Annotated in this window: 61 protein-coding genes and 6 tRNA genes (1 of these 67 running past the window's edge); 10 read left to right on the top strand and 57 right to left on the bottom strand. The window is 63.1% G+C overall.

Annotated elements, in window-relative coordinates:
• Positions 1–75: 75 nt before the first annotated feature.
• A tRNA-Asn gene (locus tag JW958_14165) sits at positions 76–150 on the bottom strand.
• A 420-nt stretch (positions 151–570) separates the two neighbouring features.
• On the opposite strand from JW958_14165, the gene JW958_14170 reads away from it, so the two are divergent.
• Positions 571–2,058 carry a class I SAM-dependent methyltransferase gene (locus tag JW958_14170; protein MBN1827401.1) on the top strand — a complete coding sequence of 496 codons (1,488 nt, stop codon included), beginning with the start codon at positions 571–573 and terminating at the stop codon, positions 2,056–2,058.
• A 143-nt stretch (positions 2,059–2,201) separates the two neighbouring features.
• On the opposite strand, the gene JW958_14175 is transcribed toward JW958_14170, so the two are convergent.
• The 47 genes from JW958_14175 to JW958_14405 form a co-directional block, all read right to left on the bottom strand.
• A complete protein-coding gene (locus tag JW958_14175; protein MBN1827402.1) occupies positions 2,202–2,657 on the bottom strand; it encodes a DUF4920 domain-containing protein in 456 nt (151 codons plus the stop codon).
• A gap of 151 nt (positions 2,658–2,808) precedes the next feature.
• Entirely contained in the window at positions 2,809–3,294 is a 486-nt protein-coding gene (rplQ, locus tag JW958_14180) for a 50S ribosomal protein L17 (GenBank protein ID MBN1827403.1), read from the bottom strand.
• A gap of 20 nt (positions 3,295–3,314) precedes the next feature.
• Positions 3,315–4,310 carry a DNA-directed RNA polymerase subunit alpha gene (locus JW958_14185; protein MBN1827404.1) on the bottom strand — a complete coding sequence of 332 codons (996 nt, stop codon included), beginning with the start codon at positions 4,308–4,310 and terminating at the stop codon, positions 3,315–3,317.
• Between the two features lie 20 nt (positions 4,311–4,330).
• Positions 4,331–4,960: a 30S ribosomal protein S4 gene (gene rpsD, locus JW958_14190; GenBank protein MBN1827405.1), complete on the bottom strand. Its 630-nt coding sequence runs from the start codon at positions 4,958–4,960 to the stop codon at positions 4,331–4,333.
• 40 nt (positions 4,961–5,000) lie between these two features.
• Positions 5,001–5,396 carry a 30S ribosomal protein S11 gene (gene rpsK / locus JW958_14195; GenBank protein MBN1827406.1) on the bottom strand — a complete coding sequence of 132 codons (396 nt, stop codon included), beginning with the start codon at positions 5,394–5,396 and terminating at the stop codon, positions 5,001–5,003.
• 69 nt (positions 5,397–5,465) lie between these two features.
• Complete coding sequence (rpsM, locus tag JW958_14200; protein ID MBN1827407.1) at positions 5,466–5,840, bottom strand: 30S ribosomal protein S13; 375 nt, start codon at positions 5,838–5,840, stop codon at positions 5,466–5,468.
• Positions 5,841–5,888: 48 nt separating this feature from the next.
• Positions 5,889–6,005, bottom strand: a complete 117-nt coding sequence (gene rpmJ, locus JW958_14205) for a 50S ribosomal protein L36 (protein MBN1827408.1) — start codon at positions 6,003–6,005, stop codon at positions 5,889–5,891.
• A gap of 29 nt (positions 6,006–6,034) precedes the next feature.
• The gene (gene infA, locus JW958_14210) at positions 6,035–6,253 is read right to left on the bottom strand and encodes a translation initiation factor IF-1 (GenBank protein ID MBN1827409.1); all 219 of its coding nucleotides are present in this window, start codon (positions 6,251–6,253) and stop codon (positions 6,035–6,037) included.
• 10 nt (positions 6,254–6,263) lie between these two features.
• Positions 6,264–7,007, bottom strand: a complete 744-nt coding sequence (map, locus tag JW958_14215) for a type I methionyl aminopeptidase (GenBank protein ID MBN1827410.1) — start codon at positions 7,005–7,007, stop codon at positions 6,264–6,266.
• 19 nt (positions 7,008–7,026) lie between these two features.
• The gene (secY, locus tag JW958_14220) at positions 7,027–8,352 is read right to left on the bottom strand and encodes a preprotein translocase subunit SecY (protein MBN1827411.1); all 1,326 of its coding nucleotides are present in this window, start codon (positions 8,350–8,352) and stop codon (positions 7,027–7,029) included.
• Between the two features lie 25 nt (positions 8,353–8,377).
• The gene (rplO, locus tag JW958_14225; protein ID MBN1827412.1) at positions 8,378–8,821 is read right to left on the bottom strand and encodes a 50S ribosomal protein L15; all 444 of its coding nucleotides are present in this window, start codon (positions 8,819–8,821) and stop codon (positions 8,378–8,380) included.
• 12 nt (positions 8,822–8,833) lie between these two features.
• Positions 8,834–9,013, bottom strand: coding sequence for a 50S ribosomal protein L30 (gene rpmD, locus JW958_14230; GenBank protein MBN1827413.1), 180 nt, complete (start codon positions 9,011–9,013; stop codon positions 8,834–8,836).
• Positions 9,006–9,575 (bottom strand): 30S ribosomal protein S5, encoded by a 570-nt coding sequence (gene rpsE / locus JW958_14235; GenBank protein MBN1827414.1) that lies wholly within the window; start codon positions 9,573–9,575, stop codon positions 9,006–9,008. Before rpsE ends, rpmD begins: the two co-directional genes overlap by 8 nt.
• Before the next feature lie 14 nt (positions 9,576–9,589).
• The gene (locus tag JW958_14240) at positions 9,590–9,964 is read right to left on the bottom strand and encodes a 50S ribosomal protein L18 (protein ID MBN1827415.1); all 375 of its coding nucleotides are present in this window, start codon (positions 9,962–9,964) and stop codon (positions 9,590–9,592) included.
• 18 nt (positions 9,965–9,982) lie between these two features.
• Positions 9,983–10,516, bottom strand: a complete 534-nt coding sequence (gene rplF, locus JW958_14245) for a 50S ribosomal protein L6 (GenBank protein MBN1827416.1) — start codon at positions 10,514–10,516, stop codon at positions 9,983–9,985.
• A gap of 19 nt (positions 10,517–10,535) precedes the next feature.
• Entirely contained in the window at positions 10,536–10,934 is a 399-nt protein-coding gene (gene rpsH / locus JW958_14250) for a 30S ribosomal protein S8 (protein ID MBN1827417.1), read from the bottom strand.
• Positions 10,935–10,967: 33 nt separating this feature from the next.
• Positions 10,968–11,153, bottom strand: a complete 186-nt coding sequence (locus JW958_14255; protein ID MBN1827418.1) for a type Z 30S ribosomal protein S14 — start codon at positions 11,151–11,153, stop codon at positions 10,968–10,970.
• An 18-nt stretch (positions 11,154–11,171) separates the two neighbouring features.
• Positions 11,172–11,714, bottom strand: coding sequence for a 50S ribosomal protein L5 (gene rplE / locus JW958_14260; GenBank protein MBN1827419.1), 543 nt, complete (start codon positions 11,712–11,714; stop codon positions 11,172–11,174).
• Positions 11,715–11,739: 25 nt separating this feature from the next.
• Positions 11,740–12,045, bottom strand: a complete 306-nt coding sequence (gene rplX / locus JW958_14265; GenBank protein ID MBN1827420.1) for a 50S ribosomal protein L24 — start codon at positions 12,043–12,045, stop codon at positions 11,740–11,742.
• A 64-nt stretch (positions 12,046–12,109) separates the two neighbouring features.
• Positions 12,110–12,478 (bottom strand): 50S ribosomal protein L14, encoded by a 369-nt coding sequence (gene rplN / locus JW958_14270; protein MBN1827421.1) that lies wholly within the window; start codon positions 12,476–12,478, stop codon positions 12,110–12,112.
• A gap of 22 nt (positions 12,479–12,500) precedes the next feature.
• Positions 12,501–12,767, bottom strand: coding sequence for a 30S ribosomal protein S17 (gene rpsQ / locus JW958_14275; protein MBN1827422.1), 267 nt, complete (start codon positions 12,765–12,767; stop codon positions 12,501–12,503).
• A gap of 3 nt (positions 12,768–12,770) precedes the next feature.
• Positions 12,771–13,034 (bottom strand): 50S ribosomal protein L29, encoded by a 264-nt coding sequence (locus JW958_14280; GenBank protein ID MBN1827423.1) that lies wholly within the window; start codon positions 13,032–13,034, stop codon positions 12,771–12,773.
• Positions 13,031–13,453 (bottom strand): 50S ribosomal protein L16, encoded by a 423-nt coding sequence (gene rplP / locus JW958_14285; protein ID MBN1827424.1) that lies wholly within the window; start codon positions 13,451–13,453, stop codon positions 13,031–13,033. The genes JW958_14280 and rplP overlap by 4 nt, the downstream gene beginning before the upstream one ends.
• Before the next feature lie 15 nt (positions 13,454–13,468).
• The gene (gene rpsC, locus JW958_14290) at positions 13,469–14,143 is read right to left on the bottom strand and encodes a 30S ribosomal protein S3 (GenBank protein MBN1827425.1); all 675 of its coding nucleotides are present in this window, start codon (positions 14,141–14,143) and stop codon (positions 13,469–13,471) included.
• Position 14,144: 1 nt separating this feature from the next.
• Positions 14,145–14,507 (bottom strand): 50S ribosomal protein L22, encoded by a 363-nt coding sequence (gene rplV / locus JW958_14295; GenBank protein ID MBN1827426.1) that lies wholly within the window; start codon positions 14,505–14,507, stop codon positions 14,145–14,147.
• Positions 14,508–14,541: 34 nt separating this feature from the next.
• Complete coding sequence (gene rpsS, locus JW958_14300) at positions 14,542–14,823, bottom strand: 30S ribosomal protein S19 (GenBank protein MBN1827427.1); 282 nt, start codon at positions 14,821–14,823, stop codon at positions 14,542–14,544.
• A gap of 21 nt (positions 14,824–14,844) precedes the next feature.
• Entirely contained in the window at positions 14,845–15,735 is an 891-nt protein-coding gene (rplB, locus tag JW958_14305; GenBank protein MBN1827428.1) for a 50S ribosomal protein L2, read from the bottom strand.
• Between the two features lie 53 nt (positions 15,736–15,788).
• On the bottom strand, positions 15,789–16,082 hold the full coding sequence (locus JW958_14310; protein ID MBN1827429.1) for a 50S ribosomal protein L23: 294 nt from the start codon (positions 16,080–16,082) through the stop codon (positions 15,789–15,791).
• Positions 16,083–16,085: 3 nt separating this feature from the next.
• Entirely contained in the window at positions 16,086–16,721 is a 636-nt protein-coding gene (gene rplD, locus JW958_14315; GenBank protein ID MBN1827430.1) for a 50S ribosomal protein L4, read from the bottom strand.
• Between the two features lie 11 nt (positions 16,722–16,732).
• Positions 16,733–17,041, bottom strand: a complete 309-nt coding sequence (gene rpsJ, locus JW958_14320; GenBank protein MBN1827431.1) for a 30S ribosomal protein S10 — start codon at positions 17,039–17,041, stop codon at positions 16,733–16,735.
• Between the two features lie 98 nt (positions 17,042–17,139).
• Entirely contained in the window at positions 17,140–19,221 is a 2,082-nt protein-coding gene (gene fusA / locus JW958_14325) for an elongation factor G (protein ID MBN1827432.1), read from the bottom strand.
• Positions 19,222–19,393: 172 nt separating this feature from the next.
• Complete coding sequence (gene rpsG / locus JW958_14330) at positions 19,394–19,864, bottom strand: 30S ribosomal protein S7 (protein MBN1827433.1); 471 nt, start codon at positions 19,862–19,864, stop codon at positions 19,394–19,396.
• A gap of 1 nt (position 19,865) precedes the next feature.
• Positions 19,866–20,240, bottom strand: coding sequence for a 30S ribosomal protein S12 (locus JW958_14335; protein ID MBN1827434.1), 375 nt, complete (start codon positions 20,238–20,240; stop codon positions 19,866–19,868).
• A gap of 69 nt (positions 20,241–20,309) precedes the next feature.
• Positions 20,310–24,401: a DNA-directed RNA polymerase subunit beta' gene (rpoC, locus tag JW958_14340; protein MBN1827435.1), complete on the bottom strand. Its 4,092-nt coding sequence runs from the start codon at positions 24,399–24,401 to the stop codon at positions 20,310–20,312.
• A 111-nt stretch (positions 24,402–24,512) separates the two neighbouring features.
• On the bottom strand, positions 24,513–28,295 hold the full coding sequence (gene rpoB / locus JW958_14345; GenBank protein ID MBN1827436.1) for a DNA-directed RNA polymerase subunit beta: 3,783 nt from the start codon (positions 28,293–28,295) through the stop codon (positions 24,513–24,515).
• Positions 28,296–28,403: 108 nt separating this feature from the next.
• The gene (gene rplL / locus JW958_14350) at positions 28,404–28,823 is read right to left on the bottom strand and encodes a 50S ribosomal protein L7/L12 (protein MBN1827437.1); all 420 of its coding nucleotides are present in this window, start codon (positions 28,821–28,823) and stop codon (positions 28,404–28,406) included.
• Between the two features lie 149 nt (positions 28,824–28,972).
• Positions 28,973–29,503, bottom strand: a complete 531-nt coding sequence (locus JW958_14355; GenBank protein ID MBN1827438.1) for a 50S ribosomal protein L10 — start codon at positions 29,501–29,503, stop codon at positions 28,973–28,975.
• A gap of 20 nt (positions 29,504–29,523) precedes the next feature.
• Entirely contained in the window at positions 29,524–30,225 is a 702-nt protein-coding gene (locus JW958_14360) for a 50S ribosomal protein L1 (protein MBN1827439.1), read from the bottom strand.
• Positions 30,226–30,256: 31 nt separating this feature from the next.
• Positions 30,257–30,691, bottom strand: coding sequence for a 50S ribosomal protein L11 (rplK, locus tag JW958_14365; GenBank protein MBN1827440.1), 435 nt, complete (start codon positions 30,689–30,691; stop codon positions 30,257–30,259).
• A gap of 41 nt (positions 30,692–30,732) precedes the next feature.
• Positions 30,733–31,482: a transcription termination/antitermination factor NusG gene (nusG, locus tag JW958_14370; protein MBN1827441.1), complete on the bottom strand. Its 750-nt coding sequence runs from the start codon at positions 31,480–31,482 to the stop codon at positions 30,733–30,735.
• A 24-nt stretch (positions 31,483–31,506) separates the two neighbouring features.
• A complete protein-coding gene (gene secE, locus JW958_14375) occupies positions 31,507–31,710 on the bottom strand; it encodes a preprotein translocase subunit SecE (protein ID MBN1827442.1) in 204 nt (67 codons plus the stop codon).
• A gap of 33 nt (positions 31,711–31,743) precedes the next feature.
• Positions 31,744–31,816: transfer RNA gene (locus tag JW958_14380), tRNA-Trp, on the bottom strand.
• A gap of 69 nt (positions 31,817–31,885) precedes the next feature.
• The gene (gene tuf, locus JW958_14385) at positions 31,886–33,091 is read right to left on the bottom strand and encodes an elongation factor Tu (GenBank protein MBN1827443.1); all 1,206 of its coding nucleotides are present in this window, start codon (positions 33,089–33,091) and stop codon (positions 31,886–31,888) included.
• 59 nt (positions 33,092–33,150) lie between these two features.
• A tRNA-Thr gene (locus tag JW958_14390) sits at positions 33,151–33,226 on the bottom strand.
• A gap of 86 nt (positions 33,227–33,312) precedes the next feature.
• A tRNA-Gly gene (locus JW958_14395) sits at positions 33,313–33,389 on the bottom strand.
• A 162-nt stretch (positions 33,390–33,551) separates the two neighbouring features.
• Positions 33,552–33,633 (bottom strand) — tRNA-Tyr (locus JW958_14400).
• Between the two features lie 67 nt (positions 33,634–33,700).
• Positions 33,701–33,773 (bottom strand) — tRNA-Thr (locus tag JW958_14405).
• A gap of 307 nt (positions 33,774–34,080) precedes the next feature.
• Between JW958_14405 and JW958_14410 the strand changes: the two genes are divergently transcribed.
• From JW958_14410 to JW958_14420, 3 genes are all read left to right on the top strand, one after another.
• Positions 34,081–36,168, top strand: a complete 2,088-nt coding sequence (locus JW958_14410; GenBank protein ID MBN1827444.1) for a tetratricopeptide repeat protein — start codon at positions 34,081–34,083, stop codon at positions 36,166–36,168.
• Complete coding sequence (locus JW958_14415) at positions 36,165–37,145, top strand: glycosyltransferase (protein ID MBN1827445.1); 981 nt, start codon at positions 36,165–36,167, stop codon at positions 37,143–37,145. The genes JW958_14410 and JW958_14415 overlap by 4 nt, the downstream gene beginning before the upstream one ends.
• Positions 37,146–37,267: 122 nt before the next feature.
• Complete coding sequence (locus JW958_14420) at positions 37,268–37,459, top strand: helix-turn-helix domain-containing protein (protein MBN1827446.1); 192 nt, start codon at positions 37,268–37,270, stop codon at positions 37,457–37,459.
• Here the strand turns inward: JW958_14420 and JW958_14425 are convergent.
• Together JW958_14425 and JW958_14430 are read right to left on the bottom strand one after the other, a co-directional pair.
• Entirely contained in the window at positions 37,456–39,588 is a 2,133-nt protein-coding gene (locus JW958_14425; GenBank protein ID MBN1827447.1) for a tetratricopeptide repeat protein, read from the bottom strand. The two genes, JW958_14420 and JW958_14425, sit on opposite strands and share 4 nt — an antisense overlap.
• A gap of 623 nt (positions 39,589–40,211) precedes the next feature.
• Positions 40,212–40,631, bottom strand: a complete 420-nt coding sequence (locus tag JW958_14430) for a hypothetical protein (GenBank protein MBN1827448.1) — start codon at positions 40,629–40,631, stop codon at positions 40,212–40,214.
• A gap of 135 nt (positions 40,632–40,766) precedes the next feature.
• Between JW958_14430 and JW958_14435 the strand changes: the two genes are divergently transcribed.
• The 3 genes from JW958_14435 (at position 40,767) to JW958_14445 (ending at position 42,742) form a co-directional block, all read left to right on the top strand.
• Positions 40,767–41,852: an Mrp/NBP35 family ATP-binding protein gene (locus tag JW958_14435; protein ID MBN1827449.1), complete on the top strand. Its 1,086-nt coding sequence runs from the start codon at positions 40,767–40,769 to the stop codon at positions 41,850–41,852.
• A gap of 3 nt (positions 41,853–41,855) precedes the next feature.
• Complete coding sequence (locus JW958_14440; GenBank protein MBN1827450.1) at positions 41,856–42,221, top strand: DUF971 domain-containing protein; 366 nt, start codon at positions 41,856–41,858, stop codon at positions 42,219–42,221.
• A gap of 176 nt (positions 42,222–42,397) precedes the next feature.
• A complete protein-coding gene (locus JW958_14445) occupies positions 42,398–42,742 on the top strand; it encodes a 4a-hydroxytetrahydrobiopterin dehydratase (GenBank protein MBN1827451.1) in 345 nt (114 codons plus the stop codon).
• A gap of 14 nt (positions 42,743–42,756) precedes the next feature.
• On the opposite strand, the gene JW958_14450 is transcribed toward JW958_14445, so the two are convergent.
• From JW958_14450 to JW958_14465, 4 genes are read right to left on the bottom strand one after another with little or no spacing between them, the layout of a single operon-like run.
• Entirely contained in the window at positions 42,757–46,071 is a 3,315-nt protein-coding gene (locus JW958_14450; GenBank protein MBN1827452.1) for a glycosyltransferase, read from the bottom strand.
• Between the two features lie 14 nt (positions 46,072–46,085).
• Positions 46,086–46,559: a hypothetical protein gene (locus tag JW958_14455; GenBank protein MBN1827453.1), complete on the bottom strand. Its 474-nt coding sequence runs from the start codon at positions 46,557–46,559 to the stop codon at positions 46,086–46,088.
• A 26-nt stretch (positions 46,560–46,585) separates the two neighbouring features.
• Positions 46,586–47,392: an ABC transporter ATP-binding protein gene (locus tag JW958_14460; GenBank protein MBN1827454.1), complete on the bottom strand. Its 807-nt coding sequence runs from the start codon at positions 47,390–47,392 to the stop codon at positions 46,586–46,588.
• 2 nt (positions 47,393–47,394) lie between these two features.
• Positions 47,395–48,177 (bottom strand): ABC transporter permease, encoded by a 783-nt coding sequence (locus JW958_14465; protein MBN1827455.1) that lies wholly within the window; start codon positions 48,175–48,177, stop codon positions 47,395–47,397.
• A 236-nt stretch (positions 48,178–48,413) separates the two neighbouring features.
• Here JW958_14465 and JW958_14470 point away from each other — a divergent pair, with 236 nt between their 5' ends.
• Positions 48,414–50,240: a sulfatase gene (locus JW958_14470; protein ID MBN1827456.1), complete on the top strand. Its 1,827-nt coding sequence runs from the start codon at positions 48,414–48,416 to the stop codon at positions 50,238–50,240.
• A gap of 14 nt (positions 50,241–50,254) precedes the next feature.
• Here the strand turns inward: JW958_14470 and JW958_14475 are convergent, their stop codons facing one another.
• The 3 genes from JW958_14475 to JW958_14485 form a co-directional block, all read right to left on the bottom strand.
• Positions 50,255–51,115: a hypothetical protein gene (locus JW958_14475; GenBank protein MBN1827457.1), complete on the bottom strand. Its 861-nt coding sequence runs from the start codon at positions 51,113–51,115 to the stop codon at positions 50,255–50,257.
• Positions 51,116–51,337: 222 nt separating this feature from the next.
• Positions 51,338–52,183 carry a ParB/RepB/Spo0J family partition protein gene (locus JW958_14480; GenBank protein ID MBN1827458.1) on the bottom strand — a complete coding sequence of 282 codons (846 nt, stop codon included), beginning with the start codon at positions 52,181–52,183 and terminating at the stop codon, positions 51,338–51,340.
• Positions 52,161–52,964, bottom strand: coding sequence for a ParA family protein (locus JW958_14485; protein ID MBN1827459.1), 804 nt, complete (start codon positions 52,962–52,964; stop codon positions 52,161–52,163). Before JW958_14485 ends, JW958_14480 begins: the two co-directional genes overlap by 23 nt.
• Positions 52,965–53,156: 192 nt before the next feature.
• On the opposite strand from JW958_14485, the gene JW958_14490 reads away from it, so the two are divergent.
• Positions 53,157–54,572, top strand: coding sequence for an MBL fold metallo-hydrolase (locus JW958_14490; protein ID MBN1827460.1), 1,416 nt, complete (start codon positions 53,157–53,159; stop codon positions 54,570–54,572).
• An 81-nt stretch (positions 54,573–54,653) separates the two neighbouring features.
• On the top strand, positions 54,654–56,240 hold the 5' portion of the coding sequence (locus tag JW958_14495; protein MBN1827461.1) for a hypothetical protein. 18 nt of this gene lie beyond the right edge of the window; the window shows 1,587 of its 1,605 coding nt (coding positions 1–1,587); its start codon is at positions 54,654–54,656; the stop codon falls past the right edge of the window.

The following is a 56,240-nucleotide window of genomic DNA, read 5'->3' on the forward strand; positions in this document are numbered from 1 at the left end:
CGACGAGACCCCGAGGGGATCACCCAACGGGGTCTGGCGTTAAACAAGAACCGCTGAAATCAGCGGATTGAATTTTGGCTCCCCGGGTAGGACTTGAACCTACAACAAACCGGTTAACAGCCGGTTGCTCTACCATTGAGCTACCGAGGAACCGAAAGTGTGGTGTTTTTCGTGCATATCGGCCCCCCGGCGGGTCGGCCTGAGGGACCGGAGCGGATCCAGCCGCAGCTTGATCCAAAAGAGTAGTGTAGAATCGACCACAGGGAAAGTCAAGAGAGGATGCGGGGACAAGAGAAAGAAGATGGTCCTCTCCGGACTCAGAATCCCTTGTAAATGAATCGGTTGCGCGATTCCCTCCCGCGAATACCCACCACGGTCCCCGGGCACGCCCCCTCCTCATTTCGGGTGACATGCCCCCCCTTTTCCCGGACAATATCCTGGAGGCTTGGAATAACGCCCTTCCGAAATACGCCGCGCACGGTCGACAATGGGCATTGAATCGCCATGTTCCAAATGAGTTACACAGTCGTTTCCGAGGGGACCACGATCTTCGCTCTCCCGATAGGGCCGGTGGAGGCAACGCCTGAAGAAACGCCCCCCACCCCCACCGCTGCCGCCCGTCTCGTCGACGAACAGACCGGCGAGGAACTGGACGGAGCCCTCCTCACGGTCGATCGCGGACTCTACCCGGATGGGATCCGCCTTTTCGCGATCGCCCACGAAGGGGAACGGCACATCCGCCTCGAGATCGACGGGCCGAACGCCGAGCGCTGGCACCCCACCGCATCCCCTTTGCCGCACCAAACCCTCGGCGACCGACTCAGCGGCCACGAAGAATGGTACGCGAATCGTGAACCTTTCTATGGAGAGGGATACTTCGCCGCGCGGGGCCCCGTAGGCGAAGCGGCGCTCCACTGCCTCCTGCGCACCGCCGAAAAGGCGCAAGAACGCTTCGTCGACACCCTGCTCCCCGAGGTCCCATTCCGCTCCAGCCTCGAATTCGGCTGCGCTTCCGGCGCGATGGTGCGCGCCCTCCGCCGCCGGGGCGTGGACGCCCGCGGCGTCGATCTCTCCCCTTTCATCCTCTCGAAAGCGGCGCCGGGCATACGCGAGCACCTCACCGCCGGGGACTTCTCCCAGCTCGATCATCTCGACCGGCCGGTGGAAACGGTAATCGGCCAGGAGGTCTTCGAACACATCCCCCCGTTTGAAATCGACGGTGTTCTACGGCGCATCCGTCGCGCATCCACACGCTTTCTCGTCTTTACGGTTCCCTGCACGCCGCAAAACGGATTTCACCACATCGACCGATTCGCCGACCTACCGAAGGACGCCGGCGGAAACCCGGTGGAGGGACATCTTGTGCAGGCGTCCCGATGGTGGTGGATCGCAAGGGCGATTCTCGCCGGCTTCGCCTTCGAGGAGGACAAGACACTCCGGGCCCGGCGCCGTATGCTCGAACTGGGCCGCCGCTGGAACCTTTTCGTTTTCCGCCCCCTCGAAGAAGACGATCGCGAGAGAACTCTCTCCCGCCTCGACCGGACCCTTCGCCCCTCTTTTGGCGCGCTCCGTTTCGGCGCGACCGACCGATTCATCGAAACGGGCCGGTTGGTTCGCACCGAGACGGGGCTCGCGGTCGAAGCCGGCCCCCGCGATCCGGGCGGTTACATCTACTACGGACCTTATCTTCACGCCGGGCGCGGCCGGATACACGCAAGGGTTCGCGTCCGCTCGAAGGAGAGCGGCGAATCCCTCGCGGAGCAACCCGGCGATCCCGCCGTTTGGATATCGATCACGAGCAACCGCGGGACGCTCCGGGAAGAGGGGGTACCGGCGGGCACGCTGCTCACGCACCCCGGGGACTGGATCGACATCGAATGGGAAGTCCCCGTCAAGGACGATCGTGACGTGCAGGTCAAGGTGTATCACACTGGGCTCGTGGAGCTGCAGGCGGCCTGGCCGCCGGAGTGCGCTTTCCAGGACGGACGCGGTCCCGGGTTCATCGATCACGCGCGGAATCTGCGGCGGGCGATTCGGCGGAGAACGAGGAGAGAGTAAAGGGGAGAGGATCTTCGGAACAAAGCCCCCTCACCCCAACCCTCTCCCGCAATCGGGAGAGGGGATTGGGGGAACGTTCTTTCCCCGCGGGCGGAAGAGAGAAAGGAGATCCGGCGCGGAAAGTCCGATTACGCCGGTCGACTTCAGGGCCGGCTCAGTTCCGCCGCGGTCATGGTGACGAAGAAGCCGGGCGTGGCGCAGACATGCGCGCCCCCGTGTTCCTCGTCCCCTTCCTCCTGATCGTGCTCCGGCTCCTCTTCCGGAATGAAGAGCGGTCCCTGGACACGCAGATGCGCGCCCGCGCAATTCACGGGAAGGGCGACGGAGTGGTCCGGGCTCTTAGCGTAAATTTGGTTCCCCTTGCCGTCCTCGATCAGCGCCCAGCACCCCGACCCCTGGCAAACCCCCGTAACCGTTCCCTCGACGAGGACCATCTTCCCATCAAAGGATTCCGGCGCCTCGTTGATCAACCCGATGTCGTTCGCGCGATCGAGGGTGATCGGCGCGCCCGCCTTCAACACTTCCGTTCCTTCCTCGCATGCCGCCGAGAGGAGAGCCCCCATAAGAGCCGCGGCGGCAATCGCCGGGAATCGTCGCATGATCCGTTCCTTTCTCCCCGGAACTTCCACCCGTGGGAAAGCGCCCGCCCGCGGCGGACCACCCGTGAAAACAAACGGGGAGTCTCCCCCTTCGGAAAAGACCCCCCGACTTATGATCACCGATCGCGCGGCCCGCGCCGCGCCCGGCGGATTACTTCTTGCTCTCTTCGGTCGGAGGCGGCGCGCCGGCGACGGCCTGCGCCTCCTGCGCCGCGGCCACACGCTCGCGCTTCTTCGCCTTCTTCTTTTCCGCCCGCTCCTCCAGCTCCTCGATCTTCGGTTCCAGGCCGACGAGCTCGACCATCGAAACCGGGGCGTTGTCGCCCGGGCGGCGTCCCGTCTTGATCACGCGGGTGTAGCCGCCGTCGCGATCCGCGAAGGCGGGACCGATCGTCTCGAACAGCTCGTGAACCACGGTCCGATCGGGGATGTAACGGAGCACCTGGCGGCGCGCGTGCAGATCACCGCGCTTGGCGAAGGTGATCAGCTTCTCCGCCAGCTTGCGGACCTCCTTGGCCCGTGTATCGGTGGTCTCGATCCGCCGGAACCGAAAGAGCGAGGACACCATGTTGCGCATCATCGCCTCACGGTGGCTCTTGGTCATATTCAGTTTCCGGCCCGCCTTTTGGTGTCGCATGGGTCGAACCCTTTCTTTCTCTACTCTTCGCTCGAGGCGCTCCGGCCGGCGAGGATCTCCTCCACGTTTATGCCGAAGTGAAGGTTCATGTTCCTGAGAATGTCGGAGATCTCCTTGAGCGACTTGCGCCCGAAGTTCCGATACTTGAGCATCTCGCTCTCGGACTTCTGCACCAGGTCGCCGATGGTTCGGATCTCCGCCGACTGCAAACAGTTGCTCGATCGGACGGAAAGCTCCAGCTCGTCCACGCTTCGGCCGAGCAGCTCTTTCACCTGTTCCACCCGCTCGTCCACCTCGCGCTCTTCCTCGACTTCCGGCTCCTGATCGAAGTTCATGAAAAGGTACAGGTGATCCTTAAGGATCTTCGACGCATGGCTCACCGCGTCTTCCGGGGTGATGGTCCCGTTGGTCCACACCTCGAGGATCAACCGGTCGTAATCGGTCTTCTGTCCGACTCGGGTGTCCTCCACCCGGAAAGTGACCCGGCGCACGGGAGAAAAAAGCGAGTCGATCGGAACAAGCCCGATCGGCGCGTCCTCGAACTGCTGCTGATCCGCGGGAACATACCCGCGGCCGACGCCGACGCCGACCTCGAGCTTCAGGGACGTGTCCTTGTCGAGCGTCGCGATGTGGAGATCCGGGTTCCGGATCTCCATCTCCGCCGGCACTTCGAACAGGTCCGCCGTCACCTCTCCCGGGCCTTCCACGTCGAGCGCGAGGGGTTTCGGCTCATCGCCGTGGAGTTGGATCACCAGGTTCTTCAGATTCAGAACCAGGTCGGTCACGTCTTCCAGCACGCCGGGAAGCGTGGTGAACTCGTGTCGCGCTCCGTCGATCTTCACCGATTGAACCGCCACGCCCTGGAGAGAGGAGAGGAGCACGCGGCGCAGGGCGTTCCCGAGCGTCACGCCGAAACCACGCTCCAGCGGCTCGGCGATGAACGTCCCGTACGTCTCGGTGTAGGTCTCCTCATCCCGCTGGATCCCCTTGGGCATCTGGAGACTTTTCCACTTCATTTCTGCAAGCCCCCCTCCGGCTACTTCGAATAAAGCTCCACAATGAGCTGTTCGTTCACCACCACGGGAATCTGTTCCCGACCGGGAAATTCGACGATGTAGCCCGAAAGATTCTCCATGTTACGGCTGAGCCAGTCGCAGAGCGCCGTATCACGGGCGCGCTCCTTCGCTTCCTTGAAAGCGGGGACCTTCCGGCTCTTCTCCTTCACCTGCACCACCTCTCCCTTCTTCAGCTGATAGGAGGGGATGTCGGTGATCCGCCCGCCGACCAAGATATGGCGGTGCCGCACCATCTGCCGCGCCGCGGACCGGGACGGCGCGAGGCCGAGCCGGAAAACCACGTTATCGAGCCGCCGCTCGAGAGTGCGGAGCAGGTTTTCGCCGGTCACGCCCGGCGCGCGATCGGCTTCGGCGAAGTAGCGCCGGAATTGGCGCTCCAACACACCGTAGATCCTTTTCGCTTTCTGTTTCTCTCTAAGCTGCAGGGCGAAGTCCGACGGTTTCCGCCGGCGGCCCTGGCCGTGCTCGCCAGGCGCGTATCCGCGTCGCTCGAGGGCGCACTTTGCGGTGAAGCATCGGTCGCCCTTGAGGAACAGCTTCTGCTCTTCGCGCCGGCACAGCTTGCACTTCGCATCCGTGTATCGTGCCATTCTATTCCTCCGTACGAACCTCGCGTCCGGATCCCGCGGATCAGACGCGCCGCCTCTTCGGGGGGCGACACCCGTTATGCGGGATGGGGGTCACGTCCCGGATGGAAGAGACGTCGAGGCCGGCCGCCTGAAGGGACCGGATCGCGGCCTCTCGGCCCGAACCAGGACCCTTAACCCGGACTTCCACCTTCCGCATGCCCATGGAAAGGGCGACCTTGGCGGACTCCTCCGCGGCGAGCTGGGCGGCGAAAGGCGTGCTCTTTTTCGAACCCTTGAATCCGGACTTGCCGGAACTGGACCACGAGACCACCGCGCCCTTGGTATCGGTGATCGTCACGATCGTGTTGTTGAACGTGGACTGGATGTGGGCGATCCCGTAGGGTTCGACCCTCTTGTCCTTCTTCTTCTTTCTGCTGCGATCCTTCGGAGGTGCCAACAGACGACTCCTTCTGCGATGATCCCGGCCGACCGGTCCCGTTCACGCCGGGAACGCGGACGGACCGCTCTACTTCTTCTTCTTCAACGCCCCGGGCGACTTCTTGGGACCCTTGCGGGTGCGCGCGTTCGTACTCGTTCTCTGTCCCCGCACGGGGAGGCCGCGCCGGTGCCGCAGCCCGCGATAGCAACCGATGTCCATGACACGCTTGATGTTCATGGACACCTCGTTCCGCAGGGCGCCCTCGACCTTGTAGTCGTTCTCGATGATCCTCCGGAGCTTCGCCGTGTCCTCCTCCGACAAGTTTCTCGCGCGCGTGTCCGGATCCACACCGGCTTCCTGGATGATTCCACGCGCCGTACTGACCCCGATCCCGAAGATGTAGGTCAGCGCGATCTCGATTCTCTTGTCGTTGGGGAGATCGACTCCAGCAATTCGAGCCAAGAGAGCGATCCTCCTTTCCTTTTCACCCGATCGAAACCGTAAGCGGTATTATCCCTGCTTCTGCTTGTGCCTCGGGTTCTTCTTGCAGATCACCCGGAGCACGCCCTTGCGACGCACGATTTTACAGTGCTCGCACATTTTTTTTACCGATGTCCGTACCTTCATTTCTCTTCACCTCGTCCCGACGCCGACCGTCATTTGTAACGGTAGACGATGCGCCCCCGGCTCAGGTCATAGGGGGAAAGTTCCACCGTTACCTTGTCCCCGGGGAGGATACGAATGAAGTGCATTCGTATCTTGCCCGAGATGTGGGCCAGGACCTTGTGACCGTTCTCGAGCTCCACCCGAAACATGGCGTTCGGAAGGGGCTCGATCACGGTTCCTTCGACCTGAACAGCCGGTTCCTTCGCCATCCTCTCTCCTCTAGCTCGTCAGAATGTCGGGGCCGTCCGCCCGAATCGCCACGGTGTGCTCGAAGTGAGCGCTCCTCGATCCGTCGGCGGTGACCACCGTCCAATCGTCGTCCAGCACCCGCACATCGTAGCCGCCTTCGTTGACCATCGGCTCGATGGCGATCGTCATTCCCTCGCGCAGGAGGACCCCCCGGCCCGGACGGCCGAAGTTCGGGATCTGCGGTTCCTCGTGCATCTTCCGTCCGATGCCGTGTCCCACGAGCTTCCGGACCACCGAGAAACCTTCCCTCTCCGCCTCCTTCTGGACGGCGTGGCCGATGTCCGACAGGTAGTTGCCGGGCTTCGCCTGCTCGATCCCCATGTATAGGGCCCTTCGGGTGATCTTCAAAAGGCGCTCGGCCTTTTCGTCGACCACTCCCACCGGGAAGGAGGTCGCCGCGTCGCCGTGGTATCCGTCTTTAACGGCGCCCACGTCGACGCCGATTACGTCTCCCTCCTCGAGGACCCGCTTCCCCGGAATCCCGTGGACCACCTCGTCGTTCACCGACGCGCAGATGCTCGCGGGAAATCCGTTGTAACCTTTGAACGACGGCTCCGCGCCGTGGTCCCGAATGAACGCCTCCAGAAGGGCGTCCAGATCCCCGGTGGTTATTCCCGGGGCGATCTTCTCCCCGGCGAGTCTCAGGGCGCCGGCGACGATCGCGCCGCTCACCCGCATCTTTTCGATCTCCTCGCCGCTCTTCAATACGATCATGGAAGTACCGCGCCGGTCGCTACCGACGGCCGCGCATTTTGCCTTTCTTCATGAACCCGTCGTAATGCCGCATCAACAGGTGCGACTCGATCTGCTGCAGTGTGTCGAGACCGACGCCGACCACGATCAGCAACCCCGTTCCACCGAAGAAGAACGGTACGTTGAAACGATTCATCAGGAAGAAGGGGAGGATCGCGATCAGCGCCAGGAAGATACCGCCCGGGAGCGTGACCCGGGTCAGGATCCTGTCGATGTACTCCGAGGTCCGCTTGCCGGGCCGGATCCCCGGGATAAACCCGCCGTACTTCCTCATGTTGTCCGCCAAATCGGCGGGGTTGAAGATGATCGCCGTATAGAAATAGGTAAAGAAGATGATGATGATCGCGTACAAGACGTTGTAGACCCACGTCCCCGGCCGGAACAACCCCGCGAAATTCTGCATCGCTTCGCTGTTCGTCAGAACCAGCGTGGCGATGGTGGACGGGAACATGATCACCGACTGGGCGAAGATGATCGGGATCACGCCCGCCGTGTTCACCCGGAGCGGAATGTGCGTACTCTGCCCGCCGTAGATCTTCCGGCCCACGATTCGTTTCGCGTACTGAACCGGGATTCGGCGCTGCCCCTGAGTGATCATGATCACCGCGGCGATCACCCCGACCATCACCAACACGACGAAGGCCATCACGAAGGGAGACAGTGTCCGGTTCCTCATCATCTCGAAGGTGAGGAGCCAGTCCGTGGGATATCGCGCCACGATTCCGATGAAGATGATGAGCGAGATGCCGTTCCCGATGCCGCGTTCGGTGATCTGCTCGCCGAGCCACATGACGAAGATCGTTCCCGACGTCAGTGTCAGCATGGTGAGCAGGCGGAAGGCGATGCCGGCGTTCGGCACCACATGGGCCGCCCCGTCGGCGCCCAGGCCGACCTGCAGCCCCTCGAGGAAGATGCTGATCCCGTAGGCCTGGACCATGGCGAGGATGACCGTACCGTACCGGGTGTACTGGGTGATCTTCTTCCGCCCCTCTTCCCCTTCCTTCTGCAGTTTCTCGAAATAGGGAATCACCGCCGTGAGGAGCTGGAAGATGATCGACGCGCTGATGTAGGGCATGATGCCGAGCGCGAAGATCGTCGCCTTCGACAGGTTTCCTCCGGCGAACAGGTCGTACAGACCAAAGAGGGTCCCCGCGTTCTGCTTGAAGAACCACTGGAGCGCCGCGGTGTCCACGCCCGGCGACGGCACGTGGCCGCCCAAACGGTAGACGACAAGGATCGCCAGCGTGAAGAGGATCCTCTTCCTCAACTCCGGTATCTTGAAGATGCTCTGCAGTTTCGTGATCACGACCGTTCCCTTCGATCCTTCGTCGTTACTTGGCCACCGTCACGCGGCCCCCGGCGGCCTCGATCTTTTGAATCGCCTGCGCGCTGGCGGCGTGAACCGTCACCTGGTAGGCGCCGGAAACCTCTCCGTTACCCAGAAGCTTTACCGGGGCGACCGGGTTCCGGATCAGGCCGTTCTCGGCCATCACGTCCGGGTCGATCCGGTCCGCGCCCTCGCAGCGGGCGAGGTCTTGTATGTTCACGATCTGATAGGTCTTCCGGAAAGGATTCTTGAATCCCCGTTTCGGCACTCGACGCTGGAGCGGCATTTGGCCGCCCTCGAACCAGGGCTGAACGCCTCCGCCGGAGCGGGCATTCTGGCCCTTGTGGCCCTTGCCGCTGGTCTTGCCGGTGCCGCTTCCCGGGCCGCGCCCGATCCGCTTCCGCGGGCGGACGGCGCCCTTTTCCGGCCGCAAGTTGTGCAGCTCCAAGCTCATGTCGAACTAAACCTCCTCGACCTTCAGCAGATGGCCGATCTTACGGATCATGCCGCGGATCTGAGGGGTGTCCTCGTGGATCACCGTCGACTGCATCTTGCGGATGCCCAGAGTCCGAAGCGTGATTTTCTGATCCTTGCGCCGTCCGATCGCCGAACGGACCTGTGTGATTTTCAACTTAGCCATCGGCCTGCCCCGTTCCCTCCGTCGCCTCTTCCATTCCGAAGAGCTCCCGGATCGACATGCCGCGAAGACGGGCCACGTCCTCCGCGCGGCGGAGCCGGTGGAGTCCGTCCATGGTCGCCCGCACCACGTTGTGCGGGTTTTTCGTGCCGATGCACTTGGTCAGCACGTTCTTGACGCCCGCGGCTTCCAGGATCGCGCGGACCGGACCCCCGGCAATCACACCGGTACCTTCGGAGGCGGGCTTCATCCACACGCGCCCGGCGTTGAAACGCCCCGTGATCTCGTGGGGGATGGTGTTCCGGATCATCGGGATCGGTTCCATTCCCTTCTTCGCGGCCTCGGTACCCTTGCGGATCGCCTCGGCGACCTCCCGGGCCTTGCCGAGGCCGATCCCCACGCGACCGGCGCCGTCACCGACCGCCACAAGAGCGGTGAAACTGAACCGTCGACCGCCCTTCACGACCTTGGCGACACGGTTGATGTAGATCACTCGCTCTTGGAGTTCGTCTTTCTCTTCTTCCTGTCGGGACCTCGGTCCCGAGCCACGTCTCTGCCTGTTCACAACGCGAAACTCCCTTAGAACTCGAGTCCCTCTTTCCGCGCCGCTTCGGCCAGAGCGCGGACCCTGCCGTGATAGGCGTAACCGCCCCTGTCGAAACGCACCTGCTTGATCCCCTGCTCGATAGCCTTTCGCGCGAGGATCTTGCCCAGCAACGCGCTTCTTTCCGATTTGTTCTTGGCTTCCGCGGAGCCCGCGAGGAACTCCTTGGAAGTGGTGGTGGCGTAAACCAGAGTCCGCCCCGCCTCGTCGTCGACCAGTTGCGCGTTCATGTGCTTCAAGCTGCGGAACACGCTCAGGCGCGGGCGGTCCGGCGTGCCGGAAACCTTTTTGCGGACTCGGTGTTTCCGCTTCAGTCTGCCCTTGTACCTTTCGGCCGCTTTCGATTTCATCGCGATATCCTCACGCCGCTAAGCGGTGGCCTTCCCCGCCTTCCGCTTGATGACCTCTTCGAGGTACTTTACGCCCTTACCGTTATACGGCTCGGGCGGCCGGAAGGAACGGATCTTGGCGGCGACCTCCCCAACCATTTTCTTGTCTATGCCGCGCACGATCACCCTGTTCCCCTCCACCGTGACGTCGACGCCCTCCGGTGGGACGTACTGGATCGGGGCCGCGAACCCGAGGGAGAGGGAAACGGTGTTCCCCTCCAATTGGGCGCGGTACCCGACGCCGTTGATCTCCAGGGAACGTTCGTAGCCCTTGGTCACGCCCTCGACGAGGTTGGCGATCAGAGTCCGAACCAACCCGTGAAGGGAGCGGTGTTTGGGCTCGTCGGTCGGGCGCGTGACATGAATCGCGCCTTCCTTCACCTCCACCCGGATCTCCGGATGATGTGCGTAGTTGAGCGCACCCTTCGGTCCCTTGACCTCCACCACGCCGTCCGTCACTCGGACGTCGACGCCGGCGGGGATCGGAACCGGTTGTCTGCCTATTCGGGACATTGCTCCTCCGACCGGTCCGCTACCAGATGTAGCAGAGCACCTCTCCGCCGACACCGGCCCGGCGGGCTTCCTTGCTGGTCAGCACCCCGCTCGACGTGGAGATGATGGCGGTTCCGATACCGTTAAAGACGCGCGGTATCTCGTCCTTGCCGACGTATTGCCTCAGGCCAGGCCGGCTCACGCGCTTGAGATCCGTAATGATCCCATCGCCCGTCGGGGTGTACCGCAGATAGAGTCGGAGCATCCCGTGGCGGTCGTCTTCGACCATCTTGTACCGCGCGATGTACTTCTCCCGAAGGAGAGCCTTGGCGATCTCGAGCTTCAGCTTGGACCGCGGGATGTCCACTCGTTTGTGTTTCGCCTTGTTCGCGTTGCGAATCCGCGTCAAGAAATCCGCAACGGGATCAGACATCGACATGTGTATGCTCCTTGCTGTCCGGAAGACGCTTTTCTACCAGCTCGCCTTCGTCACACCCGGGATCTCACCGCGCAGCGCCAACTCGCGGAGGCAGATCCGGCAGATTCCGAACTTACGAATATAAGCCCTGGGTCGTCCGCAGCGATGGCAACGGTTGTAAGCCCGCACCGCGAACTTCGGCTTGCGTTTCGCCTTCTCTATCAGCGCCTTTTTCGCCAACCGAGACTCCTTTCTCTTCTACCTTCTCCGGAAGGGCATGCCGAGAAGGTCCAGGAGAGCGTATGCCTCCTCGTCGGACCGAGCCGACGTGACGATCACGATATCCATTCCCTGAATCTTCGATACCTTGTCGTAATCGATCTCGGGGAACACGATCTGCTCTTCGACTCCGAGGGTGTAATTCCCGTGGCCGTCGAAAGACTTGGTCGGGACGCCTCGAAAGTCACGGATCCGCGGGATCGCCACGTTCACGAGACGATCGTAGAAATCCCACATCCGACGGCCCCGGAGGGTGACCGCGCCCCCTACCGGCATGCCCTCTCGGATCTTGAAGTTGGCGATCGACTTACGAGCGCGGCGCACGTTCGGCTTTTGGCCGGTGATGACCGCCAGATCGCCCAGCACCGCGTCGAGGACTTTCGCGTCCTGCGGCGCCTCTTTCACGCCCATGTTGACGACGATCTTCTCGATCTTGGGCGCCTGCATCGCGTTGGCGTAACCGAAGCGTTTGATCAGCTCCGGTCGCACCGTGTTCCGGTATATCTCCTGCATGCGAATCAACGTTCGATCTCCCTGCGGCGGCCGGTTACTCGATCACCTCGCCGGTTCGTTTCGCCACCCGAGCCCGCTTGCCGTCCGCCAGCTTCTGGTATCCGACCTTGGTGGGCCCGTTGTCGTACAGGAGCATGACGTTCGAGGCGTTGATCGGCGCCTCCCGCTCCAGAATGCCGCCCTGGCTCCCGGCGCCGCGTGGCTTGGTATGGCGCTTGATGAAGTTCACGCCTTCCACAATGACCCGGTACCGTTTGGGGTCCACCGACAAGACCTTGCCGCTCTTGCCTTTGTCATCGCCGGAGATCACGACCACCATGTCGTTCTTCCGTATCTTCAAAACCAGCCCTCCTGTCGCGGCCGGGGGCTTCCCCTCCAAGCCGCTTCCGGCCCCCGCTCTCCGGCTAGATCACCTCGGGGGCGAGGGAGACGATGCGCATGAACTGTTTCTCCCGCAGCTCGCGTGCCACGGGCCCGAAGATGCGCGTTCCCCTCGGCTCCTTCTGATCGTTGATGATGACCGCCGCGTTCTGATCGAATCGGATGTACGAACCGTCCCGGCGGCGGATTTCCTTTTTCGTGCGGACGATTACCGCCTTCACGACCTCGCCCTTCTTGATCTGCGCTCCGGGCAAGGCGTCCTTCACGGCGCAGACCACGATGTCGCCGACCGTGGCGTAACGCCGGCGGGTTCCACCCAGCACCTTGAAGCACATCACGCGCTTCGCGCCGGAGTTGTCCGCGACGTTCAGCATCGTCTGAGCCTGGATCATCGTCGAACTCCTTCTCCAGCGCCTATGCTTCCACGTGCCGTCTGACGATTTCGATCAGGCGCCAACGCTTCGTCTTCGATAGGGGACGGGTTTCCATCACCTTGACCAAATCGTTGGTGTTCGCCTCGTTCTTCTCGTCGTGCACGACGATCTTGGAAGTCTTCTTGATGATCTTTCCATAGACCGGATGGGGGACGCGCCGCTCGATCGCGACGACGGCGGTTTTCTCCGCCCGATTGCTCAACACCCGGCCGACCCGGACTTTCCGTCTCGCTCTCTTCTCGTTCATTGTTTACGCCTCCCCCCGACCCTTGCGGCCGCCGGCCTTCTCGTCCTTATGGGCCGTGTCCACACCGAGACGGCGGATTCCCTTCTCGTCTTCTTGAAGAATGGTGACGATCCGGGCGCGCTCCCGTTTAATCGTCCGGAGCCGTAGCGGGTTATCCAACGCGCGTGTGGAGGCGGCGAAACGGAGGTTGAACAACTCCTCCCCCAACTCCTCGGAGCGCTGCAACAGCTCATCGCGGCTCATTTCTCTCAACTTGAACGGTTTCATCGGTCCGCCAGCTCCTCACGTGCGATGAATTGGCACCGGATGGGCAGCTTCGCCGCGGCGAGGCGCATCGCCTCCCGAGCGAGTTCCGTGTTTACGCCTTCCAGTTCGAACATGATCTTCCCCGGCTTGACCACGGCCACCCAGCCTTCGGGGCTACCCTTCCCCTTACCCATTCGGGTCTCGGCGGGCTTCTGCGTGATCGGTTTGTCCGGGAAAACCCGAATCCAGATCTTACCGCCACGCTTCACGCGTCGGGTGAGCGCCACTCGAGCCGCTTCGATCTGCCGGTTGGTGATCCAGCCCGGCTCGGTCGCCTGAAGCCCGTAATCGCCGAAACTCACGTCGCTGCCGCGATAGGCTTTGCCGCGCATCCGACCGCGCTGTTGCTTGCGGTGCTTGACCTTTTTGGGCATCAACATCGCGATCGCCCCTTCCTAATGGCGTTCGGTCTTGGTCCCGACGCTTTCGCTCTGGACCGACCGCTTGCCGAAGACTTCTCCCTTGAAGACCCACACCTTGACGCCGATGCATCCGAAGGTGGTGTGGGCCGTCACCTGTGCGTAATCGATGTCGGCGCGCAGGGTGTGCAGCGGAATCCGGCCTTCCTTGTACCCCTCGCGGCGCGCCATCTCGGCGCCGGAGAGCCGGCCGGACACGGCCACCTTGATTCCCTTGGCGCCCATACGCATCGCGGAGGCCACCGATTTCTTCAGCACCCGGCGGAAGGACATCCGCGCCTTCAGCTGGCTGGCGATGTGCTCGGCGATAAGCTGGGCGTCGGTCTCCGCCCGGGCGACCTCCTTGATGTTGATGTAGATCTCTTTCTTCGTCAGATGCTGCAGCTCGTCCCGTAGCTGATCCACTTCCTGGCCCTTCCGGCCGATGACGATGCCGGGGCGGGCGGTGTGGATCATAATGGTGACCTTTTTCGGGGCGCGGTCGATCTCGATCTTGGAGATACCCGCGCGCTGCAACCGGCTCTTGACGTACTTCCGGATGAAGAGATCTTCCTTCAATAGATTCGCGTAGTTCCGCGTGGCGAACCAACGCGAATCCCAGGTTTTGATGATTCCGAGCCGGAGACCGATGGGATGCGTTTTCTGGCCCAAACTACTTCTCTCCCTTCGCGCCTTCCTGAACACCCAGGACGATGGTGATGTGGCTCGTGCGCTTGTTGATTCGGGTGGCCCGACCCATCGCGCGGGGCTGGAAGCGGCGCAGCGTCGGCCCCTCGTTCACATAGGCTTCCTTCACGTACAGCATTTCGGGGTGGATCTTCATGGTGCCTTCGCCGGCGATCGCGTTCGCCACGGCCGAGTTCAGCACCTTGGTCACGATCCGGGCCCCGTTTTTCTGCGTCGCCTGAAGGGTCCGTAGGGATTGCTCGACCCCCTGACCCCGGATCAGATCGACGACCAGACGGGCCTTGCGGGCCGGAATTCTGGTGTATCGAGCCTGAGCCCTGGATTCCATTTCCCTTCGTCCTCTCTATACACCGGGGAAACGACTAGCGCTTCTTCCCCTTCTCTTTTCTGCCGCTGTGCCCGCGGAAGGTCCGCGTGGGCGCGAACTCGCCGAGCTTGTGGCCGACCATGTTCTCGGTGACATACACGGGGATGAACTTGTTCCCGTTGTGCACCGCCACGGTGTGGCCGACGAACTCGGGCGAAATGGTGGACCGCCGCGACCAGGTCTTGAGCACCTGGCGATCGCCGCCGCGGTTCATCTTCTCGATCTTCTTCACCAAATGATCGTCGATGAAGGGACCTTTTTTCAGCGAACGAGGCATATCGTCCTCCGCGCGGCGCCGCTACTTCTTCCGCCGCCTGATGATCAACTCGTCCGACTTCTTGCGCTTCTTCCGGGTCTTGTACCCCTTGGTCGGAACGCCCCAGGGGGTGACCGGATGGCGGCCGCCGGAGGTTCGGCCCTCGCCGCCGCCGTGGGGGTGGTCGATCGGGTTCATCGCCACGCCGCGCACCTTGGGACGGCGGCCGAGCCAGCGGGACCGGCCCGCCTTGCCGCTCTTCTGGTTCTCATGGTCCAGGTTCCCCACCTGGCCGAGGGTGGCGCGGCATTCGAGCCTGACCTTGCGGATCTCGCCGGAGGGGAGACGCAGCACCGCGTGATCCCCTTCCTTGGCCATGAGCTGGGCGAAAGAGCCGGCGCTCCTCGCGATCCGACCGCCCTGCCCCGGCCGCAGCTCGATGTTGTGGATCTGGCTGCCGAGCGGGATGTCGCGGATCGCCATCGCGTTTCCGTCGTGGATCTCGCTCTGCGACCCATCCTCGACCGGATCGCCCACATTCACGCCGTGGGGCGCGAGGATGTAACGCCGCTCCCCGTCCGCGTACAGCACCAGGGCGATGCGGGACGACCGGTTCGGATCGTACTCGATCGCCTCGACGCGCCCCGGCACCCCGCCTTTGTCCCGGCGGAAATCAATCTTGCGATAACGCCGCTTGTGGCCGCCGCCGCGACGCCGGCAGGTGATCCTGCCGTTGCTGTTCCGGCCGCCCGAACTCTTGAGAGGCTCCAGAAGCCCCTTCTCCGGTTTCTTCCTGGCGTTGGACGACTTTTTCCGTTTTCCCTTCGTCTCGGCCGCCTTCTCCGGATCGTTCTTCTTGGTCAGCTCCGAGAAATCGGAAATCGCCTTGAAACGGAGTGTCGACGTCGTCGGCCTGAACTTCCGAATCCCCATGATTCCGTTCCTTCCTTACCCGTTGATCGCCGGCGTCCCGCGGACCGCCGCCGTTATACCTGCTCGAAGATCGGGATGCTCTCGCCCGCCTTCAAGGTCACCGCCGCCCGCTTCCGGTCCGGCGTTTTCCCTACGTACTTGCCCTGTCTGCGGTTCTTGCCCCGGGCGAACCAAGTGTGCACATCCACCACCTGCACCTTGAACACGGCCTCCACCGCTTTCTTGATCTGGATCTTGTTCGCCCGCGGATTCACTTCGAACACGTACTTGTTCTCCGCTTCACGCATGTTCGACGATTTCTCGGTCACGATGGGCCGAACGATGATCCGTCGATGGCTCAGATTCATGGCCTACTCCGTTTCCTCGGTCGTTTCGAACGTCTTGAGCGCCTCGGCGGTGAAAACGATCCGCCCCACGTTCAGAGCGTCGTACGTGTTCAGGCCGTACACGGTGGACACGAACAACCGGGGGTGATTCCGAACCGAAAGGAAAAGGTTCTCGTCAAAACGATCAACCACCAGGAGGCACTTCTCGCCGTTTTTGGCGACGCGCTTCCACAGCTCGGCGAAAGTTTTCGTCTTGGGCGACTCCAGCGTCGGGAGCTCCTCGATGATGGTGATCGCCCCGCGGCCCGCCTTGTCGGAGAGCACCGAGCGGAGGGCGAGGCGCCGCACCTTCTTCGGGACACGGATGGAGTGATCCCGCGGCGAGGGGCCGTGAATCCGGCCGCCGCCCACCCAGAGGGGAGAGGTCCGCGTGCCCGAGCGGGCGCGCCCGGTCCCCTTCTGGCGCCAGGGTTTGGTCCCCGAGCCCTGCACTTCGTGCCGGGTTTTCGTCGACGAAGTGCCCTGCCGCTGGTTCGCGAGCAGATACTTCACGGTTTCATAGACGGCTTGGCGATTCGGCTTCACCCCGAAGGTATCCGCCGGAAGGGCCACGGTCCCCTTCTCCTTGCCGTCGAACGTCTGAACAGCCGCTTCAGCCATGGCTTGCATCCTCACACCTTGATCTCGATGTCCACACCGGCGGGAAGATCGAGCCGTCCGAGGGCGTCGATGGTCTGCGGCGTGGAGTCGTGGATCTCGATCATCCGCTTGTGCGTCCGGATCTCGAACTGCTCGCGCGACTTCTTGTCGATGTGGGGCGAGCGGAGAACCGTATAAATCGTCTTTTTCGTCGGTAGCGGGATCGGCCCCGAGATCCGGGCCCCGGTCCGCCGCGCCGTCTGCACGATTTCCGCCGTCGACTTGTCGAGGATCTCGTGGTCGTAGGCGCGCAGCCGAATGCGAATTCTCTGACCTGCCACGCTCGTCTCCTTCGCGGCGATGATTTCCACCGCGCCTATCGGTCGTCGATAAGGCGCCTTCCCCGTCGGGCGCGCCTCGTTGCTCCCGGTTCGTTCTCTCAGAACCCCCGCATCCGGGAGATCATCGCCTCCGCGATTCGCGAGGGGACCTCCTCGTAACGGAGGAACTGCATCGTATGGCTCGCCCGGCCCTGGGTGAGCGAACGGAGCGCCGTCGCGTATCCGAACATCTCCACCAGGGGCACGTGGGCGTCGATCACCTTGGCGTCCGCCCGCTGGTCGGTGCCGTTGATTTGGCCGCGCCGGCCGTTCAGGTCGCCGATCACCGCTCCGGTGTAATCCTCCGGAACGACGATCTCGACGGCCATCACCGGCTCCAGCAGGACCGGGTCCGCCTTCCGCACCGCGTCGTGAAGCGCCATCGAGGCGGCGGTGCTGAAGGCGGGCTCGGTGGAATCGGTGTCGTGATAGGAACCACCCGTCAGAACCACCCGGAGGCCGGTCAACTCGTAGCCGGCCAACGCGCCGCTCCCCATGGCGCCCCGAAGGCCGCTCTCGACCGCGGCGATGAACTCCTTCGGAATCGACTCGGGCGGCGTCTGGTTCTCGAAACGGAACACCTCTCCGTCCTCCGCCGGCGCGATCTCGATGATCACGTGCGCGTACTGCCCGCGGCCGGCGGCCTGCCGGACGAACTTGGTTTCCGACCGAGCCGTCCCACGAATCGTCTCGCGGTACGCCACCTGCGGCTTTCCCACGTTCGCTCCGACGCCGAACTCACGAGCCATCCGGGTGGTGATGATGTCGAGGTGGAGTTCACCCATCCCGGAGATGATCGTTTGGCCCGTCTCTTCATCCACGGCGTACCGGAAGGTGGGGTCCTCCTCGGCCATGCGGGAGAGGGAATCGTTCAGCTTTTCCTCGTCCGCCCGCGTTTTCGGCTCGATGGCGACGCTGATCACCGGCTCCGGGAAGGTCATCGACTCGAGCACCACCGGCTTGTCGATCCGACAGATCGTGTCGCCGGTGAACACGTGCTTCATGCCCACCGCCGCGGCGATGTCGCCGGAGTAGACCTCCTGGACCTCCTCCCGCTTGTTGGCGTGCATGAGGAGGATCCGGCCGATCCGTTCCTTGCGGCCGGTGCGGGCGTTCACGATCTGGTCGCCGCTCTTCATCACGCCCGAATAGGCGCGGAAGTAGGTCAGCTTTCCCACGTAGGAGTCGGCCCGGACCTTGAACGCCAGCGCGCAGAATGGTTCCTTGTCGTCCGCGTGGCGCTCCACCGTCTTTTCCGTCCGCGGGTCGATCCCCTTCATCGGCGGCACGTCGAGCGGGCTGGGGAGATATTCCACCACCGCGTCGAGGAGCCTCTGCACCCCCCGGTTCTTCAGCGCCGAGCCGCACAAGACCGGGTAGACGCGCCCGGAGAGAGTTCCCGCCCGGATCGCTCGGCGCAGGTCCGCTTCGGACGGCGACTTCCCCTCGACGTACTGCTCGAGGGTCTTCTCGTCGAACTCGGCGAACGCGTCGATCATCTCGGCGCGGGCTGTCTCCGCCTCCGGCAGAAGCGCCACGGGGATCTCCTCCTCGTGGTATTCCTTGCCGAAAGTCTTGTCGTCGTTGATGACCATCTTCATCCGCACCAGATCGACCAGACCGGTGAAACTCTCGCCGGCCCCGACCGGGATCTGAATCGGCACCGCATTGGCGCCCAGTTTTTCGCGCATCATGCGGACCGCGCGGCCGAAATCGGCGCCGACGCGGTCCATCTTGTTGACGAAGGCCAGCCGCGGAATCCGGTACCGATCGGCCTGTCGCCAGACCGTCTCGGACTGGGGTTCCACGCCCCCTACGGAACAGAAAACGCCGATCGCGCCGTCCAAGACCCGCAGGGACCGTTCGACTTCGACGGTGAAGTCGACGTGGCCTGGAGTGTCGATAATGTTGATCCTGCTATCGTTCCAAAAGCAGGTTGTCGCGGCCGAGGTGATGGTGATCCCGCGCTCTCGCTCCAGATCCATCCAGTCCATCGTGGCTGTGCCGTCGTGGACTTCTCCCAACCGGTGAACACGACCGGTGTAGTAAAGCATCCGCTCCGTGACCGTGGTCTTCCCCGCGTCGATGTGCGCCATAATTCCGATGTTGCGCGTTCTCTCGAGCGGAAACTGCCGACCCATCGCGGCCCTCACTACCACCCCTCGCCTGGCGGTATCGGGTTTGCACCCGACCTTCCGGGCTGCACATGCGCGGAATCAGACACGCAACGTCGCGTGTCGACTCAAAAGGCGGAGGAGTGATGAAAGGTCTGTTCAATCGCAAATCGTTACCCCCGCTTCGCGGGGTCTCGGGCTACCAACGATAATGGGCGAAGGCCTTATTGGCTTCCGCCATCCGATGCGTGTCCTCGCGCTTCTTGATGGTCGACCCTTCCTTCTTGGAGGCGGCGAGCAATTCCCCCGCGAGCTTTTCCCGCATGGAGTGCTCGGAACGCCCCGCGGCGAAGCCGATCAACCAACGAATGGCGAGCGACGTCCTGCGCTCATGACGAACTTCAACCGGCACCTGATAGGTGGCGCCGCCGACCCGCCGGGACTTCACCTCGAGAATCGGCTTGGCATTGGCCACGGCCGCCTTGAACACGGCCAGGCCGGGCTGCCCCGTCTTGTTCTCGATGCTGTCCAGAGCGCCGTACAGGATGCTTTCCGCCGTGCTCCGCTTCCCGCCCCCCATCAACGAATTGATGAACTTGGTGACGAGAACGCTGCCGTGCACCGGATCGGGCATCGTTTCGTTTTTCTTGGCGTACTTCTTTCTCGGCATCTTACTTCTTCGGTCTTCTCGTTCCGTACTTGGAACGGCTCTGAGTGCGACCATCGACGCCGGAAGCGTCGAGCGCGCCCCGGATGATATGGTAACGGACACCGGGCAGGTCCTTCACTCGTCCGCCGCGAACCAGCACGAGAGAGTGCTCCTGCAAATTGTGCCCCTCACCGGGAATATAACTGGTCACCTCGATCCCGTTCGTCAGCCGAACGCGGGCCACCTTCCGTAGCGCCGAGTTCGGCTTCTTCGGGGAGGTGGTATACACGCGCGTGCAAACGCCCCGCTTCTGCGGACACGCCTGCAGGGCCGGCGCCTTGGTTTTGTTCTTCGCCACCTTTCGGCCCTTTCGGACCAACTGACTGATCGTCGGCAACGCTCACGACCTCCCGGGCTGAAACCCGTTCCAAATTAAGGGCATAGACGAAATAGTCTGAAGCAAGCCCTAGGTTCTGTCAAGGACTTTTTCCTCGTCCCCCCCCTCGTCTTCGTCGTCGATCTCCTCGTCCAGATCGGGCTCCTCGAGGAGTTCCTCGTCGAAGGGGATCTCGTCTTCGGGTAACTCCTGATTTACCAGTCGGATGCGGCGACAACGACTCACGCCGGTCCCGGCCGGAATCAGGTTCCCCATGATCACGTTCTCTTTCAATCCCAACAGGTTGTCCGTGGCGCCCCGGATGGCCGCCTCGGTGAGCACCCGCGTCGTCTCCTGGAAGGAGGCGGCGCTGACGAAACTCTCCGTCGAGAGGGAGGCCTTGGTGATCCCCAGAAGGAGGGGCTGGAATGTGGCCGGCTTCCCCCCCTCCGCGATCAGCCTCTCATTCTCCTCGCGGACGACCGCCTTGGAGACCTGGTCCCCCTCGAGGAAGACCGTGTCGCCCGGATCCTCGATCCGGACCTTCTGAAGCATCTGGCGCACGATCGTTTCGATGTGCTTGTCGTTGATCTTCACTCCCTGGAGGCGGTACACCTCCTGGATCTCGTTCACCAGATACTCCTGCACGGCGTTGTTTCCCTTGATCCGGAGAATGTCGTGGGGGTTGATCGGCCCCTCGGAGAGAGGCTCGCCCGCCACCACGTAATCCCCTTCCTTGACCATCAGGTGCTTGCCGTGGGGAATCAGGTACTCCTTCTCCGAACCGGACTCGTTGGTGACGACAAGCCGCCGGAGCCCCCGAACGGTGCCGGAGAACTTGGCCGTGCCGTCGATCTCCGTGACCACCGCCGCGTCTTTCGGTTTCCGCGCCTCGAACAGCTCGGCCACCCGGGGAAGACCGCCGGTGATGTCGCGGGTTTTGGAAATCTCGCGCGGGATCTTGGCGAGGATCTCGCCCCCCTGGACCTCGTCGCCGTCGTGGCAGAGGATCCGGGCGCCGGTGGGGATCAGGTACTCCGCCATTTTTCGGCCGCTCGCGCCCTCGATCCGGATCGTCGGGTGAAGGTTCTTCTCCCGGATATCGATGATCACACGCTGCCGAAGGCCGGTCTTGTCGTCCAGCTCCTCACGGACCGTCACCTCGTCGATGATGTCCAGGAACTTTACGCGCCCCTTCCGCTCGGAGATGATCGGCGTGGAATAAGGATCCCACTCGAAGATGACCTGCCCTTCCTCGACCTGCTCGCCGTCCTTGACCACCAGGCGGGCGCCGAAGGGGACGCGGTGCTTCACTCGCACCCGTCCCTCGTCGTCCAGAATCTCCACCTCGCCGTGACGGCCGATCGCGGCGTGGGTTCCGTCCGGCAGCTTGAGGGTGCGCACGCGGTCGCTGAAACGGACCGTGCCGTGCACCTTGGAGTTCAGCGACGTCTCCTCGGCGATGCGCGCCGCGGTGCCGCCGATGTGGAAGGTCCGCAGGGTGAGCTGCGTACCCGGCTCGCCGATGGACTGCGCGGCGATCACGCCTACCGCCTCGCCGAGGCTGACCATGCGGCCGTTGGCGAGGTTCCGGCCGTAACACTTCGCGCAGACGCCGCGGCGGCTTTCGCAGGTGAGCACCGACCGGATGCGGACGACTTCGATCCCCGCCTCCTCGGCGGCCATCGCCTCGACCTCGCGGATCTCCACGCCCGCTTCGACGATCGTTTCGCCCGAAATCGGATGAATCACGTCCTCCACCGCCACGCGGCCGAGGATCCGGTCCGACAGGGGCTCGATGACTTTCTCCCCCTCCTTGAGGGCGGAGATGTCCAGGCCCAGAATGGTGCCGCAGTCGTCTTCGGTGATGATCACGTCCTGGGCGACGTCCACCAGGCGTCGGGTCAGGTAGCCGGCGTCGGCGGTTTTCAGCGCCGTGTCGGCCAGACCCTTGCGGGCGCCGTGGGTGGAGATGAAGTACTCGAGCACCGAAAGCCCCTCCTTAAAGTTGGAGAGAATCGGCGACTCGATGATCTCGCCCATCTGGCCCGTGAGCTTCTTCTGCGGCTTGCCCATCAGCCCGCGCATTCCGGCGAGCTGCCGGATCTGCTCCTTCGAACCTCGGGACCCGGAGCTGGCCATCATGTAGACCGAATTGAATCCCTGGTCCGCCTCGCCCATGCCGCGGAACATCGTGTCCGCCACCTGGCTCGTGGCGCGGGTCCATGTGTCGATCACCTTGTTGTAGCGCTCGCCGTTGGTGATATGACCGCTCTTGTACTGGTCGTAGATCCGATTCACCTCGTCACGGGCGGCGCCGATCACGGATTCTTTCTCCGCCGGCACCATGATGTCGTCGATCCCGACGGTGACTCCGGCGATGGTGGCGTAGTTGAATCCGAGATCTTTCAGGTCGTCCAGGAACGCGGCGGTCCGTTCCATACCGAGCAGGGCATGGGCGTCACCGACGAGCCCCTCCAGGGCCCCCTTGTCCATGGTCTGATTGATGAAGCCGAGTTCCGCCGGAATGATTCGGTTGAAGATCACCCGGCCGAGGGTGGTCTCGATCACCTTGCCGTCCACCCGGACGCGGATCTTGCTGTTCAACTCCACCGCGCCCTGCTGATAGGCGACCTCCGCCTCATCGAAATCGGTGAAGGCAATTCCCTGCCCTTTCGCCCCCTCCCTCTGGCGGGTCAGAAAGTGGCACCCGAGAACGATGTCCTGCGAGGGAGACGCCACCGGCTTGCCGCTCGCCGGGGCGAGGATGTTCCGGCTGCTGAGCATCAGCAGGCGCGCCTCGATCTGCGCCTCGAAGGAGAGCGGGACATGAACCGCCATCTGGTCGCCGTCGAAGTCGGCGTTGAATGCGGCGCAAACGAGCGGGTGGATCCGGATCGCCTTCCCCTCCACCAACACCGGCTGGAAAGCCTGGATGCCGAGGCGGTGCAGGGTGGGCGCTCGGTTCAGAAGCACCGGGTGGTCCTTGATGATCTCCTCGAGGATGTCCCAGACCTCCGGCTTCTCCCGCTCCACCAGCTTTTTGGCGCTTTTGACGGTCTGCACGTAACCCTTGTCCTCGAGCTTCTTAATAATGAAGGGCTTGAAAAGCTCGAGAGCCATGTTCTTGGGCAGGCCGCACTGATGCAGCTTCAGCTCCGGGCCGACCACGATGACCGAGCGGCCGGAGTAGTCGACCCGCTTGCCGAGCAGGTTCTGGCGGAAACGGCCCTGCTTCCCCTTCAGCATGTCCGACAGGGACTTGAGGGGGCGGTTACCCGGACCGCGCACGGCGCGGGAGCGCCGGCCGTTGTCGAAGAGGGCGTCCACCGCCTCTTGGAGCATCCTCTTCTCGTTCCGGAGAATCACCTCCGGCGCGCGGATCTCCATCAGCTTCTTGAGACGGTTGTTCCGGTTGATCACCCGGCGGTACAAATCGTTCAGATCGGAAGTGGCGAAACGCCCCCCCTCGAGCGGCACCAACGGGCGCAGGTCGGGTGGAAGCACGGGAATCACATCGAGGATCATCCAGTCCGGTTGGTTGCCGGACTGGCGGAACGCCTCGACGACCTTCAGCCGCTTCAGCGTTTCCTTCTTCCGCTGCACGGACGTCTCGACCTTGATGTTGACGCGGAGTTCGCTCGCCATTTCCTCGATGTTCACGTCGGCGAGCAGTTTCTTGATCGCGCCCGCGCCCATGTCGGCGACAAACCCGTCGGCGCCGAACTCCTTGCGGAGCATCAGGTAGCGCTCCTCCGCCAGCAGCTCCTTCTGTTGGAGCGGCGTGTCCTTCGGGTCGATGACCACATAGGACTCGTAGTAGAGGATGCGCTCCAAATCGCGCACGGACATGTTGAGCAGATGCCCGATCCGGCTCGGAATTCCCTTGAAGTACCAAATGTGAGAGACGGGCACGGCGAGCTTGATGTGGCCGAGGCGCTCCCGGCGGACCTTCGCCTGGGTCACCTCGACGCCGCATCGATCGCAGACCACGCCGCGATAGCGGATCCGCTTGTATTTGCCGCAGTTACACTCCCAATCCTTCACCGGACCGAAGATCTTCTCGCAGAAGAGCCCGTCCTTCTCCGGTTTGAAGGAGCGGTAATTGATCGTCTCCGGCTTGGTCACCTCTCCGAAGGACCAACCGAGGATGATTTCGGGTGAGGCGAGTTGAACGCGCATCGACTCGAAAGAAGCCGGTTTGCGTTCCTGTTGTTCACGAGCGGTAAACACCTGAGCTGACCCCCCAGGCGGTGTTTCCGCCTCCAATGGAGACGGTGTACCGCATTCGATTTACTCGGGCTTCTCCTGCTGGAGATGCACGTCGAGACCCAACGACTGGAGTTCCTTGACTAATACATTGAAGGACTCCGGAATCCCCGGCTGGGGCGGATTGTCCCCCTTGACGATCGCTTCATACACCTTGGAACGCCCGACCACGTCGTCGGACTTGACGGTGAGCAACTCTTGGAGCGTGTAAGCGGCTCCGTATGCTTCGAGGGCCCACACCTCCATCTCGCCGAACCGCTGACCGCCGAATTGGGCTTTCCCTCCGAGCGGCTGTTGGGTAACGAGCGAGTAGGGTCCGATGGACCGGGCGTGGATCTTGTCGTCCACCAGGTGGGAAAGTTTGAGCATGTAAATATATCCCACCGTCACCTTCTGCTTGAAGGGGTCGCCGGTCCGGCCGTCATACACCATCGTCTTCCCGCTGTCGGGAAGACCGGCCTCTCGGAGCTTCTCCTTGATCTCTTCTATGGTCGCGCCGTCGAAAACCGGCGACTCGGCCTTCACGCCGAGCAGCTTGCACGCCCAGCCGAGATGGGTCTCCAGAATCTGACCCAGGTTCATTCGGGAAGGGACGCCGAGCGGATTCAGCACGATTTCGACGGGCGAGCCGTCGGCGAGGTAGGGCATGTCCTCTTCGGGGAGGATCTTCGCCACCACGCCCTTGTTGCCGTGGCGTCCGGCCATCTTGTCGCCGACGGATATCTTCCGCTTCTTCGCCACGTAGACCTTCACGAGCTTGACCACGCCGGGCGCGAGTTCGTCTCCCCGCGCCAGCCTTTCCAGCTCTCGGGCCAGTTCGCGTTCCTTCTTGTCGATCGCCGCGTCGGCGGCGGTCAGGAACGCGCGCACCCGGTTGTTGATCCGCATGTCGTCGGTGAAAGGCTCGTCGGCGTCCACTTTATCGAAACCGATCTCCTCAAAGAGACGGTCGTTCCATTTCCTGCCCGCGCGGATGTGTTCATCGTTCCCGCGGTAGTAGAAGCGTGCGGTGGTCTTTTCCAGGAGCACCTCGCGGACGCGCTCGTCGCGCACGTCCCGGATCCCCCGGATTTCCTTGTTGATCTGGCGCTTGATCTCCGCGACCTTCTTCTTCTCCTCCGCCTTGGCCCGCTCGTCGCGCTCCTTGCGGGAGAACACCTTCACGTCGATCACGATCCCGTCCATCCCCGGAGGCGCCTTGAGGGAGGCGTCACGAACATCTCCCGCCTTCTCTCCGAAGATCGCCCGGAGCAGGCGCTCCTCGGGCGAAAGCTCCGTCTCTCCCTTCGGGGTTACCTTGCCGACCAGAATATCGCCGGCCCGGACATGGGCGCCGACCCGAACGATGCCGTCCTCGTCCAGGTTGCGGACCGCCTCCTCGCTCACGTTCGGAATCTCGCGCGTGATCTCCTCGACGCCCCGCTTGGTGTCCCGCACCTGCAGCTCGAACTCCTCGATGTGTATCGAGGTGAAGCGGTCTTCCTTGACCAGCTTCTCGCTGAGAAGGATGGCGTCCTCGTAGTTGTAGCCGTGCCAGGGCATGAAGGCGCAGAGCACGTTGGTGCCGAGGGCGAGCTCGCCCCCCCGCGTGCCCGGGCCGTCGGCGATCACATCTCCCTTGTTCACCTTGTCGCCCGGCTGGACCTGCGGTTTCTGGTTGATGCAGGTGTCTTGGTTGGAGCGGCGGAACTTACGCAGCTTGTGGATCTCCAAACCCTCGAAACCGGTGAAGTCGATCTCGCGCCCCTTGGAGTAGTTGATCACCACCGTGTCCGCCGAAACGCTCTCCACGGTGCCGCCGTGCTTGGCGGTGACCAGCACGCCGGAGTCCATCGCCACCCGCTCCTCCAGGCCGGTGCCGACCAGCGGCACCTCCGGACGGAGCAGCGGCACGGACTGGCGCTGCATGTTCGATCCCATCAGCGCCCGGTTGGCGTCGTCGTGCTCTAAGAAGGGGATGAGCGCCGCGGCGGCGCTGACGAGCTGCATCGGCGAGACGTCCATATACTCGACGCGCTCGCGGTCCACCACCGGGTAGTCGCTCCGGAAACGGGCGGTCACCCGCTTCTCGTGGATCAATCCTCCCGTATCCAACGGCGTATTCGCCTGGATGATGATCCGCTCGTCTTCCTGGTCCGCCGAAAGGTATTCGATCTTGTCCGTGACTTTTCCGTTCACCACCTTGCGGTAGGGGGTCTCCAGGAAGCCGTACTCGTTCACCCGCGCGTAGGTGGAAAGCGAACTGATGAGGCCGATGTTCGGGCCTTCCGGCGTCTCGATCGGGCACATCCGCCCATAGTGGGTGTAGTGGACGTCCCGAACCTCGAAGCCGGCCCGCTCCCGGGTGAGTCCCCCCGGCCCGAGGGCGGAGAGGCGGCGCTTGTGCGTCAGCTCGGCGAGCGGGTTGGTCTGGTCCATGAACTGGGAGAGCTGGCTGCTTCCGAAGAAGGTCTTGATCACCGCCGAGATGGTCCGCGCGTTGATCAGGTCGTAGGGGGCGATGTTCTCGGTGTCGCCGAGGCTCATCCGCTCCTTGATGATGCGGGCCATTCGCGAGAGGCCGATGGAAAACTGGATCGACAGCAGCTCGCCCACCGACCGAAGCCGGCGGTTCCCCAAATGGTCGATGTCGTCGGTGAAGCCGTGCCCCGCCTTGAGCCGGAGCAGGTTGTCCACGATGGCGACGAAATCGTCCTTCGTGAGGATGGTCGTCTCGCTCGGCACGTCCAGGCCGAGGCGCCGGTTCATCTTATAGCGCCCCACCATGGCCAGATCGTACCGGCGGGGATTGAAGAAGAGGCGGTCCAGGAGCGCCCGCGCCGTATCCAGGCTCGGCGGGTCGCCGGGCCGGAGAAGGTTGTAGATGCGCTTGAGCGCCTCCTCTTCGCCGGAGCTGGTGTCCTTGATCAGCGTGTTGCGGATCACCTGCGAGTCGCGCTCCGTGTCCGAAACCAGAAGCCGTATCTTGCCCGTCTTGGCGTTTCGGAAACTCTCCAGGTGCTGAGGGCCGATCTCGTCGTTGGCGGAAGCGAGGACCTCGCCGGTCCCCCCTTTCTCGTCCACCACGTCGGAGGCGAGGATCCGGCCGACGAGTTCGTCCTTCTTGCGATAGGAGCTGAAGTTCAGCTCTTCGACGTCGTAGAACAGCTCGAGAATCGATTCGTTGCTCGAATAACCGAGGGAGCGGAGAAGAATTGTGACCGGCAGTTTCCGCTTCCGGTCGATGTGGGCATACATGATGTCGTTGATATCGGTGGTGAACTCGACCCAAGACCCGCGGTAGGGGATGATCCGGGCGGCGAAGAGGCGTTTCCCGTTCGGGTGGATCTCCTCGTCGAAAAACACGCCCGGAGAGCGGTGCAGCTGGCTGACGATCACCCGCTCGGCGCCGTTGATAATGAAGGTTCCCTTGTCGGTGATGGTCGGGAGTTCGCCGAGGTACACCTCCTGCTCGATGACCTCTTTGACCTTCTTCTCGCCGTCCACCGTTTCCTTCACGAGGAGACGGAGGGTGGCCTTCAGGGGCGCCGCGAAAGTGACGTCCCGCTCCTGACACTCGTCGACATCGTATTTCGGCTCGCCGAGGCTGTACGAAACGAACTCGAGACTGAAGTTGCCCCTCGCGTCCGAGATCGGAAAGATCTCGTTGAACACCGACTGCAGGCCCTGATTCTTCCGCTTCTCCGGCGGAAGGCTCATCTGCAGGAAGTGCTCGAACGACTGGAGCTGGACATCGAGGAGGTTCGGGATATCCATGATGGGGGGGATCTTGGAGAAGTTTAACCTCTCGATTGATTGCTTAGCCAATCTTCACTCTCCCCTTCTACGAATGGGACGGCCGTGCGCGGACCCGGCGAACCGCCGGGCCCGGCACGGTGTACGGCAGAGGAACGGGTATGGAACGAAACAGGCGTCCTACTTCAGGTCCACCTGGCCACCCGCCTCCTCGATCTTCGCCTTGATATCCTCGGCCTCTTCCTTCGAAGCGGCTTCCTTGATCGCCTTCGGCGCGTTGTCGACCAAATCCTTGGCTTCCTTCAGACCCAGGCCGGTGATCTGGCGCACCACTTTGATCACCTGAATCTTCTTGTCGCCGGTAGCGGTCAAAACAACGTCGAACTCGGTCTTCTCTTCCTCGGCGGCCGCTTCGCCGCCGCCCATGCCGCCCATGGGCATCGCCATCGCCTGGGGCGCCGCGGACACGCCGAACGTGTCTTCCAGCGCCTTCACCAGCTCAGCCGCCTCGAGAACGGTTAGCTTCTCGATCGCCTTAACGACTTCCGCAATCTTAGGCGAGATCTCGACCGCTTCTTTGGTGGTCGCTTCCTCAGCCATTTCTTACCTCCAGCTTCTCGGGGCGGACCATCCGCCCGGTTCCGTTTCCGTGCTCGGCCGCCCGCACGGGGCGGGGTCGATTGATAGTTTCGATTCCCGCGGACGGCGGCGGCGCCGCCATGCCGGGGGTCGAACGACCGGGACCCGTGTTAGGACTTGCCCGCGGCCTCTTTCTGCTTCCGGATCTCGTCCACCGCGACCGCCAGATAGGTCATCACCGCGTGAATGGAACCCGCGATGCCCTGAATCGGGGACTGGATGAGACCCATAATCTGCGCCACCAGAACCGGCTTGCTGGGAAGATCCGCGATCTTCACCACCTCTTCCGGGGAAATGACGACGCCATCGATGAAACCGCCCTTGACCTTGGGCAGGGTGTGGGTCCTGGAGAACTCCTTGATGACCCTGGCGGGAGCGGTCGGATCCGCGCTCGTCACCGCCCACCCCGTGGGCCCCTCCAGGTAAGGCTCCAGCCCCGCCATGCCGCACTCTTTGGCGGCGATGAGGCCCAAGGTGTTTTTAACGACGATGAAATCCGCGTCGTTCTTGCGGAATTCCCGCCTGAGCTGACTGATCTTTCCCACGTCGAGACCGCTGAAATCGGCCAAGACGACCGCCTGGGCGTTCGCGAGCTTCGCCCGGAGGGTCTCGACGGCCTCAACCTTGCGCGGTGTCGGCATGTTGGACTCCCTCCCGCCTATTACAGGCGCAGCAATTCGCCCTGGATGTCGAGCCGGATTCCCGGCCCCATCGTGGTCGATAATGTGACGTTCTTCCAATACGTGCCCTTCGCGACGGACGGCTTGGCGCGCTGCAGCTCCCCGATCACGGTGCGGATGTTCTCCGCGAGCCGCTCCGCGGGGAACGAAGCCCGGCCGACGGGCACGTGGATGTTACCGGTCTTGTCGGTGCGGTATTGGATCCGCCCCGCCTTCACCTCGCGGACAGCCTTGCCCACGTCGAAGGTGACCGAACCGCTCTTCGGGTTCGGCATCAGGCCGCGGGGACCCAGAACCCGCCCCAGCTTACCGACATCCTTCATCATGTCCGGCGTGGCGATGATCGCGTCGAAATCGATCCAGCCGCCCTGGATCTTCTCCACCATGTCGGTGGAGCCGACGAAATCGGCGCCCGCCTCCTGCGCCTCCTTCTCCTTCTCCCCCTTGGCGAAGACGAGCACTCGCACCGTCTTCCCCGTTCCGTGGGGGAGAGAGATCGTTCCGCGCATCTGCTGATCGGAGTGCCGCGGATCCACGCCGAGACGAGCTGCCAGCTCGACCGTCTCGTCGAATTTGGACGTGGCGTTCTCCTTCAGCAGTTGGAGGGCGGCTTCCATGTCGTATCGCTTCAAACGATCGACTTTGTCCACCGCCGCTCTATACCGCTTACCTGTTTTTGCCATAGGCACACCCCTGATCTCCCGCCTCGGAGCATCAGTCGATCACTTCGATCCCCATGCTCCGGGCGGTGCCTTCGACCATGCGCATTGCCATTTCCACGTCGTTCGCGTTCAGATCCTCGGTTTTCATTTCCGCGATCTCGCGAACCTGCTTCCTCGTGACCTTCCCCACCTTGTTCCGGTTCGGTTCACCGGACGCCTTGGCGAGACCGAGCGCCTTCTTCAGAAGCACGGCCGCCGGCGGCGACTTGGTGATAAAGGTGAAGGAACGATCGGCGTAGACCGTGATGACGACGGGAATGATCAGCCCGCGGTCCTTCTCGGTACGCGCATTGAACGCCTTGCAGAATTCCATGATGCTGACGCCATGCTGGCCGAGCGCCGGCCCTACGGGCGGCGCGGGCGTCGCAATACCGGCCGGAATCTGCAATTTCACGAGCCCGATGATTCTTTTTTTCGGTGCAGCCATGATTCTCTTCCCGATGAGCCGAAGGCGTGGCCTCCGGCGCCCTACAAGCTCTTCACCTGCAGGAAATCCAACTCCACGGGGGTCGCGCGGCCGAAGATGGTCACCATCACCTTCAGCTTGCCCCTCTCCGGATTGATCTCGTCCACCACACCGGTAAAATCGGTGAAGGGGCCGTCGCTCACCTTGACGTGCTCGCCCACGTGGAACGGCACGGTGGGCGTCGGCTTTTCCCGGGTCCCCTCGATGCGGCCCAGGATCAGATCGATCTCCTCGCCCGAGATCGGTTGCGGTTCGGCGCCGACGCCGACAAAACGGGTCACGCCCGGCGTGTTCATGACGACCCGCCACGTCTCGTCTTCCATTTCCATCTCGACGAGCACGTAACTGGGGAAGAACTTCTTGTCGCTGATCGTCTTCTTGCCGTTCTTCATCTCCGCCACGCTCTCGGTCGGAACGAGAACCCGCTTCACCTTTTCTTTCAGGCCGGCTTGGGTGACGGCCCGTTCGATGTTCTTGGAGACCCGCTCTTCGTGGCCGGCATAGGTATGGACCACGAACCATTGAAAGCGGTCGTCCTTTTCCGGCTCCTTTTCGGCGGCCGGCTCTTCCGCCTGTTCGGTTTCGGCGGCGGTCTCCTCCGTCTGTTCCGGCTCCACGGCAGCCTCCTCCGCCTGCTCGGGCCGGGCGGACTCCGGCGTCTCGGCGGCGGCCTCGGCCGCCTCCGGCGGAGCTTCTACGGTCTCCCGGGGCTCCACGGCCCCTTCTTCCCGATCTTCTCTCACATCTTCCATGGTTTTACACCACAGGAGGGGGGACTAATGAAAGACGACGCGCATGATTCGCGAGAGGCCGAAGTCCACCACACCGATAAAGATCGCGATGAGGATTACGGCGATGACGACCACCACCGTCGAGCTTTTCAGCTCGTTCCAATTAGGCCAGGCCACCTTCTGCAGCTCGATCCACACTTCGCGGAGGAAGTGGATCAATCTCTGTAAGGTTCCGGGCTGTTCACTCATGATTCCTTCTCCGGCGGATTGTCAGAAGAGAAACAGGTCAGGCAGGGATCGAACCCGCAACCCCCGGTTTTGGAGACCGGTGCTCTACCAATTGAGCTACTGACCTATGCTCTCCTCTAGAGCCAGAAAGCGGGGGACGCGCCTCGCGCGCCCCCCGAGCGTTTTACTGTTCGCCTTACTCGATGATCTCGGCGATCACGCCCGCGCCGACGGTGCGCCCGCCTTCGCGGATGGCGAAGCGGAGCGTCTTTTCCATGGCGATCGGCGTGTGCAGTTCCACCGAAATTTCCACGTTATCACCGGGCATCACCATTTCGCGCCCTTCGGGCAACTTGGCCGTTCCGGTCACGTCGGTGGTCCGGAAGAAGAACTGCGGCCGGTAGCCGTCGAAGAACGGCGTGTGGCGCCCGCCCTCTTCTTTTTTCAGAATGTAGACCTCGCCGCGGAATTTGGTGTGCGGCGTGACCGAATTGGGAGCGGCGATGACCATGCCCCGCTCCAACTCCGTCTTCTCCATGCCCCGCAGGAGGAGGCCGATGTTGTCGCCGGCCTGCGCGTCGTCCATCAGCTTCCGGAACATCTCCACGCCGGTGACCACCGTGTCGCGGGTCTCTTTGATGCCGACGCGCTGCACCTTGTCGCCCACCTTCACCTTGCCGCGCTCGACACGGCCCGTTCCGACGGTGCCCCGGCCGGTGATGCTGAACACATCCTCGACGGGCATCAGGAAGGGCTTGTCGACTTCACGCTGCGGCTCGGGGATAAAGGTGTCGATCGCGTCCATCAGCTCCTGGATGCACTTGTTGGCCTCGGGATCCTCGGGGTTGTTCATGGCGTGAAGAGCCGCGCCGCGGATCACGGGGGTTTCGTCTCCCGGGAAGTCGTAGGCGCTCAGAAGCTCTCGGACCTCCAGCTCGACGAGATCGAGGAGCTCCGGATCGTCGACGGTGTCCACCTTGTTCAGGAAGACGACGATATAGGGCACGTTCACCTGGCGGGCGAGAAGCACATGCTCGCGGGTCTGCGGCATCGGGCCGTCGGCGGCGTCCACCACCAGGATGGCGCCGTCCATCTGCGCCGCGCCGGTGACCATGTTTTTCACGTAGTCCGCGTGACCGGGACAGTCCACGTGGGCGTAGTGCCGGTTCGCGGTTTCGTACTCGACGTGCGATGTCGCGATGGTCAGAATCTTAGTCGCGTCACGCCGCCCCTGGGATTCCGACGCCTTGGCCACTTCGTCATAGCTGATCGCCGTGGCGAATCCCTTTTTGGACTGAACCATGGTGATCGCGGAAGTGAGGGTGGTTTTCCCATGGTCCACGTGGCCGATCGTCCCCACGTTAACGTGTGGCTTCGTCCTTTGGAACTTCTCCTTCGCCATCTCTACAGATCCTCCTGATTTCCGAATGGGCGGCGAGGCGTCTGGCCCGATGCTCGGGATGGAGCCCACGACCCGATTTGAACGGGTGACCTATTGCTTACCATGCAATTGCTCTACCGACTGAGCTACGTGGGCCGATTCCCTCTTGCCGCGATCTTTAGTTGCGTCGGTTCCCTGTTTTTCGTTCCGTGACGGTTGACACCGTCGCTCGCTTCCGGTATTGGAGCGGGAAACGGGATTCGAACCCGCGACCCTCAGCTTGGAAGGCTGATGCTCTAGCCAGCTGAGCTATTCCCGCGCGGTCGGGCGCGCGCCGGCATTTTCCGGCGCCGCACGGATTTATTTTACACCTCACGTGGAGGCGGAAGCTGCCCTTTCCGGTTCCTGCCCCACGCGGCTTTCCATCAAAAAGCCCGCCACGCGGGATGGGATGCCGGATCGATCGATCCTCGAATCGATATGGGGAGGGGAGGATTCGAACCTCCGAAGGCATCGCCGACAGATTTACAGTCTGTTCCCTTTGGCCGCTCGGGAACCTCCCCATAGAAACCAAGATCTCGGACGCGTCGCGAAGACCAATGCCTATTCTTCGCGGCTCACTTTTTGGGGAGCTGGCGAGAGGACTTGAACCCCCAACCACCTCATTACAAGTGAGATGCTCTACCAGTTGAGCTACGCCAGCGGGTATCGCTCACAGAGACGCGCTCGCAGAGACAGAAGCTACAAAGTAGCACCGGCTTTGCACCCTGTCAACGGGTTTTACCGGAAGAGTGGATAAATCCTATTTCTTTTTTCAAGGACCCTCAAAGGTTTTTTTTCAAGGGATCGCGAAGATGCAAAGCGGTTGCGCCCGGGGCGGCCCGGGTGCTATGATCCAACTCGTTGCATTTTAGGCAATTAGCGGCCATCCCCGGGGCGGGACAAAGCCGATCCGTTCGAGGAAAATACATGTATTCTTTTTCATTGCAACGCGTTCCGGAGATCTCGCCTTGCGCGGCGCTTCGGTCGGGACCGAAAGGGGACCGATGAAGAACCGCGTCTATCTCTTTCTCGCCTTGATCGCCCTCGTTCCAAGGGTGTTTTTTTTCATCGAATCGGCCGGCGCCCCCCTCTCCCAATATCCTTACCTAGACGCCGCCTCCTACGACGAGTGGGCCCGAAAGGTGGCAGGCGGAGAATGTATCGGGGAGAGGGCGTTTCACATGGCGCCCCTCTACCCCTACCTTCTCGGCGCACTCTACCGGATCGCGGGGAGAAACCTTTCGGCGGTTCACGCCGCCCAGCACATCCTCGGAATCCTCAACTTGTTGCTTGTGTTTGCGATAGCGAATCGACTCTTCGGTCGGCGGACGGCATGGCTCGCCTTCCTCCTCGCCCTCGGATACGGTCCTCTCCTGTATTTCGAAGGGCAAATCCTCGCCTCCACTCTCGGCGTAACTTTTGGCTTGTTAAGCCTTTACCTTTTCATTCGCGCTTTCGGCGCGGGGGGGAAGGGGCTGTTTACGGCGGGACTCGTTCTCGGGATCGGCTCGGTCGCCCGCCCGAATCTGATCTTCTTCGTCCCTCTCGTACTCATCTGGGCGCTCTTTGGCGAAAGGGTGGGGCTCCGCCGCACCGCGGCCGCCTTGGCGGGCGTACTGATCGCCCTCATTCCGCCTGTCGCCCATAACTACTATGTGGAAAAGGACTTCATACCCATCTCCAGCCACGGCGGGATCAGCTTCTATCTGGGGAACGGACCCTACACGCAGGGGACTTACGCCCCGCCGCCGGAGTTCGGCGGCAATCCGGAGGCGATCGACATCATCGATTCGAGGAGGCTCGCCGAGGAGGCGGCCGGGCGGCCGCTCAAGGCGTCGGAAATCTCTAACTACTGGTATGGAAAGAGCTTCGAGTTCATGCGGGAAAATCCCCTCCGCTACACCCGGCTTCTCCTGCGGAAAATCGCGCTTTACGTGAACGCCCACGAGATCCCCCTGGACGTCAATTACGATTTCGACCGCCGCCTCTACAGGACGCTCCGTTGGTCCCCTTTCCCGATCGGCGTTCTCTTCCCCCTCGCTTTCCTGGGAGGGCTTCTCCTGATTCGCCGGGGCGGAAGGGGGAACCTCTTGGTTCTCTTCCTTCTGGCGAACGCCGCATCGGTCATCGCCTTCTTCATTTGCGCGCGCTACCGCCAGACCGCCATGCCGGCGGCGGCGATTCTGGCCGCCTTCGCGGTGATCCGCCTGTTCGAAACGGCGCGGGCCGGGCGCTGGCGAAGTCTGGCCGCGCTCGTCGCGCTCCTCCTCCTTTTCGGCGCCGTCGTTCATCTCGATCTTTACACGGGCCGACAAACGGGTGACGCCCGCTCCGCGGTCGTTCTGGGGCGGGCGTATGCTTCCGCGGGAGACGAAGGAGAGGCGGAGAAGGCTTTCCGGGAGGCGGTCCGTATCGTCCCCGGATACGCCGACGGCTGGATGAACCTCGGCCTTCTTCTCTACCGGGGGAAACGCTTCGATGAGGCCGCGGAGGCTTTCGGCGAGGCGACGCGCGCGGCGCCCGGTTTCGCCGGCGCGTGGAACAACCTGGGGAACGCCCTTCGCGAGGGAGGAGAGACGGAACGCGCCGCCTCGGCAATCGCCGAAGCGACCCGCCGCGACCCGGGTTACGCCGGCGCATGGAGCAACCTGGCGATCACTCTGGAGCGGCTTGGACGATATAAGGAAGCGGAGGCGGCCCACCGCCGCGCGATCGAGGCGGACCCTCGAACGCTGCACTGGCGGGCGAATCTGGCCGGGTTCCTCTTCGAGCGGGGACGCCTGGAGGAGGCGAAGACGGTTTCGGAAGACGCCGCCCGCGCCCTTCCGGACGATCCCGGCGCCGCGGTTCTGGCGGAGAAGGTCCGTTTCGCGGCCGAGCGTTACCTCCTTGCGCGGGAGAGGAGCGCGGCGGGAGACCGGGAGGGAGCGCTCCGGGCGCTCGCCGAGGCGGTGCGCGCCGGTGGGGAGGGGGCGCTCCGTCTCGCCGAGAGTGACCCCGCGTTCGCCCCGCTCCGCGAGGAGAGGGGAGACACCGGAGGAGGAGAGGGGCGATGAGAGGGGAGAGGGTCTCGGTGGTGATTCCCGTCCGGAACGCCGAGAGAACGATCGAAGGGACCCTTCGGGCGATCGCGGCCCTGACGACCCCTCCCGACGAAGTGGTGCTCGTCGATGATGGTTGCACCGACGGCACCATCGAGAAGGCCCGCCCCTTCGGATGCCGCGTGGTCCCCTCCCGGGAGCCCGGCGGGGTGGCCGCCGCGCGGAACACGGGCGCCGCCGAGGCGACGGGCGGGATCCTACTCTTCGTCGACGCGGACGTGGAATTGGACCCCGGCGCCCTCGACGCCGCCCTCGGGACGCTCGGCGACCCGGACGTCCATGTCGCCGTCGGCCTTCAGTCCCCCCGATCGGTCTTCCCCAACGCGGCGAGCGTCTACAAAAACCTCTGGCTCCACTACACGTACAAGGAGAGGGCCAAGAGGGTCTCGGTGATCTATTCCAGCGCCGTCGCGATCCGCCGCGAAGCATACGAGCGCGTCGGCGGTTTTGACACCAACTACAAAACCCCCAACATCGAGGATTCGGACCTCGGCAAGCGCATCACCGAGGCGGGGTTTCGAATGGCCGTCTCCCCCGGTCTCCGCTTTCTCCATATCAAGAGGTACTCGGTCGCGTCCATGATCCGTACCGACTTCCATCGCACCGTGGGGATGATGAAAGTGCAGATCCGTGACCGTTTCCGTCGCATCTATCACGAGAACTACACCTCCATTCCCACATCTTTCCTGATCTCCTGCCTCGCCCCTTGGACCGCCATCCCCCTCGGGGTGCTCTTCGGCGCCGCGCCCGCCCTTCTGGCCCCCCCGCTCCTGGCGCTCATTCTGAACCACCATTGGCTCCGCTTTGTCGCCGGTTCGGGAGGGACGCGCCTCGCCCTCGCCGGCGTCCCTCTCCTCTTCTTGGACATTCTGTCCGTCAATCTGGGGGCGATCTGGGGGGCTCTCGACTACCTGCGGGGCAAAACCTACTGATCCGACCACTCCCCTCGCACCACCGCGCCCCGGCTGCGCCGGAAGAAAAAAGAAAAGCCACCCCCCTAAAGCTTTCCCGGTCTTCCTGCCGATAACGAGAGTGGAGGGATGAGGAAAGGAGTATCGCCGTGGAGCGCGAAATCCTGACCGCCGAGCAAGTGGCCGATTATCTTCGGCTCAGCCGGAAATCGGTCTACCGTCTCGCACGGGCCGGCGTTCTCCCCGCCAAAAAAATCATGAATCAGTGGCGGTTCGAGCGCAGTCAATTGAACGAGTGGATGCGGGAAAAAGAGAACGAGCCGGTCAACGTTTAATCGGCGGCCGTCGATTCTCCGTCATCGGAATGACTGGAAGAGCGGGTCGGGGGGAAGCTCCCGGCCCCATTTCGTTCTAGAAGGTCCCGCACCACGCCGTCCTCCGGTCGCAGGACGAGATATCGCTCCAGACAGGGGATGGCTTCTTCCGCGCGGCCGGCGCGGAGGAAGAGGAATCCGAGACGGCGGAGCGCTTCCGGAAAATCGGGGTCGATCCGGAGCGCCGCGGCGTATTCACGCGCCGCCTCCGCCGGACGGTCCTCCTGCTCGAAAACCCACCCCAGTCGCACGCGGACCTGCTTGCTCTCCTCGATCCCGACAAGATCCTCCAATGCGCCGCGCGCCTCCGCGAACCGACCGACCTTTTCATAGGCCCGGGCCAGATTGTAGAGTACCTCGCGGTTGCGCGGCGCCGACGCCCGCCCGATCTCGAGCTGCCGCACAGCCTCGTCGAGGTCGCCGCGCTGGAGAAGAAGGGCGCCCAGGTTGTTTCGGAGATCCGGATTGCGCGGCTCCCAGCGAATCGCCTTCTCCATCTCCACCTCCGCCGAATCGGTCCGTCCGTTGCGAAAATGGATCCCGGCCAGGTTCGCCCGCGCTTTGGCGTGATCCGGAGCGACGCGCAGTACCCTCTCGTAGGCGTAGCGCGCCTCCTCCTCTTCCCCCATGGCCTCCAACACCAGACCGCGGTTGTTCCAGACGTCCGGGTCGTCCGGGTTGCGCTCGAGCGCGCGGTCGTACTGCGCGAGCGCCCCGCCGAGGTCGCCCCGTTCGTCCAACCTCTTCCCTAGATGGAGTTCGACCCGAACGAGACCATTCTCGGGGAGACGAAGGGGAGTTCCGTTCAGCAGGAGAAAGAGGACCGCCGCCGTGACCGCTCCCGCCGCGCGGGGCGGGCGTTCGCGCATCCCCCGAAGAACGCCGGGAAGCGCGGAAGCGGCGAAAAGAACCAGAAGCGGGAAGACGGGCATCCGATAACGGGACGCGTAGGGGAAGAAGAGAACGGCGACGACATAGGAAAGCAGAAAGAGGAGGGGGAGATTTTCCAGCGGCCGGCGCCGGAGCGCGGAGAAGACGCCCAGAACGGCGAAGGGGAGGATCGCGCCGGCGGTGAGGAAGGGGATTCCGAGCGCCGGGCAGGCGTCGCGGAACCAACCGAAGTCCTGGCTCGTGTCCACCTCCCAACCTCCCCAGAACAGCAAGAACCGTTTGCCGATCCGGCGGAGAGCACCGGCCGGATCGGCGGCCATTTCCTCCAGCCCCTCTCGATAGTAGAAACGATCCAGGTCGGATTGACGCCCGGTCCCCACCTCGTCGGCGAGCCGTTCGATCCTCTTCCACTCGATCCCCGGCCGGACCGAAGCGAGACCGTCGGCCCCGGTGCGGTTGGCGATATAGAAGTTCATGCCGCCGTTCGACTGGATCGGCACCGGGTCGCCGATCGCCGCGTTCCGCACGGCGACGGGGGCGATCAGGGCCGCCGTTCCCGCCAGGATCGCCGCCGCGCGAAGCGCCCCCCGCGGAGCACGGAGCCGCGCCGCCCAGAAGAGGATCGCCGGGAGGGTGACGAGCACCGTGGGACGCGTGATCGCCGAGAGCCCCGCCAACACGCCGACGGCGATCCACGCGGCGGGGCGGGAACGACGGCGCGCCAGCTCCACCGCGATTCGGAGGAGAAGCAGATCGAGCAGGATGACCCATGTGGTCGCGAGCAGCTGCCCCTCGAACCAGAGGAAGCGCGGGTAGAGGGCCGCGGCGAGCAGCGCGATCCACGCCGCGGTCCTCCCGCAAAGGGCGCGCGTCAGATCATAGAGGAGGAGGAGCACCCCGAGACCGAGGAGGTGCTGGACCACGTAGGCGGCCGGCTGCGACCCTCCCGCCCTCTGCAACAGGGCGAGAAAGTAGGGATAGAAGGGACCGTGAATATGGACGCGTTGCCAGAGCCATTCTCCCGACGCGATTCGCGTCGCCCACCCCCAGTATTCGGCCGCGTCGATGATCGGGTAGGAAAAGAAGGGGGTGTGGGAGAGTTCGCGAAGATAGAGGAGCCGGAGCGCGAAGGAGGCGAGCAGCGCGAGGGCGACCGCCGCCCCCTCCCGCCGCCCATATCCCCCGGTGCGTCCCCTCACCGCGCGCCCCCGATCGGAACGGCGCGGCCCTCCCGCGGGCGTCGGTCGCGGGCGAGAAAATTCACCGGTCGAAGAACCGGGAGGGAGAAGGAGCGGAACACCGGAAAAGACCTCCTCACCCCGAGGGGGCGCGCCCCCTCATTCTACCAAAAAAGGACGAAAACGGGCCGGCGGCCCGCTTCCGTCCTCCGAGGAACGGACTGGAAACGATCGACGCTACTCCGTCTGCTCCACCGTCGTGGTCTGGGCGTCGTTCTGCATCTTGGAACAGCTGCAGGAGCAGTAGGGGCTCAACAATCCGACAAGAACGGCGGCGATCACGATCACGCGAACGACCATTAAAACAACCTCCTCGCCTGGTCCCTTCCGCCCGTCGGGCGGGGGTGTACTCGAGAGAACGGTCCCCGCTGCACGAACGGGCGCGGCGGACCGCCGACCCACGCCCGACCCGCGCCGGACGGGGAGATTTCTTTCGGGACGGTCTTCTCCGCCCCGCATTCCTTCCTAGATTGCCGACCGGCGGTTGTGGTTGTCCAGTAAAAAGTATACCCGGCAGGATGGCGCGGGGTCGTGCGTGGAACCGGCGGGGAGGGAAGGTCGAATCTGTGTGCGGCGGGATGGGGTCAGCGGGCGCCGACCGGTCCGGCGTTTTCGCGGCGGCCGTGGACACCCCGCAGAAACTCGGCCTGAATACGATTCTCGAAGGCGCGCAGGATGTCCGTCGCGCCGAAGAAGAGGACCTTTCCCTGGCGGATGAGGTCGTAGCAGAAGTTGGGAGAGGCGTCGTTCAGGATCACCACCCGCACGTGGGGCGTGGCGAGATCCACCGCCAACGCCTGGGCGATTTCGATCCGCTTGTCGTCGTAGCGGCTTTGCTCCACCAACGGATGCAGAAGCACGCCCAGGTCGACGGATTCGTCCCGGTCCCGGCGGCGGCAGTGGGGCGCCGGAAATGTGTAGACGGCGGCCACATCTCCCCGCCCGGAGAAGAAACGGGCGACCCGCTCCCGTCCGGTCTCGTCGATTGCCTCTTTCCCGCTCATGCTTTCATTATCGGCCGCGCGGGCCGGTCGGTCCAGCCTTTCCGCCCTACCTTCGATCAGTAGCGCCGTTTCCCACGATCCGCTACCATGTTCTTGTCGATTTTAATCTGTTCTTCGTAAAACGAGGTGTCGGCCATGAAAGACGGGATCACGAAAGAAGCGGTCTTGGATGCGCTCCGAGCCGTGAAGGACCCGGACCTGGAGAGGGACATTGTCTCCCTCGGGTTCGTTAAGAAGATCGAAACGGAGGGGGGCGCCGTGCGAGCGGCGATCGAGATCGCCACGCCCCTCTTCCCCTCCCGGGAAACATTCCGCGAAACGATCGCCGCGGCGATCGCGGCCCTCGGCGCCGATCCGGTCGAAGTGAACCTGACCTGCTCCGTCCGCGGCCGGCGACCGGCGGAGAAGGGGGACGCCCTTCGGGAGACGCGGAACGTGGTGGCGGTGGCGAGCGGCAAGGGGGGAGTCGGCAAGTCGACGGTGGCGGTCAACCTCGCCATCGCCCTCTCCAGGGCGGGCGCGATGGTGGGGTTGATGGACGCGGACGTCTACGGCCCGAGCACCGGGATCATGCTCGGCGCCGAAGGACAGCCCGGAACCGCGGATGGGAAGAGGATGCTCCCGATCGTGGCGCAGGGGATCAAAATGATGTCGATCCACTTCCTGGTCGACCGCGACCGCCCCCTCATCTGGCGCGGCCCGATGGTGCACAACCTCATCTCCCAGTTCCTCGACGGGGTCGACTGGGGTCCTCTCGACTACCTGGTGATCGATCTCCCTCCGGGGACGGGCGACGCCCAGCTCACGCTGAGCCAGAAGGCGCCCCTCTCCGGCGCGGTAATCGTGAGCACCCCCCAGGACGTGAGCCTCGTGGACGCGCGAAAGGGGCTGCGCATGTTCGAGCAGGTGGATGTGCCTGTCCTCGGCATCGTGGAGAACATGAGTTACTTCCTCTGCCCGCATTGCGGCGGTCGCACGGAGATTTTCGGGCACGGAGGCGCGCGGCGAACCGCCGAAGAGTTGGGGATGTCCTTTCTGGGCGAGATCCCCATCGACCCGGAGGTGGTCGCCGGAGGCGACCGGGGGGAGCCGATCACGGCGGCGAGGCCGGAGTCGCCCGCGGCGGTCGCCTTCACGGAGACGGCGGAACGGATCGCCGTGGAACTGGGCAGGCGCGCCATCGCCGGAGGCGGGGACGACACTTTCTTCGTGGAGTGGTAGACGATGACGGAGGAAGCGGAAAGACATCCGCCGAGGCCGCGGTCGATCGAGAAGGCCGCCGAGGACCGCCTGCGGATCCTCTGGCGGGACGGGACGGTCGCGGAATACGACGTGGCGGATCTCAGGCGCGCCTGCCCCTGCGCGAGCTGCGTGGACGAGTGGACCGGCGAAAGGACCCTCGATCCCGCCGCGGTTCCGAATTCGGTCCGGCCCATTCGCGTCGAACCGGTGGGGCGTTACGCGATCCGGATCATTTGGGACGACGGTCACGACACGGGCATCTACTCCTTCGCCTACCTGCGAAGGCTCGCCGGATCGAACCCCGAACCGGACGAGGAAAACCCCGGCTTGCACGGACGCGGAGTTTGAATCTATACTGACCGGAGAAGGGGTTGATTCTCCTCACGGCGGCCGCCCCGCGCGTTCCTCCGGGCGGGCTCGGGACCGTTTTCCGATACAGCCGACGCGTTCCCTCGACGGGAACGGAATAAGGAAACGCATCCGATCTCCCGCCCTCGCGGGAAGGAAGAAGAGGGGACCGGCGTTTGAGCGCTAAAGAATTGCTTTCGGACGCGGAAATCAAGCGGATGATCGCCGAACTTCCCGCGTGGAAAAAGAACGGGAAGGAGCTGACGAGGACCGTCGAGTTCCCGCAATACCTCGTGGCGATCGATTTCGTGCATCTCGTCGCCGAAATCGCCGAACAGATGAACCACCACCCGGACATCGAGATCAGCCACTCCCGCGTCACGCTGCACTGCACGACTCACAGCGCGAAAGGGATCACCGCGCGGGACGTGGAGCTGGCCCAAAAGGTCGAGGAAATCTATCGCGAACAGCTGAACCTCGACGACGAGAATCTCCACGAGGAGATGGAAGAAAGGGAATAGACCGAACCGCGGTATCAGCCGCCGGCGGCGGGGGACGAAGGGTGTAGGGGGGCGCGCGCCCGCGGCGGCGGATCCTCGGCCGTGCTCTTTCGTTTGCCCGCGGCGGCGAGGATCTCCTCGTAGAACTCCACGCTCCGGCGCACCATTCCCTCCGGATCGTACTCTTCCCGCGTCATCCTCCACGCCTCCACGCCCAGACGGAGCCGGAGCGACCGGTCCCCCGCGAGTCGCAGCATGGCGGCGGCGAGCGCTTCCGGATCGTCCGGCGGCACGAGCAGGCCGGTCTCCCCGTCCCGCACCAACCGGGCGGGCCCGCCGGCGCTGCAGGCAACCACCGGTTTCCCGTGGGCCATCGCCTCCAAATAAACGATCCCGAACGACTCGTAGCGGGAAGGAGCAACGAAGAAATCACATTCAGCATAAAGTTTTTGGAGGGCGGCGTCGCCGACCCGTCCCAGAAAACGAACCCGGTCCCTGGCGTCCGGAACGCCGCAGGATCGGAAGAAGCGCCACGCCATCGTGCGGTCCGGAATCGAGCCGGCCAAGACGAGGTGGAGGCGGGGATTCTCGGCGAGCGCCTTTCGCGCGGCGGCGAGCAGCGTGTCGATTCCCTTGCGCGGCTCGAGCCGGCCGACAAAGAGGGCGTGGATCGAACCGTCCCCCCCGGACGCCTCGTTCGCCTCCGGCCGCGCCTGCCGCGCCGTCACGCCGAAAGGAATCTCGCGGACCAAGACATCCGCGCCGCGAACACCGAAACGGTTTCGCAGCATGCCGGCTATGGTGCCGCTCGTGTCGACCCACCCGCGCGCCCGCTCCAGCATCGCCCACTCCATATCACAGGCGAGACGGACATCCTCCGTCGGCCGCCACCCCTGCGTCTCCAAAGCCACCGCCATCGGCGTGTTCAGCCGGATCACCAGCGGGAGAGATCCGTCCACGGCGGTGACGAACGCTTCGGCGTCCCAGACGGGCGCCTCGACCAAATCGATCCGCCGCTGCCGGTGCGCGCGCCGGAGGGCGCGCTGCACCGCGAAGGCGCGGGCGAGGTTCTTGCGCGACACCCGATGCGTGAGGGGGAGGCGACGCGCCTTCACCACCTCGTCGGGGACGCGGACCACCTTTACCCCATCCCTCCAAACCGTCGAGATCCGGTCCCCGCGGGCGACGACGGTGACGGCGTGCCCCGCGCCCACGAGACCGCGGGCGAGCTGCTCCGTGTAGACGCCGATCCCGCCGCAGGGGTCGGGCGGGTACTGCTGGCTGACGAGCGCCACGTGGAAACGACGCGCGCCGTATCGCGGCCGCGTGCGCCCCGCCGGCAGGAAGACGGCTCCTCCTCCGCCGGCGCGGCGCGCCAGGAAACGCCGGGGCCTCCGAAAGAACCCCTTGCCGTAGCCGAGAGCCACCCCGGCCATCCACCGGCCGAAGGAGCGAAGAAAGAGCCCGCCGCCGATCTCTCCCCTCAGGTACCAGCGCGTGAATGAGCCGAGAAGGACGAGCACGGCGCGCAGCGGTTGGAGACAATCGAAGGGGCGCGCGTACCAACGGTTGTTCTTGAAGAAAAAATAAATCGTGTTCTTGGCGACCACGCGCCAGTTCACGTCGTGCAGGGCCACCCGCACGTGGCTCTTCTCGAACTCGTGCCACACGCGCGCCTCCGGCGCGTGTACAACCCTGTGCCCGGCGCGAATCACCCGTACGCAGAGATCGCTCTCGTCGTGATAGTACTCGTAGTTTTCGTCGAAACCGCCCACATCGTCGAGCGCGCTGCGCCGGAAAGACGCGTTCGTTCCCATCATGATGTTGAAGCGGTCCCCGTCGGGCAGGTTGAAGTCGCCCGGTTCCTCGCGGATCGCCACGGGCATCCCGAAGCGGGTGATGATCCCGTTGTTGAACTGGAGGTGGTCCCCGCCGGGGCCGAACACCTTTCCCCCCACGGCGCCGACGGTGACATCCACGTAGGGTTCCGCGAGGCGATCGAGCCAGTCCGTGTCCGGCAGGGCGTCGTCGTCGAGTAAGGCGACGATTTCGCCGGCGGAAGCGGCGATCCCCAGGTTGCGCGAAACGGAGAGGTTTCTCTCCGGGTTGTCCACGCGTTTGACGCCGGGGAAGCGCGAGAGAACGGCGTCCGTCCCGTCGGTGGAGGGCCCGTTCACCACGACGATCTCGTACTCCGGGTAGTCGAGATGGCCGAGCGCCTCCAGGCACGCACCGAGTGTCCGCGCCCGGTTGTAGGTGCAGACCACCACGGAGAAGCGGGGCGCCGGCGCCGGCTCGGCCGGAGCGGGAAGAATCCGGGTCTTTTCCAGAATATCCCGAAGCCGGGCGGTTATCGATTCTGATGTGAACTTTTCGCTCCTGTCGAATCCCTTGCCGATGAGGTCGTCCCGGAAGGGGGGATCGAGAACGGCCCGGGCGAGCGCTTCCGCCACCGTCGCCTCCTCCCGATCGCTTAAAAGAAGAGCCGCCTCTCCCGCCGTTTCGGGGATCGCCGCCGCCCCGTAGGCGACCACCGGCACGCCGAGACGCATCGCCTCCAGGATGGGAACGCAGAACCCTTCATGCTCGCTGAGCACCAGGAGCGCCGAGGCGACGGCGTAGTAACCGCGCACCTCGCCCGAGGAGACCTCGCCGGTCAGGACCACGCGATTCTCGAGCCCGCGGGCGCGGATCTCTCGCCGCACCCGCCGGAGGTAGGGTTCATAGCCGCGGGTGCGGCCCACCAAGAAGAGCCGCCAATCGCCGGGGTGTTCCCTCGTCAGGTGGTCGAAGGCGCGCACCCCCTCCAGGATCCCCTTGTGCGGCGCGAGTCGGCCGATCATGAGGATGTTCCGCCCCCCCTCGTACCGCCCGACCACCGACGGCGCGGGCTCCCCCTCCATCATCGGCGACACCTGGTAAGAGACGGGAAGAACGAAGGCGTGTTCGAAACCCGCGTCTTCCAGCTCTCGTCGGTTGTATTCGGAAACGCCGATCCCGAAATGAAAGATCCGCGGGAGGGAGGGGAGCTGGAGCCGCCCCTTCTCGCAGAACACCCGCGTCTCCTCCATCCCGTCGAAGAAGCGGGGAGGGGTGACGTTGTGATAGACCACGCCCCGGCGGCCGGGGAATTGCGCGACCGCGCCGAGCAGCGTGGAATAACCGGCGTAATGGAAGAGGAGAAGGTCCCCCTCGGCGCCGCGGAGCTCCTCGATCGGGCGGGATATTCCCGCCAGGTCGTGATGGACATGGCGGGAGAAAATCGCCGTCTCGTGCCCCTCCCGCCGGAGCGTCTCGTCCAGCTCGAGTAGATGGCGGGTCACCGCGTCCGCCGGGTCGAGGGCGTTCATGACCTGGAAAATTCTCAGTTTCCCACCCCCCGTCGCGCGGAAGAGCCCGGGTCGCCCGTCGCCTCGGCCGGCGGCGGCGAGAGTTCCTTCTCCAACCGCTCCAGGCGCCCCTCCAATTCCTCCCGGTCCGTCTCCGTCCTCCGTCTCATCGACAGAAGGACGTCCCTCTGCAGATCGGCGAGGCGAACCATGTTCTGGTTGAACACGGTCTGCCGGTCGAGAATCTCGTTGATGAAGGGCTGAAAGAGAATACGGAAGGCGCGCTTCACGATTCGAACCGGCAGGCCGAGGAGGCGTCGGTGGCTGACGCCGTCACCGCGGAGCTTGGGGTTGTGCACGCGCCAGAGTTCGGCGAGGCGGCAGAGCATCTCCCAGTCCGCCTCGTCCGCGACGCCCGCCAAGCCGTCGTCCACGTCGCCGAGCCTGGTGGAAGGTCCCAGTTCCTTCCTCACCATGCGTATCAGGTCTTCAACGGTGATTTTCGCCACGGACACTCCCGCCGGCGCCGGCCGGCCTATTTCTCCGCTCCCGTTTCACCCCGGCCCACCGCGACCCCTTCCCCGCCCTCGCCATTCACGTGGGAACGGTAGCGGCGGATCACCTCCGCCGGTTCGCCCCTCTCCACGATCCGCCCGTGCTCGAAGAGAAGCGCGTGATCGCAGACCCGCTCCACCGCGGCGAGATCGTGGCTGACGATCAGCATCGTTTTCCTCTTGTCTCGGAAGTCCTGGATTTTACGCCGGCACTTCCGGACGAAGGACTCGTCGCCGACGGAAAGGATCTCGTCCATCAGAAGCACGTCCGGGTCGACGTGGACGGCGATGGAGAACGCCAGTCGCATGTACATGCCCGTCGAGTAGGTGCGAACCGGCTCGTCGATGAAATCCTCCAGCTCCGAGAAGGCGACGATGTCGTCGAACCGGTTTTGAATCTCCCGTTTCGACATGCCGAGCACGATCCCGTTGAGGATCACGTTCTCCCGCCCCGAGAACTCGGGGTGGAAGCCGGCGCCCAACTCGATCAGGCTCGCCAGTTTCCCGCGGACATGGACGTCGCCCCGGTCGGGCCGGTAGATGCCGGTGATCAGCTTGAGGAGGGTGCTCTTCCCCGACCCGTTCGGCCCGATGATGCCCCAGGCCGCGCCGCGAGGCACCTCGAAAGTAACGCCGCGGAGCGCCTCGGTATAAACCGGGGCGGGGCGGGGCGCCGAACGCCGGAGGAGGATGCTCTTCAGCGTCGTGTGTCCGCGCGCGGAACGGGTTTTACGGAACCGTTTCGACAAGTCGCGAACCGAGAGGGCGATTTCGTTGCCGTTCGTCATCGCTACAGGTACTCCGCGAAATTCTCACGGCGGGAACGGAACGCCCAGTCCCCGACCAGGAGGATCAGGACGCCGGCGGCGAGCACCAGGAGAAGAAGGCCCCAGTCGGGCGTGCGGCCGAAAAACAGAACGTCCTGATAGGCGGTGACCAGGCTTCCCATGCCGTTGACGAGAGCGACGAGCCGCAGTTTCCCCGGCACCTTCTCCAGAGGATAAAGGACGGGGCAGAGGAAGAACCAGAAGGTCAGGATGTTCCCGAGAAGGTGGTGCACATCCCGGTACTGCACGTTCAGGGAAGCGAGAAAGAGCGTGAATCCGAGGCTGAGAACGAACTGGACGAGCATGATCGCCGGGAGGAAAAGAATGGTCCAGCTCGGCGTGACCTTCATGATAAGGAAGACAAGGTAAAGCATGGGGAGGCTGAAGACGAAGTTCCAGAAGTTGACCAGCACCGCCGTCACCGGGAGGACGACCGGCGGGAACATCGCCCGGGTGATCAGGCTGCCGCTGTTCACGATCGAGGCGGTCCCGTCCGAGAGAGAGGAGGCGAACCAAAGCCAGGGGAGCAGGCCGGTAAACATGAAGGCGCCGTAGTCCTCCATCTCGAAACGCATATATATGGTGAACACCAAGCTGTAGACGGCCATCAGGAGAAGAGGGTTGAGGAAGGTCCAAAAGAAGCCGAGGACGGACCCGCGATAGCGCGCCTGAAGCTGGCGGCTCACCAGGCTCTGGATGAGCACGCGATAACGGTAGCACTCGCGAATGCTCTGCACGATTCCCATGGGGTCCCCCGCTTGGCCGGGAAAGAAGTGCCCGAATAGTAGGGAATTGCCGGACCGGACGTCAAGGAGGGGTCCGGGGCATTGACGCCATACTCCGGGAGCGGTAGAAGGGATCTATGACGAAACACGCGCGCCGAGGGAGGGTTCCGTGTGCCGCCTGCCGGTGGGAACCCCCGGAGCGCCCCCCGCAACAGACCCGGCGGGCCGGGAATGCGTTTGGAGAGCGAGGAATGGGGATGGTCGGTCGAATAGCGACGGTCGTTCGGCGGCGCAACGTCTCGGCGGCGCTGATTCCGCCGATTCTCTCTCTACTTCTACTCGCGGCCGGAAGCGGCTGCGGGCGAGACGCCCCCTTCCGCGGCCACCACGTGGTCCTGATCAACATCGAAACCTTGCGGGCCGATTGCTGCGGCGCGTACGGCGCCGAATTGGGTTGGACGCCGGAAATCGACTCGTTGGCGGCGCGCGGGATTCTCGTGGAGAGGGCATACACGGTCGCCCCCTGGACGCGTCCCAGCGTGGCCTCTCTCTGGACGGGGCTTTATCCGTCGCAGCACGGAGTAAAGCGGATGGATCCCGATCACCGCCTGCCGGAAAAGGCGGTCACCCTGGCCGAGCGATTCGCCGGCGCGGGTTATCGGACCTTCGGCGCGGTCACCAACGCCAACCTCTCGCCTGAGTTGGGATTCGCCCAAGGATTCGAGGAGTACCTCTATCGGATCGGGGCTCGGGCGGACACGCTCGCCGCATGGACCCTCGATTGGGTGGACCGCCAAATCGCGGGACTCGAAGAGGGGAAGAAGGGACCGCCCCTCTTCATCGCGCTTCATTTCGACGAGCCGCACGGGGCTTTCTTTCAAACCGCCTTTCGCTCGGGGGTGGACGGCAAGAGCCGAGAGGAGATGATCCGCCGGGTGGAATCGCTGGAAGAGGGGGAGAGGATCGCCGCTCTCGAAGCGTACGGAGCACGCGTGGCCGCCGTGGACAAGGCCATCGGGGAGCTCGTGCGCGATCTTCGGGCGCGTCTCGGATCCGATTGGCTCCTCGTTCTGACCGCCGACCACGGAGAAGAATGGTTCGATCACGGCGGCTTGTTTCACGGATTCACCCTTTACGAGGAGCTGATCCGGGTGCCGCTCCTTTTCGTGTCGCCCGGGCTCGCGCCGTCGAAGCGCCCGGGGCCGATGCGCAACGTGGACGTCCTGCCGACGCTCTCCGCCTGGACGGGGCTTCGGGAGGACGGCCCGAACGGGGGCGGTTCGGCGTTGGGGCGGGCGCTGCTCGGCCACGGTCTTTTCCCCGAAGACGTTTTCGCGGAGACCGACTATGAAAGAGCGCTGGTCTCTCGGATCGGGAAACGAGAAAAATATATATCCGATATTAATAACAACTGGGTAGAAATATACGATGTTAATTGTGATTTGGGCGAGCGGCGAAACCTGGCAGAAGAGGGGAGGGGAGGGGAGGGCGAACACGCCGCCGCCGTCGAGGCTTGGCGCGCGAACCTGGCGGCGGGGACCATCGCGCCGGAAGACGGGGAGCCCTCCCTCGATGCGAGAAAGAGAAGCGAGCTGGAGGAAGAACTCCGCGCCATCGGATACCTCGGCGCGAAAGGGCGGGAACGCGGGACTCCGTGGCCCGCGGGAAATCGCCTGGACTGGCGAGGTCTTTACCGGCGCTTTCGGGTCTTGCGGGCCGGTGACCCTGAAATCTCCTTCGACGGAGGCGAGTGGAAAACCGGCGCATTCCCCCCACGCAGGGTCGGGTGGGCGGATGCGTCCATCACCGTGAAAGCGTCATTCCGTAACGGATGGGCATTGCTCGGATCTCATCCTTGGAGCGGCATCGCGGAGATTGAAGTCGACGGTCGGATCGTAGAGAAGATCGATCTTTTCTCCCCGCAAGAGGGGGACCGGCAAAAAGTCCTGTCGATTCGACTCGCCGATGCGGGGCCGCACACGGTACATATTCGAGCCACTGGCGAGAAAAGCGGCGGCTCGCGGGCATCGGAACTGCTGTTCGATGGCTTCGCGATCGAGAGGGTGGACGGGGTGGGGAGGTGAGAGGAAATCGTCCGCTAGCGGCGTTTCCGAGCGCCTTTTTTCGATGATTTTTTCGCCACCGATTTTTTTGCGGTCGACTTCGTCGTTTTCTTCGTGGGTTTTCCCGCACCGGACCGCCGCGCCGGCTTTTTCGCGACGGCCGTGGAAGACGTCCGGCGACCACCCTTCTTGGCGATAGCCGGTTTCTTTCTCGGCGCCTTCTTCTTGGTCACCTTCTTGCCCGCGGTTTTCTTCCGTGAAACGCCCTTTGTTTTTTTCACGGACCCCTTCTTGCGGGCGGTTTTCTTCGTCGCGGGCTTTTTCTTGGCGTTCTTGGCGGGACGCGGAGAGGTTTTCTTGGTCTTCTTTTTCGTGGTTTTCTTGGTGGGTTTGGGCTTCGGTTTCCGGACCGTCTTCTTCATCTGTTTGGGGGGGGATTCACTGCTACCCCGTGACTTCGCCCGGGAGCCCTCCTTCTTCCCGGTGGCCGTCGCCACGGCCTCCGCGGGGGCTTTCTTCTTCTGCGATTGCGCGGCCGGCGCCTTCTTCCCGGCCTTCCCCTCTTTCGCCGCGACTTTCTCCTGCTTTTTTTTCTTCGGAGCCGGGTATACGATACGCCCGCAGAACTCGCACTGGATAACCTCGGTCCCCATTTTCTGAATAATCAGGTTGGTTTCCGGGTACTTCATTCCGCACCCCTGGCAAACCAGATCCTCGATCACCGCCAGCCCGGTTCCGCTTCTTTCTTTTCGCAGGCGATAATAATGGAGAAGGTCGGGGTCTATCTTGTTTTCAACTCGGCGGGCCTTGGCCTTCTTCTCCTCCTTGCGCATACGCTTGCGCTCGATCTCTTCCAGTTTGAGAAGAAGCTGGACCTGTGGGTGCATGTCGATCATCGCTCGATTCCCGTCGAGGCCGGGGCCTGGTCAAGGATCCCCGCCGCCCCTTCGCTGTTTGGAGGCTTACGAGATCGATCCCAGGCGACGGAGAAACAAACCAGGGTGTGGAGGGACGCCCGTAATCCGTTCTGGTAAAAAAATACCATGTTCGAGAAGGGAGAAAAGAAAAATCGACACGCGGGTTTGGCTGGGCCACACAACCAATTGTAATTAATGACGTTAAATTGCCTGGTCGTCTTGGGATCCGGCGAGAAGCTCCTGAAACAGTCGCTCGAATTCTTCCGTCCCGTAGTACTCGATCTCGATAACCCCGCCCGCGCCGACAGGACGGATTCGTACACGAGTCCCGAAACGGAGGCGGAGCTTTTCCTCCAAAGACTCGATCTGGGGGTCTCTTCGGGCGGGTGATCTGCTCTTTTTCTTCCGCGGCGGCCGAACACCGCGACCGAGTTCCTCGGTGCGGCGCACCGAGAGCCCTTCTCGTAACACTCTTTTAAATAAGCCGTTGCGCGACTCTTCGTCCGCAACCTGCAGAAGCGCCCTTCCATGACCGGCCGTGATCTTCCCCTCCGCCAATGCTCTGCGAATCGGCTCGGCCAGGCGGAGAAGACGAATGGAATTCGTGATGGAGGTGCGATCCCTGCCGACCAGTTCGGAAACGGTCTCGTGCGTCAATCCCTGCTCTTCGATGAGAACGCGGAACGCCTCCGCTTCCTCCACAGGATCGAGGTCTTCCCTCTGCAGGTTCTCGATCAGCGCCCACTGCAGCATATCCTCGTCGGGGACTTCGCGTACAACCACGGGGACCTTATGCAACCCCGCCTTTTTCGCCGCCAGAAAACGTCTCTCGCCGGCAACGATTTGAAAACCATCTCCTGTGGGCCGCACGACAATGGGTTGCAGAATCCCCTTCGCCCGAATCGATTCCGCCAGCTCTTGGATCTTTTCGGGGTCGAAACGCCTACGGGGCTGTGCTTCATTAGGAACGATCTGCTCGATCGGAGCCTCATTAACCGGTCGTGTTTTATCCAACTCAGATGGATTAGCGGAGAGCAGCGCTTCCAACCCCCTGCCCAGCACCCTTTTCGTCATTTTCGATCACCTCTTTGGCTAGCGCCAAGTAACACCTTGCGCCCAAACAAGTTACGTCATATAAAAGGATGGGTTTGCCGAAACTGGGCGCTTCGCTCAGGCGCACATTTCGAGGAATTACGGTCTGGTATACCTTTTGGGGGAAATATGCCCTTGCCTCTTCCGCCACCTGCCTGCACAGATTGAGGCGGCGGTCATACATGGTCAGCAACACCCCCTCGAGATTGAGGCCCGGGTTGAGGTTCTTCTGAATCAGACGAACCGTGTTGAGAAGCTGAGTCAGGCCCTCGAGAGCGTAATACTCGCATTGTATCGGGATCAGTACAGTATCCGCCGCCGCGAGAGCATTTACCGTGAGAAGGCCAAGAGAGGGAGGGCAATCAATGAAAATATAATCATAATCATCCTTTACGGCATCGAGCGCCTTTTGCAGGCGGTACTCCCTCCCCATTTCGCTGACAAGTTCGATCTCAGCGCCCACTAAATCCCGGCTGGAAGGGACAAAATCGAGAAAACGGGTCTCTGTCTGTCGAATGACCTCTCGGATCGGCGTCGACTCCAGAAGTACCTCGTAAATAGATGCGTCCTCGTCGGAAGCCGAAATCCCCAAACCGCTCCCCGCATTGGCCTGGGGATCGATATCGACCAACAGGGTCCTTTTCTCCGCCACTGCAATGCTGGCGGACAGGTTCAAGGCGGTGGTCGTCTTGCCGACCCCACCCTTCTGATTGGCGACTGCGATGATTCGTCCCATCTCTGTCCTAACGACGTTTCACGTGAAACATCCAAGAGACCCTTCCTGGATCGAGATGATAGGAGACGCGAGGCGTTCTGACAAGGGGGAATCGTGATCTCCAAAAAATGGACCGGGATCCCCTTTTGACACGGAGATGAACTCCGGTCTATTCTGCAAGGAGCTTTGTTGTTTTTGAAAAGGAGAAAGAGATTGGCTATTGAATTCTATTCCTGGGGAGCAGCTCTCGAAGTTACAGGTTCCAAACATTTCCTCCGGACATCGGAATCCTGCGTTCAGGTTGATTGCGGCATCTTTCAGGGGCGGCGCCAGGAAACCGACCAGAAGAACAGAGAGTTCCCTTACGATGCAACCACCGTGGACGCCTGCGTCCTCACGCATGGGCACCTGGATCACTGTGGAAACCTCCCCTCGTTGGTCAACCATGGATTCAAAGGACCAATATACTGCACACCGGCGACCCTGGATATTGCCCGCCTTATCTTGATGGATTCCGCCCATATTCAAGAGATGGACGCACGGTTCGCCAAGAAGCTGGCGAAGAAACAGCGACGGCGGGGTGGTTTCATCGCGGAACCTCTCTACACGCTCGCCGATGTCGAAAGAACATTGAAGCAGTTTCAGACGATGCCCTACGGCGAAGAGAGGGAGGTTGCCCCCGGGATGACTCTCTCTTTTTCCGACGCCGGACATATTCTGGGATCCGCCATGCCCCTCTTCCATGTTCGAAACGGCAAGGAAGAGCGCCGCATTCTCTTTTCTGGGGACCTGGGGCGCAAGGGTCTTCCGATCCTCCGCGACCCCCATTTTCCGGAAAAAACCCCCGATGTGTTTGTCTGCGAGAGCACATATGGCAACCGACTCCACGAGGATATCCTGAACGCCAAGGAAGAACTCGGCCGCATCGTTCGAGAAACATCCGCCAATGGCGGCAAGGTGATCATTCCCGCTTTTGCCGTGGAAAGGACGCAAGAGCTGATCTTCTTCCTCCATCTACTGAGTGACGAGGGGAAGATTCCGGATATTCCGGTATTCGTCGACAGCCCGATGGCCGTTCGGGCCACTCAGATCTTCCGGAACCACCCGGATTGCTACGATGAGGAGACGCGCCAAGCTTTCTCGGATCACCACGAGAACCCCTTCGGTTTTGAGCGCCTCACCCTGGTACGCGAGGTGGAAGAGTCCAAAAAGCTAAACGCCCTTCATGGGCCGGCAATTATCATCTCCGCCAGCGGAATGGCGGAAGCGGGCCGAATCCTGCACCACCTCATGAACCACATCGGCAACCATCGAAACACGGTGCTCATCGTGGGATATATGGCGGAACACACGCTCGGCCGCCGGCTCGCCGAGGGAAAGACCAAAGTAAAGATCTTCGGAGACGAGTATGACGTCCGTGCCCAGGTCAAGGTTATGAATGAATTCAGCGCGCACGCGGACTATCAAGAGATCCTCGACTTCATTGAGCCTTACGACAGGGAAACCTTGCGGCAGATTTTACTCGTCCACGGCGAGGAGGAGGCGCAGACGCACATGCGGGAGGAGCTCACAAACGCGGGGTTCGGTCAGGTGGATTCCGTGCAGTACGGCGAGACATATCTTATATAAATGCAATTGGTTGCGCGCCCCAAGTTGACGCCGGGTCCCGCCGCGGGTACGGTGGACCTGTCTCTCGCTGGGAGTGTTTCCGTGCGCCTTCGATGGTTCTTCCTTCTGTTTTTTTTCTCCCTCGCCTGTGGAGACAATTCGTCTTCCCCTCCCAATGGAACCCTTCCCGTTTGCCCGGATCAGCCTTACGCCAACGTGAATCTGCTTGCCGGGCGGCTTTCCGATCAGCTGTACGATCTGGACGTGGCGCAGGTTCTTCTTATGAAAGGCGCAACGGAGCGTTTTATTTACACCATTGCCGGGCACGATTCCAGCTTCTACCGCCAAGAGGTCTATGACCTCATGGAATCGTCCATCCGGATCGACGCCGGCGCCGACTCGATCCTCGCTCTGCTCGATGCGATCGCGACCACATCCGACACCCTGGACGATTATCCGGATTGGGGCCCCCTTTTTCAGGAGTGGGAGCAATCCATCGCGGAAGCGATCGACGGAGGACGCGCTCGCTTCTCCTCTCTCACCGAAAGAGCAAGGGTGCTCGGTCTGGAGATGACCGCGAATCCCTCATCGCCGGAAGCGCTCGCCATGTCCTGCCGCGCCGGGGAAATCGCGCCCCGATTCGATTCGCTCGATGAATTCATCGCGGGGGCCACCCGGGATGAGTGGCGGGACTACCTGCCCACTCTTCCCGCCTGCGCGCTCGACAAATGGCGGTCCGGCTGGTCCTCTTTTGTCCGCGCACAGGTCGACACAATGGGCGCCATCGAGAAACCGTTCTGGGGGCCGATCGGTTTGTTCCATTTAAGCGACATCCTCGGCTCGGAACCGGATTGGGAGCAGGTGGGGACGTGGGGAGGAGACGCCGGAGCTCTCGAGATCTCGTGGGAAAACACCTCCGGGGCCGGTGATGCCCTTGCCGTCCTCCTCCCCTGCGGGGATGAGCTTTCGGGGAGCTATTACCACCCCTTCCTGATGCGAAACCCGCCCCGAATCGAGCCGGTCCCCGCCGGATCCTATCGCGTGCTACTCTTTCTCTCGGGATTCCGCCCCTCGGTTTCCGACACCCTTCACGTCGATCCCGGGGAAACCACGGCCTATCAAGCGGAGCCGACACCCCTCGATTGCACGGATTGCGTCCTCACCGGAGGGGAGGTCGATCTTTGGGTCGTCGATCCGACCAGCGACGAACACATCAACAATGATTTCAACGTCCCCTGCGACACCGAGGTATGGGAAGGGGAGATGCTCTTCCAGCTCCGATACGACCTGGACACTCTCGATCATTCCTGCATCGTGCGTGCGGCCTCCACATTTCGCTTTGAGGTGGACTGCTCCACCCGCGCCATTCAGGGGGACGGTCTCGGACCCGTCACTCTGATTCCCGAGGCGCTCGGAGATTATGTGCTGGTCGGCGCCGTCCCGGACTCGGTCCGCATCGTCGTCTCCGGTCAACGGTACCGGACCGGATTGGAAATTGAATTTCACCGCGACCCGGGTCTTTTCTCGGCCGTCGTTTTTTCTCCGACAGGAACCGAGGAGATGCGCGACGTCTCGGGCCGAGTCGTCCCCGGATACTCCACTACGCTGCAACTGGGGACGGCCCAAAGCGCGGAGACCCGGACGCCGCCGGGCGCCGACGAAACGAGCCCCTTCTTCTTTCACGCCACC

This window comes from Candidatus Eisenbacteria bacterium (assembly GCA_016930695.1).
In the GTDB taxonomy this organism is placed as follows: Bacteria; Orphanbacterota; Orphanbacteria; order Orphanbacterales; family Orphanbacteraceae; genus JAFGGD01.

Coding starts and splice junctions, on each gene's coding strand:
- JW958_14470 (MBN1827456.1), top strand. CDS start 48,414: ATGGTCGGTCGAATAGCGACGGTCGTTCGGCGGCGCAACGTCTCGGCG.
- JW958_14475 (MBN1827457.1), bottom strand. CDS start 51,115: ATGATCGACATGCACCCACAGGTCCAGCTTCTTCTCAAACTGGAAGAG.
- rpoC (MBN1827435.1), bottom strand. CDS start 24,401: ATGCGCGTTCAACTCGCCTCACCCGAAATCATCCTCGGTTGGTCCTTC.
- JW958_14280 (MBN1827423.1), bottom strand. CDS start 13,034: ATGAAACCGTTCAAGTTGAGAGAAATGAGCCGCGATGAGCTGTTGCAG.
- JW958_14430 (MBN1827448.1), bottom strand. CDS start 40,631: ATGAGCGGGAAAGAGGCAATCGACGAGACCGGACGGGAGCGGGTCGCC.
- fusA (MBN1827432.1), bottom strand. CDS start 19,221: ATGGGTCGGCAGTTTCCGCTCGAGAGAACGCGCAACATCGGAATTATG.
- JW958_14485 (MBN1827459.1), bottom strand. CDS start 52,964: ATGGGACGAATCATCGCAGTCGCCAATCAGAAGGGTGGGGTCGGCAAG.
- rplP (MBN1827424.1), bottom strand. CDS start 13,453: ATGTTGATGCCCAAAAAGGTCAAGCACCGCAAGCAACAGCGCGGTCGG.
- rpsS (MBN1827427.1), bottom strand. CDS start 14,823: ATGCCTCGTTCGCTGAAAAAAGGTCCCTTCATCGACGATCATTTGGTG.
- JW958_14355 (MBN1827438.1), bottom strand. CDS start 29,503: ATGCCGACACCGCGCAAGGTTGAGGCCGTCGAGACCCTCCGGGCGAAG.
- JW958_14360 (MBN1827439.1), bottom strand. CDS start 30,225: ATGGCAAAAACAGGTAAGCGGTATAGAGCGGCGGTGGACAAAGTCGAT.
- infA (MBN1827409.1), bottom strand. CDS start 6,253: ATGGCGAAGGAACCGGCTGTTCAGGTCGAAGGAACCGTGATCGAGCCC.
- JW958_14310 (MBN1827429.1), bottom strand. CDS start 16,082: ATGAATCTGAGCCATCGACGGATCATCGTTCGGCCCATCGTGACCGAG.
- rpsG (MBN1827433.1), bottom strand. CDS start 19,864: ATGCCGAGAAAGAAGTACGCCAAGAAAAACGAAACGATGCCCGATCCG.
- rplF (MBN1827416.1), bottom strand. CDS start 10,516: ATGTCCCGAATAGGCAGACAACCGGTTCCGATCCCCGCCGGCGTCGAC.
- JW958_14240 (MBN1827415.1), bottom strand. CDS start 9,964: ATGAAATCGAAAGCGGCCGAAAGGTACAAGGGCAGACTGAAGCGGAAA.
- rplD (MBN1827430.1), bottom strand. CDS start 16,721: ATGGCTGAAGCGGCTGTTCAGACGTTCGACGGCAAGGAGAAGGGGACC.
- map (MBN1827410.1), bottom strand. CDS start 7,007: ATGATCGTATTGAAGAGCGGCGAGGAGATCGAAAAGATGCGGGTGAGC.
- rpsQ (MBN1827422.1), bottom strand. CDS start 12,767: ATGAACGAGAAGAGAGCGAGACGGAAAGTCCGGGTCGGCCGGGTGTTG.
- JW958_14415 (MBN1827445.1), top strand. CDS start 36,165: ATGAGAGGGGAGAGGGTCTCGGTGGTGATTCCCGTCCGGAACGCCGAG.
- JW958_14175 (MBN1827402.1), bottom strand. CDS start 2,657: ATGCGACGATTCCCGGCGATTGCCGCCGCGGCTCTTATGGGGGCTCTC.
- JW958_14435 (MBN1827449.1), top strand. CDS start 40,767: ATGAAAGACGGGATCACGAAAGAAGCGGTCTTGGATGCGCTCCGAGCC.
- rpmJ (MBN1827408.1), bottom strand. CDS start 6,005: ATGAAGGTACGGACATCGGTAAAAAAAATGTGCGAGCACTGTAAAATC.
- secE (MBN1827442.1), bottom strand. CDS start 31,710: ATGAGTGAACAGCCCGGAACCTTACAGAGATTGATCCACTTCCTCCGC.
- rplQ (MBN1827403.1), bottom strand. CDS start 3,294: ATGCGACACCAAAAGGCGGGCCGGAAACTGAATATGACCAAGAGCCAC.
- JW958_14460 (MBN1827454.1), bottom strand. CDS start 47,392: ATGACGAACGGCAACGAAATCGCCCTCTCGGTTCGCGACTTGTCGAAA.
- rplN (MBN1827421.1), bottom strand. CDS start 12,478: ATGATCCAGGCTCAGACGATGCTGAACGTCGCGGACAACTCCGGCGCG.
- nusG (MBN1827441.1), bottom strand. CDS start 31,482: ATGGAAGATGTGAGAGAAGATCGGGAAGAAGGGGCCGTGGAGCCCCGG.
- tuf (MBN1827443.1), bottom strand. CDS start 33,091: ATGGCGAAGGAGAAGTTCCAAAGGACGAAGCCACACGTTAACGTGGGG.
- rpmD (MBN1827413.1), bottom strand. CDS start 9,013: ATGGCTAAGTTGAAAATCACACAGGTCCGTTCGGCGATCGGACGGCGC.
- rplL (MBN1827437.1), bottom strand. CDS start 28,823: ATGGCTGAGGAAGCGACCACCAAAGAAGCGGTCGAGATCTCGCCTAAG.
- JW958_14450 (MBN1827452.1), bottom strand. CDS start 46,071: ATGAACGCCCTCGACCCGGCGGACGCGGTGACCCGCCATCTACTCGAG.
- JW958_14185 (MBN1827404.1), bottom strand. CDS start 4,310: ATGAAGTGGAAAAGTCTCCAGATGCCCAAGGGGATCCAGCGGGATGAG.
- rpsD (MBN1827405.1), bottom strand. CDS start 4,960: ATGGCACGATACACGGATGCGAAGTGCAAGCTGTGCCGGCGCGAAGAG.
- rplK (MBN1827440.1), bottom strand. CDS start 30,691: ATGGCTGCACCGAAAAAAAGAATCATCGGGCTCGTGAAATTGCAGATT.
- rpsH (MBN1827417.1), bottom strand. CDS start 10,934: ATGTCGATGTCTGATCCCGTTGCGGATTTCTTGACGCGGATTCGCAAC.
- rplV (MBN1827426.1), bottom strand. CDS start 14,507: ATGGAATCCAGGGCTCAGGCTCGATACACCAGAATTCCGGCCCGCAAG.
- rplB (MBN1827428.1), bottom strand. CDS start 15,735: ATGGGGATTCGGAAGTTCAGGCCGACGACGTCGACACTCCGTTTCAAG.
- JW958_14465 (MBN1827455.1), bottom strand. CDS start 48,177: ATGGGAATCGTGCAGAGCATTCGCGAGTGCTACCGTTATCGCGTGCTC.
- JW958_14440 (MBN1827450.1), top strand. CDS start 41,856: ATGACGGAGGAAGCGGAAAGACATCCGCCGAGGCCGCGGTCGATCGAG.